The organism is Ruegeria sp. BC6 (assembly GCF_056539185.1).
In genome coordinates, this window is the sequence record NZ_JBQFUM010000003.1 from 277,045 (window position 1) to 331,757 (window position 54,713).

Annotated in this window: 58 protein-coding genes (2 of these 58 only partly in view); 33 read left to right on the forward strand and 25 right to left on the reverse strand. The window is 61.6% G+C overall.

Annotated elements, in window-relative coordinates; translation table 11 throughout:
* Positions 1 to 284 carry the 3' portion of a succinyl-diaminopimelate desuccinylase gene (gene dapE / locus ACR0MM_RS11935; RefSeq protein ID WP_480696341.1) on the forward strand. It extends 856 nt beyond the left edge of the window, so the window shows 284 of its 1,140 coding nt (coding positions 857-1,140); its start codon lies beyond the left edge, outside the window; it ends in the stop codon at positions 282 to 284.
* Positions 285 to 349: 65 nt separating this feature from the next.
* Entirely contained in the window at positions 350 to 2,614 is a 2,265-nt protein-coding gene (rnr, locus tag ACR0MM_RS11940) for a ribonuclease R (protein ID WP_480696343.1), read from the forward strand.
* Here the strand turns inward: rnr and ACR0MM_RS11945 are convergent.
* Both ACR0MM_RS11945 and ACR0MM_RS11950 read right to left on the reverse strand, forming a co-directional pair.
* Positions 2,605 to 2,991: a DUF1801 domain-containing protein gene (locus ACR0MM_RS11945; protein WP_480696345.1), complete on the reverse strand. Its 387-nt coding sequence runs from the start codon at positions 2,989 to 2,991 to the stop codon at positions 2,605 to 2,607. The genes rnr and ACR0MM_RS11945 overlap by 10 nt on opposite strands.
* A complete protein-coding gene (locus ACR0MM_RS11950; RefSeq protein WP_093964218.1) occupies positions 2,988 to 3,686 on the reverse strand; it encodes a glutathione S-transferase family protein in 699 nt (232 codons plus the stop codon). The genes ACR0MM_RS11945 and ACR0MM_RS11950 overlap by 4 nt, the downstream gene beginning before the upstream one ends.
* A gap of 82 nt (positions 3,687 to 3,768) precedes the next feature.
* On the opposite strand from ACR0MM_RS11950, the gene ACR0MM_RS11955 reads away from it, so the two are divergent.
* Together ACR0MM_RS11955 and ACR0MM_RS11960 are read left to right on the forward strand one after the other, a co-directional pair.
* Positions 3,769 to 4,482, forward strand: coding sequence for a helix-turn-helix transcriptional regulator (locus ACR0MM_RS11955; RefSeq protein ID WP_480696347.1), 714 nt, complete (start codon positions 3,769 to 3,771; stop codon positions 4,480 to 4,482).
* Between the two features lie 65 nt (positions 4,483 to 4,547).
* Positions 4,548 to 5,861 (forward strand): lytic murein transglycosylase, encoded by a 1,314-nt coding sequence (locus ACR0MM_RS11960; RefSeq protein WP_170391189.1) that lies wholly within the window; start codon positions 4,548 to 4,550, stop codon positions 5,859 to 5,861.
* 51 nt (positions 5,862 to 5,912) lie between these two features.
* On the opposite strand, the gene ACR0MM_RS11965 is transcribed toward ACR0MM_RS11960, so the two are convergent.
* Positions 5,913 to 7,310, reverse strand: a complete 1,398-nt coding sequence (locus tag ACR0MM_RS11965; protein WP_170342172.1) for an aspartate aminotransferase family protein — start codon at positions 7,308 to 7,310, stop codon at positions 5,913 to 5,915.
* Between the two features lie 75 nt (positions 7,311 to 7,385).
* Positions 7,386 to 8,069: a GntR family transcriptional regulator gene (locus ACR0MM_RS11970; protein WP_093964408.1), complete on the reverse strand. Its 684-nt coding sequence runs from the start codon at positions 8,067 to 8,069 to the stop codon at positions 7,386 to 7,388.
* 140 nt (positions 8,070 to 8,209) lie between these two features.
* On the opposite strand from ACR0MM_RS11970, the gene ACR0MM_RS11975 reads away from it, so the two are divergent.
* The 5 genes from ACR0MM_RS11975 to ACR0MM_RS11995 all read left to right on the forward strand — a co-directional run bounded on the left by ACR0MM_RS11975 (position 8,210) and on the right by ACR0MM_RS11995 (position 13,500).
* Positions 8,210 to 9,295, forward strand: coding sequence for a polyamine ABC transporter substrate-binding protein (locus ACR0MM_RS11975; RefSeq protein WP_480696350.1), 1,086 nt, complete (start codon positions 8,210 to 8,212; stop codon positions 9,293 to 9,295).
* Between the two features lie 74 nt (positions 9,296 to 9,369).
* On the forward strand, positions 9,370 to 10,497 hold the full coding sequence (locus ACR0MM_RS11980; protein ID WP_170364215.1) for an ABC transporter ATP-binding protein: 1,128 nt from the start codon (positions 9,370 to 9,372) through the stop codon (positions 10,495 to 10,497).
* Complete coding sequence (locus ACR0MM_RS11985; protein ID WP_480696352.1) at positions 10,497 to 11,387, forward strand: ABC transporter permease subunit; 891 nt, start codon at positions 10,497 to 10,499, stop codon at positions 11,385 to 11,387. Before ACR0MM_RS11980 ends, ACR0MM_RS11985 begins: the two co-directional genes overlap by 1 nt.
* Entirely contained in the window at positions 11,384 to 12,202 is an 819-nt protein-coding gene (locus ACR0MM_RS11990; protein ID WP_005980381.1) for an ABC transporter permease, read from the forward strand. The genes ACR0MM_RS11985 and ACR0MM_RS11990 overlap by 4 nt, the downstream gene beginning before the upstream one ends.
* A complete protein-coding gene (locus ACR0MM_RS11995) occupies positions 12,199 to 13,500 on the forward strand; it encodes an NAD(P)/FAD-dependent oxidoreductase (protein ID WP_480696353.1) in 1,302 nt (433 codons plus the stop codon). Before ACR0MM_RS11990 ends, ACR0MM_RS11995 begins: the two co-directional genes overlap by 4 nt.
* Before the next feature lie 12 nt (positions 13,501 to 13,512).
* Here the strand turns inward: ACR0MM_RS11995 and ACR0MM_RS12000 are convergent, their stop codons facing one another.
* The 3 genes from ACR0MM_RS12000 to ACR0MM_RS12010 are packed head-to-tail and all read right to left on the reverse strand — an operon-like array spanning position 13,513 to position 16,342.
* Positions 13,513 to 14,406, reverse strand: coding sequence for a phosphotransferase (locus ACR0MM_RS12000; RefSeq protein ID WP_480696355.1), 894 nt, complete (start codon positions 14,404 to 14,406; stop codon positions 13,513 to 13,515).
* A 25-nt stretch (positions 14,407 to 14,431) separates the two neighbouring features.
* The gene (locus ACR0MM_RS12005; protein WP_480696357.1) at positions 14,432 to 15,097 is read right to left on the reverse strand and encodes a flagellar hook capping FlgD N-terminal domain-containing protein; all 666 of its coding nucleotides are present in this window, start codon (positions 15,095 to 15,097) and stop codon (positions 14,432 to 14,434) included.
* A 3-nt stretch (positions 15,098 to 15,100) separates the two neighbouring features.
* Positions 15,101 to 16,342, reverse strand: coding sequence for a flagellar hook-length control protein FliK (locus ACR0MM_RS12010; RefSeq protein ID WP_480696359.1), 1,242 nt, complete (start codon positions 16,340 to 16,342; stop codon positions 15,101 to 15,103).
* A gap of 111 nt (positions 16,343 to 16,453) precedes the next feature.
* Here ACR0MM_RS12010 and ACR0MM_RS12015 point away from each other — a divergent pair, with 111 nt between their 5' ends.
* The 6 genes from ACR0MM_RS12015 (at position 16,454) to ACR0MM_RS12040 (ending at position 20,181) form a co-directional block, all read left to right on the forward strand.
* Positions 16,454 to 16,729 (forward strand): rod-binding protein, encoded by a 276-nt coding sequence (locus ACR0MM_RS12015; RefSeq protein WP_480696361.1) that lies wholly within the window; start codon positions 16,454 to 16,456, stop codon positions 16,727 to 16,729.
* The gene (locus tag ACR0MM_RS12020; RefSeq protein WP_480696363.1) at positions 16,719 to 17,078 is read left to right on the forward strand and encodes a flagellar biosynthesis protein FlgN; all 360 of its coding nucleotides are present in this window, start codon (positions 16,719 to 16,721) and stop codon (positions 17,076 to 17,078) included. The genes ACR0MM_RS12015 and ACR0MM_RS12020 overlap by 11 nt, the downstream gene beginning before the upstream one ends.
* A 207-nt stretch (positions 17,079 to 17,285) precedes the next feature.
* Entirely contained in the window at positions 17,286 to 18,533 is a 1,248-nt protein-coding gene (locus tag ACR0MM_RS12025; RefSeq protein WP_480696365.1) for a flagellin N-terminal helical domain-containing protein, read from the forward strand.
* A gap of 78 nt (positions 18,534 to 18,611) precedes the next feature.
* Positions 18,612 to 18,986, forward strand: a complete 375-nt coding sequence (gene flaF / locus ACR0MM_RS12030; protein WP_480696367.1) for a flagellar biosynthesis regulator FlaF — start codon at positions 18,612 to 18,614, stop codon at positions 18,984 to 18,986.
* Complete coding sequence (flbT, locus tag ACR0MM_RS12035) at positions 18,986 to 19,387, forward strand: flagellar biosynthesis repressor FlbT (protein ID WP_170341263.1); 402 nt, start codon at positions 18,986 to 18,988, stop codon at positions 19,385 to 19,387. Before flaF ends, flbT begins: the two co-directional genes overlap by 1 nt.
* A 32-nt stretch (positions 19,388 to 19,419) precedes the next feature.
* Entirely contained in the window at positions 19,420 to 20,181 is a 762-nt protein-coding gene (locus tag ACR0MM_RS12040) for a DUF1217 domain-containing protein (protein ID WP_480696369.1), read from the forward strand.
* Positions 20,182 to 20,288: 107 nt separating this feature from the next.
* Here the strand turns inward: ACR0MM_RS12040 and ACR0MM_RS12045 are convergent, their stop codons facing one another.
* The 3 genes from ACR0MM_RS12045 to ACR0MM_RS12055 form a co-directional block, all read right to left on the reverse strand.
* On the reverse strand, positions 20,289 to 21,860 hold the full coding sequence (locus tag ACR0MM_RS12045) for a DUF427 domain-containing protein (RefSeq protein ID WP_480696371.1): 1,572 nt from the start codon (positions 21,858 to 21,860) through the stop codon (positions 20,289 to 20,291).
* A 103-nt stretch (positions 21,861 to 21,963) separates the two neighbouring features.
* A complete protein-coding gene (locus ACR0MM_RS12050) occupies positions 21,964 to 22,665 on the reverse strand; it encodes a winged helix-turn-helix domain-containing protein (protein ID WP_480696373.1) in 702 nt (233 codons plus the stop codon).
* The gene (locus ACR0MM_RS12055) at positions 22,637 to 22,924 is read right to left on the reverse strand and encodes a hypothetical protein (protein WP_480696375.1); all 288 of its coding nucleotides are present in this window, start codon (positions 22,922 to 22,924) and stop codon (positions 22,637 to 22,639) included. Before ACR0MM_RS12055 ends, ACR0MM_RS12050 begins: the two co-directional genes overlap by 29 nt.
* Positions 22,925 to 23,100: 176 nt before the next feature.
* On the opposite strand from ACR0MM_RS12055, the gene ACR0MM_RS12060 reads away from it, so the two are divergent.
* The 4 genes from ACR0MM_RS12060 to ACR0MM_RS12075 all read left to right on the forward strand — a co-directional run bounded on the left by ACR0MM_RS12060 (position 23,101) and on the right by ACR0MM_RS12075 (position 27,035).
* Complete coding sequence (locus ACR0MM_RS12060; protein ID WP_480696377.1) at positions 23,101 to 23,565, forward strand: hypothetical protein; 465 nt, start codon at positions 23,101 to 23,103, stop codon at positions 23,563 to 23,565.
* Positions 23,566 to 23,676: 111 nt separating this feature from the next.
* Positions 23,677 to 24,294 carry a ribonuclease HII gene (locus tag ACR0MM_RS12065; protein ID WP_480696379.1) on the forward strand — a complete coding sequence of 206 codons (618 nt, stop codon included), beginning with the start codon at positions 23,677 to 23,679 and terminating at the stop codon, positions 24,292 to 24,294.
* Between the two features lie 106 nt (positions 24,295 to 24,400).
* Complete coding sequence (locus tag ACR0MM_RS12070) at positions 24,401 to 25,504, forward strand: site-specific DNA-methyltransferase (RefSeq protein WP_170341272.1); 1,104 nt, start codon at positions 24,401 to 24,403, stop codon at positions 25,502 to 25,504.
* Between the two features lie 145 nt (positions 25,505 to 25,649).
* The gene (locus ACR0MM_RS12075) at positions 25,650 to 27,035 is read left to right on the forward strand and encodes an adenylate/guanylate cyclase domain-containing protein (RefSeq protein WP_170525731.1); all 1,386 of its coding nucleotides are present in this window, start codon (positions 25,650 to 25,652) and stop codon (positions 27,033 to 27,035) included.
* A 6-nt stretch (positions 27,036 to 27,041) separates the two neighbouring features.
* Here ACR0MM_RS12075 and ACR0MM_RS12080 read toward each other — a convergent pair whose 3' ends face one another.
* Positions 27,042 to 28,178 (reverse strand): alkane 1-monooxygenase, encoded by a 1,137-nt coding sequence (locus ACR0MM_RS12080; protein WP_480696381.1) that lies wholly within the window; start codon positions 28,176 to 28,178, stop codon positions 27,042 to 27,044.
* A gap of 23 nt (positions 28,179 to 28,201) precedes the next feature.
* Entirely contained in the window at positions 28,202 to 29,293 is a 1,092-nt protein-coding gene (mutY, locus tag ACR0MM_RS12085; RefSeq protein WP_480696383.1) for an A/G-specific adenine glycosylase, read from the reverse strand.
* Between the two features lie 81 nt (positions 29,294 to 29,374).
* On the opposite strand from mutY, the gene ACR0MM_RS12090 reads away from it, so the two are divergent.
* From ACR0MM_RS12090 to ACR0MM_RS12100, 3 genes are read left to right on the forward strand one after another with little or no spacing between them, the layout of a single operon-like run.
* On the forward strand, positions 29,375 to 29,881 hold the full coding sequence (locus ACR0MM_RS12090; protein ID WP_170341278.1) for a DUF721 domain-containing protein: 507 nt from the start codon (positions 29,375 to 29,377) through the stop codon (positions 29,879 to 29,881).
* A 13-nt stretch (positions 29,882 to 29,894) separates the two neighbouring features.
* A complete protein-coding gene (locus ACR0MM_RS12095; RefSeq protein WP_170360782.1) occupies positions 29,895 to 30,560 on the forward strand; it encodes a DsbA family protein in 666 nt (221 codons plus the stop codon).
* Positions 30,560 to 31,672 (forward strand): CaiB/BaiF CoA transferase family protein, encoded by a 1,113-nt coding sequence (locus ACR0MM_RS12100; RefSeq protein WP_480696385.1) that lies wholly within the window; start codon positions 30,560 to 30,562, stop codon positions 31,670 to 31,672. The genes ACR0MM_RS12095 and ACR0MM_RS12100 overlap by 1 nt, the downstream gene beginning before the upstream one ends.
* On the opposite strand, the gene lpxK is transcribed toward ACR0MM_RS12100, so the two are convergent.
* From lpxK to ACR0MM_RS12120, 4 genes are read right to left on the reverse strand one after another with little or no spacing between them, the layout of a single operon-like run.
* Positions 31,669 to 32,667: a tetraacyldisaccharide 4'-kinase gene (gene lpxK / locus ACR0MM_RS12105; RefSeq protein ID WP_480696387.1), complete on the reverse strand. Its 999-nt coding sequence runs from the start codon at positions 32,665 to 32,667 to the stop codon at positions 31,669 to 31,671. The two genes, ACR0MM_RS12100 and lpxK, sit on opposite strands and share 4 nt — an antisense overlap.
* Positions 32,654 to 33,889, reverse strand: coding sequence for a 3-deoxy-D-manno-octulosonic acid transferase (locus ACR0MM_RS12110; protein WP_480696389.1), 1,236 nt, complete (start codon positions 33,887 to 33,889; stop codon positions 32,654 to 32,656). Before ACR0MM_RS12110 ends, lpxK begins: the two co-directional genes overlap by 14 nt.
* Positions 33,886 to 34,686, reverse strand: a complete 801-nt coding sequence (locus ACR0MM_RS12115) for a 3'(2'),5'-bisphosphate nucleotidase CysQ (protein ID WP_480696391.1) — start codon at positions 34,684 to 34,686, stop codon at positions 33,886 to 33,888. Before ACR0MM_RS12115 ends, ACR0MM_RS12110 begins: the two co-directional genes overlap by 4 nt.
* The gene (locus ACR0MM_RS12120; RefSeq protein WP_480696393.1) at positions 34,673 to 36,019 is read right to left on the reverse strand and encodes a TldD/PmbA family protein; all 1,347 of its coding nucleotides are present in this window, start codon (positions 36,017 to 36,019) and stop codon (positions 34,673 to 34,675) included. The genes ACR0MM_RS12115 and ACR0MM_RS12120 overlap by 14 nt, the downstream gene beginning before the upstream one ends.
* Before the next feature lie 199 nt (positions 36,020 to 36,218).
* Between ACR0MM_RS12120 and ACR0MM_RS12125 the strand changes: the two genes are divergently transcribed.
* On the forward strand, positions 36,219 to 36,899 hold the full coding sequence (locus tag ACR0MM_RS12125; protein WP_170342222.1) for an FkbM family methyltransferase: 681 nt from the start codon (positions 36,219 to 36,221) through the stop codon (positions 36,897 to 36,899).
* A 63-nt stretch (positions 36,900 to 36,962) separates the two neighbouring features.
* Here ACR0MM_RS12125 and ACR0MM_RS12130 read toward each other — a convergent pair whose 3' ends face one another.
* Positions 36,963 to 38,486, reverse strand: coding sequence for a DUF2125 domain-containing protein (locus ACR0MM_RS12130; RefSeq protein ID WP_480696395.1), 1,524 nt, complete (start codon positions 38,484 to 38,486; stop codon positions 36,963 to 36,965).
* A 133-nt stretch (positions 38,487 to 38,619) separates the two neighbouring features.
* Between ACR0MM_RS12130 and ACR0MM_RS12135 the strand changes: the two genes are divergently transcribed.
* From ACR0MM_RS12135 to ACR0MM_RS12145, 3 genes are read left to right on the forward strand one after another with little or no spacing between them, the layout of a single operon-like run.
* The gene (locus tag ACR0MM_RS12135) at positions 38,620 to 39,369 is read left to right on the forward strand and encodes an SDR family oxidoreductase (RefSeq protein ID WP_170525740.1); all 750 of its coding nucleotides are present in this window, start codon (positions 38,620 to 38,622) and stop codon (positions 39,367 to 39,369) included.
* Positions 39,366 to 39,974 (forward strand): enoyl-CoA hydratase/isomerase family protein, encoded by a 609-nt coding sequence (locus ACR0MM_RS12140; protein WP_480696398.1) that lies wholly within the window; start codon positions 39,366 to 39,368, stop codon positions 39,972 to 39,974. Before ACR0MM_RS12135 ends, ACR0MM_RS12140 begins: the two co-directional genes overlap by 4 nt.
* Complete coding sequence (locus tag ACR0MM_RS12145; protein ID WP_480696400.1) at positions 39,971 to 40,705, forward strand: VOC family protein; 735 nt, start codon at positions 39,971 to 39,973, stop codon at positions 40,703 to 40,705. Before ACR0MM_RS12140 ends, ACR0MM_RS12145 begins: the two co-directional genes overlap by 4 nt.
* Here the strand turns inward: ACR0MM_RS12145 and ACR0MM_RS12150 are convergent, their stop codons facing one another.
* Entirely contained in the window at positions 40,706 to 41,002 is a 297-nt protein-coding gene (locus ACR0MM_RS12150) for an HNH endonuclease (RefSeq protein ID WP_170342229.1), read from the reverse strand.
* Between the two features lie 48 nt (positions 41,003 to 41,050).
* Between ACR0MM_RS12150 and ACR0MM_RS12155 the strand changes: the two genes are divergently transcribed.
* The gene (locus ACR0MM_RS12155; protein WP_480696402.1) at positions 41,051 to 42,241 is read left to right on the forward strand and encodes a TIGR03862 family flavoprotein; all 1,191 of its coding nucleotides are present in this window, start codon (positions 41,051 to 41,053) and stop codon (positions 42,239 to 42,241) included.
* On the opposite strand, the gene ACR0MM_RS12160 is transcribed toward ACR0MM_RS12155, so the two are convergent.
* From ACR0MM_RS12160 to ACR0MM_RS12180, 5 genes are all read right to left on the reverse strand, one after another.
* Positions 42,238 to 42,834, reverse strand: coding sequence for a glutathione S-transferase family protein (locus ACR0MM_RS12160; RefSeq protein WP_170369186.1), 597 nt, complete (start codon positions 42,832 to 42,834; stop codon positions 42,238 to 42,240). The two genes, ACR0MM_RS12155 and ACR0MM_RS12160, sit on opposite strands and share 4 nt — an antisense overlap.
* Positions 42,835 to 42,915: 81 nt before the next feature.
* Positions 42,916 to 43,944 (reverse strand): DNA polymerase III subunit delta, encoded by a 1,029-nt coding sequence (gene holA / locus ACR0MM_RS12165; protein WP_480696404.1) that lies wholly within the window; start codon positions 43,942 to 43,944, stop codon positions 42,916 to 42,918.
* Positions 43,941 to 44,441, reverse strand: a complete 501-nt coding sequence (gene lptE, locus ACR0MM_RS12170) for an LPS assembly lipoprotein LptE (protein ID WP_170341298.1) — start codon at positions 44,439 to 44,441, stop codon at positions 43,941 to 43,943. The genes holA and lptE overlap by 4 nt, the downstream gene beginning before the upstream one ends.
* Positions 44,428 to 46,965 (reverse strand): leucine--tRNA ligase, encoded by a 2,538-nt coding sequence (gene leuS / locus ACR0MM_RS12175; RefSeq protein ID WP_480696406.1) that lies wholly within the window; start codon positions 46,963 to 46,965, stop codon positions 44,428 to 44,430. The genes lptE and leuS overlap by 14 nt, the downstream gene beginning before the upstream one ends.
* Positions 46,966 to 47,037: 72 nt before the next feature.
* Positions 47,038 to 47,526: a DUF3576 domain-containing protein gene (locus ACR0MM_RS12180; RefSeq protein WP_170341302.1), complete on the reverse strand. Its 489-nt coding sequence runs from the start codon at positions 47,524 to 47,526 to the stop codon at positions 47,038 to 47,040.
* Positions 47,527 to 47,806: 280 nt separating this feature from the next.
* On the opposite strand from ACR0MM_RS12180, the gene ACR0MM_RS12185 reads away from it, so the two are divergent.
* Both ACR0MM_RS12185 and ACR0MM_RS12190 read left to right on the forward strand, forming a co-directional pair.
* The gene (locus tag ACR0MM_RS12185) at positions 47,807 to 48,901 is read left to right on the forward strand and encodes a porin (protein WP_480696513.1); all 1,095 of its coding nucleotides are present in this window, start codon (positions 47,807 to 47,809) and stop codon (positions 48,899 to 48,901) included.
* Between the two features lie 103 nt (positions 48,902 to 49,004).
* The gene (locus ACR0MM_RS12190; protein ID WP_480696408.1) at positions 49,005 to 49,664 is read left to right on the forward strand and encodes a YggS family pyridoxal phosphate-dependent enzyme; all 660 of its coding nucleotides are present in this window, start codon (positions 49,005 to 49,007) and stop codon (positions 49,662 to 49,664) included.
* Here ACR0MM_RS12190 and ACR0MM_RS12195 read toward each other — a convergent pair.
* Together ACR0MM_RS12195 and ribA are read right to left on the reverse strand one after the other, a co-directional pair.
* A complete protein-coding gene (locus ACR0MM_RS12195; RefSeq protein WP_480696410.1) occupies positions 49,648 to 50,148 on the reverse strand; it encodes a L,D-transpeptidase family protein in 501 nt (166 codons plus the stop codon). The two genes, ACR0MM_RS12190 and ACR0MM_RS12195, sit on opposite strands and share 17 nt — an antisense overlap.
* The gene (gene ribA / locus ACR0MM_RS12200; protein ID WP_170406327.1) at positions 50,145 to 51,239 is read right to left on the reverse strand and encodes a GTP cyclohydrolase II; all 1,095 of its coding nucleotides are present in this window, start codon (positions 51,237 to 51,239) and stop codon (positions 50,145 to 50,147) included. The genes ACR0MM_RS12195 and ribA overlap by 4 nt, the downstream gene beginning before the upstream one ends.
* A gap of 162 nt (positions 51,240 to 51,401) precedes the next feature.
* Between ribA and ACR0MM_RS12205 the strand changes: the two genes are divergently transcribed.
* From ACR0MM_RS12205 to ACR0MM_RS12220, 4 genes are all read left to right on the forward strand, one after another.
* Complete coding sequence (locus tag ACR0MM_RS12205) at positions 51,402 to 52,088, forward strand: response regulator transcription factor (protein ID WP_093964262.1); 687 nt, start codon at positions 51,402 to 51,404, stop codon at positions 52,086 to 52,088.
* A 192-nt stretch (positions 52,089 to 52,280) separates the two neighbouring features.
* Complete coding sequence (locus ACR0MM_RS12210) at positions 52,281 to 53,069, forward strand: exodeoxyribonuclease III (protein WP_170341309.1); 789 nt, start codon at positions 52,281 to 52,283, stop codon at positions 53,067 to 53,069.
* An 88-nt stretch (positions 53,070 to 53,157) separates the two neighbouring features.
* Complete coding sequence (locus ACR0MM_RS12215; protein WP_480696412.1) at positions 53,158 to 54,075, forward strand: tetratricopeptide repeat protein; 918 nt, start codon at positions 53,158 to 53,160, stop codon at positions 54,073 to 54,075.
* Positions 54,076 to 54,102: 27 nt separating this feature from the next.
* Positions 54,103 to 54,713 carry the 5' portion of an LON peptidase substrate-binding domain-containing protein gene (locus tag ACR0MM_RS12220; protein WP_480696414.1) on the forward strand. 31 nt of this gene lie beyond the right edge of the window, so 611 of the gene's 642 nt are visible here — the first part of the coding sequence; it begins with the start codon at positions 54,103 to 54,105; its stop codon lies beyond the right edge, outside the window.

Here is a 54,713-nt window from a genome sequence, read left to right on the forward strand (position 1 = left end):
AGATCGATACGCGAATCAAAGTCTCGGGCGAAAGCTTTCTGACCCCTCCGGGGCCGCTGTCGGATCTGGTCGCGCGCGCGGTCGAGGCCGAGACCGGCCGTCGGCCCGAGCTGTCGACCACCGGGGGCACCTCGGACGCGCGGTTCATCAAGGACCACTGCCCCGTGGTCGAGTTCGGCCTGGTCGGACGCACCATGCATCAGGTGGACGAATCCGTCCCGGTCGAGCAGATCCGCCAGCTCAAAGCGATCTACGCCCGGATCCTGGCCGACTATTTAGCCTGAACGATTGATGCGCCCGGCCACTTTTTGGTCATGACGCGGTCGTATCGGCGTGCTAGGCGGAAATCATGAAACGCATACCGACGAAGCAGGAGATCCTCGACTGGATCTCGGCGAACCCCACGCTCACCTCGAAACGCGACATTGCCAAGGCCTTTGGCATCAAGGGCGCGGACCGGATCGACCTGAAACGGATCCTCAAAGAGCTTGAGGCCGAGGGCCATCTGGAAAAGCGCAAGCGCAGCTATCGCGACCCGGACCGCCTGCCGCCGGTCAGCGTGCTGCAGGTCAAGGCGCCGAACGCCGACGGCGACCTGTTCGCGCGGCCGCTGGAATGGCATGGCGAAGGGGTCGAGCCGATCGTGCTGATCATTTCCCGCGCCAGCGACCCGGCGCTCGGCGAGGGTGACCGGATCCTGGCCCGGCTGACCCAGGTGCATGAAGAAGATCACAATTACGAGGCCCGCCTGATCCGCCGCATCGGCGCCAATCCGCGCCGGGTCGTGGGGATTTTCCGAAAGGGCGCCGAGGGCGGGCGGATCGTGCCGATCGACAAGGCTGGATCGACCGAATGGCTGGTGGCCGAAGACGCGGCGCTGGGCGCCAAGGATGGCGAACTGGTCGAGGCCGAGCAGGCCGGGCCGAAAAATCGTATGGGGCTGCCGCGTGCGCGTATCGTGGAACGGCTGGGCGATCCGTCCGCGCCCAAGGCGGTGTCGCTGATCGCGATCCACCAGCACGGCATCCCGGATGATTTTCCCGATGACGTGATCGCCGAGGCCGACCTGGCCAAGCCCGTCGGGCTGAAAGGGCGCGAGGATCTGCGGGACATCCCTCTGCTGACCATCGACCCGTCGGACGCGCGCGACCATGACGACGCCTGTTATGCCCATGCAGATGACGACCCGAAGAACCCGGGCGGTCACGTAATCTGGGTCGCCATTGCCGATGTGGCCGCTTATGTGCGCCCCGGCAGTGCGCTGGACCGCGAGGCGCGCAAGCGGGGCAACTCGACCTATTTCCCCGACCGCGTCGTGCCGATGCTGCCCGACCGTCTGTCGGGCGATCTGTGTTCGCTGCACGAAGGCGTGCCGCGCGCCTGTATCGCGGTGCGGATGCGGATCGATGCAAACGGCAACAAGATCGACCACCGCTTTGTGCGGGGGCTAATGCGCTCGGCCGCGTCTCTGCATTATGCCGAGGTGCAGGAGGCCATCGACGGCACCCCCAATGACCGGACCGGCCCGCTGCTGGAGAGCGTCCTGAAACCGCTCTATGCCGCCTATGGCGCACTGAAGACGGCCCGCAACGAACGCCAGCCGCTGGACCTGGATCTGCCGGAACGCAAGATCGTGCTGAACGACAAGGGCGAGGTCGAAAGCGTGGCCTTCCGCGAGCGGCTGGACGCGCACCGGCTGATCGAGGAATTCATGATCCTGGCCAATGTGGCCGCGGCCGAGACGCTGATCGCCAAGCGCAGCCCTCTGTTGTTCCGGGTGCACGAGGAACCCGCGCCCGAAAAGCTGGAAAGCCTGCGTGAGACGGCACAGGCCGCCGGGCTGAATCTGGCCAAAGGGCAGGTGCTGCAGACCCGTCACCTGAACGCGCTGTTGAATGCCGCCGCCGGCACCGAGGATGCCGAGCTGATCAATCTCAGCACCTTGCGGTCGATGGCGCAGGCCTATTACAGCCCCGAGAACTTTGGCCATTTCGGGCTGGCGCTGCGCAACTATGCGCATTTCACCTCGCCCATCCGCCGCTACGCCGACCTGATCGTGCACCGGGCGCTGATCTCGGCCCATGGCTGGGGCAAGGACGGGCTGACCGCCGACGAGATCGAGCGGCTGGAGGAGATTGCTACCCACATCTCGGACACCGAGCGCCGCTCGATGATGGCCGAGCGCGACACGACTGACCGATATCTGGCGGCCTATCTGAGCGAGCGCGTCGGCAACGAGTTCACCGGCCGCATCAGCGGCATCGCCCGGTTCGGGGCCTTCGTCAAACTGGACGAAACCGGGGCCGACGGGCTGGTGCCGGTGCGGTCGCTGGGGCGCGAGTTCTTTCACTTCGACGCCGAGGCCGGCACCCTGATGGGGGCCGATACCGGCCTGACCATCGCCATTGGCCAGCGTGTCACAGTGCGCCTGACCGAGGCCACACCGGTGACCGGCGGGCTGGAGTTGGAGCTGCTGTCGATCGAAGATCAGGCCATGCCGCGCGGCGGCGGACGTGGGCGGCCCGGCCGTCCGACACGGCGCAAGGCGGTCAGCACCAAGCGCAAGAAGGACAAGATCAAACGCAAGGTCGAGCGCAAACGCCGTCAGCGGTGATAGGTCAACGCCCGGGCGATCAGCCATCCATGCCGGACGGGGTCGATCTGTTCGATCCCGTCGAACAGGATGGCGCGATTGCCGTCAATCCTGTCAGCGTCGGGAAAGGCCGAGGTAAACTCACCGATAAGCCGGGTCTGGCAGTGGACAAACAGGGCAAACCGGGCGGAGGTGTGTCCACCCAGCCTGATGGTTGTTCCCTTGGGACTCAGATAGGCCGGTTGGCCCCATCGCAGAGCCTCGGTCATCAAAACCGCCGGTTGAAGTTCCTGCGCGGTGGCGAAGACCAGATCGCGCAGAGCCAGAGCGCCGCTTTTGGTGTCCGCGGCGAATGCCTCGTAGGCAGACGCCACCTTGGGGTCATCGAAAGGCCTCATGGCAGGGGGATCGCCTGTTCCATCCGGTCAACATAACTGTTCAGCAGCGTATCCTGTTTGATGCGCCGGGTAAGCCGGGTATCGGCCGGAGTGGCCCGCATCGCAGCCAGCATCGGGCCGACGCTGAGGTCGGCCGAAGTGGGGTGATCGCCCAAAAGATACGGGGCCTGCCACAGATAAGCTGAGATCGCCTCGAGGTCGCGTTCGACCCGTGCCATCCGTTCGGCCTCGGAGAAGCGTCCGATCCCTTGCGACCGAAGGCCTTTCAAGACCGATTTACGGACCGAGTTCGAGATCGGACGTCGGACGATTCGGGGAATCTCATAGAAGAAGGTGTCGCGCAGAACTGGCCAAACCTCGTCGTTGGCCCAGCGGTCCATGACAATCTGGAAATACAGATGTTCCTCGGCCATGCGGATCAACGCGCGGGACTGGCCCTTTTGCACATCGCTCAGGCCACGGTCGAATTCGGCGCCCTGCGCTTCCAGCCAGTCGCGAATCTGGTCGCTGTCCGGCACCAGGCGTTCGGGTGTGCGCAAAACCGGCAACTTGCTGTGCGGCATCTGTCGCGGATCGACCATGTCCGAGCGGCGCCAGTGCAGCCCGGCCAGCTGCAGCATATAGGCGGTTTTGACGCAAAAGGGGCTGGCGCTGAAAAGTCCGAAAGCGGAAGGGTAGGTAAGAAGGGTCAACATAATGGGCTCCGTAATTGGGGTGCCGCCGGTCTAACGCGGGCTAATGACAGTTTCTGTCATTAGGTTTAGATTGAATGACATCATGTCCCGCACCGCCCGACTGTTCCAATTGATGCAGGCCTTGCGGTCTGGCCCGTCGCCCAGGACCTCGGCGCAGTTGGCGCAGGATCTGGGGGTTTCGGCACGCACCGTGCATCGCGACATCGACGCTCTGCGTGGCCTCGGTGCAGTCATTGATGGCGAGGCCGGGTTCGGGTTCACCCTGATCGAAGACGCGACACTGCCGCCGCTGGGATTCACCGATGACGAGTTGGAGGCGCTGGTTCTTGGCCTGCGCGAGGTGCAACTGATCGGAGACCCGGCTCTGTCGGACGCCGCCGGTGCGGCGCTGCGCAAACTGCAGGGCCGGCTGCCCCACCGCCAGTCCCACCGCCTGAGCCACGCAGTGCTGACCGCCACCCGGTTCGACCGTCCTGCCGCCCCCAGCATCGAAGTTGCCGACCTGCGACAGGCGACGTGGGACGAGCGTGTGGTCGAGTTCGACTATACCGACGCGAAAGGTGACGACACCCAGCGCCGCGTGAGCCCACTGAGCATCGTGTACATGGATCATGCCAGCGTACTGCTCAGCTGGTGCCATCTGAGGCGGGATTTTCGCGTGTTTCGGTTGGACCGAATGCGCGCGATGTCCGTCACCCAGGACAGTTTCCGCCCCAACCGGGTGCCATTGCTGCGCGAGGCGCTGGCCAAGATCCGGGCCGAGCGCGAAGCAAAAGATCAAGAGAGCCAGTCCTGAGCGCTTTGTGATTTGCGCAATCTGGGGTACCCTGTCTGCGAGCAGTAATCAGGAAAACCTGAATCATGAAATATGTGTGTGGCTTTGTGGCCGCCGCATTTTGGGCATCCATCTTGCAGGCGGAGACTTCGAATACAACCAAACGACCACAGATCAGACCGGCGCTGGATTCGATCCAGTTGGCGTCGGCCGATCTGACGGTTTCGATCCGGCCGGTGCCAAGGCCGACCACGGGCATGCACCGGGTGGTCGTCGAAGGCAACACCAGCTTCGAGACCTGGTTGAACGCCTTCCGGCACCGGGCAGTTGCGGCAGGTATCCGGCCACAGGTCCTGGACCGGTCATTGTCGGGCCTGACCTATGACACTGACGCCATCAAGCGTGATCGCAGCCAGGCCGAGTTCTCGAAACCGATCTGGGAGTATCTGGATTCGGCCGTGTCAGACCTGCGCATCGCAAATGGGCGCAAGGCGCTGGTGCGGTACAAGGATACGCTGGAGCGGATCGAAGCCTGGTACGGGGTCGAAAAAGAGGTGGTGGTCGCGGTCTGGGGGCTGGAAACGTCCTACGGCACGTATCGGGGCAGCAGCCAGACAATTCGGTCACTTGCAACGCTGGCCCATGACGGGCGGCGTGCGCAGTTCTTCGAAACGCAGTTGCTGGCGGCATTGCAAATCGTGCAGGCCGGCGACATCACCTCGGACCGAATGACGGGCAGTTGGGCGGGTGCCATGGGGCACACGCAATTCATGCCGACCTCATACCTGGAGCATGCGGTTGACTTCGACGGCGACGGACGCCGCGACATCTGGTCGGACGATCCTACGGATGCACTTGCGTCCGCTGCCGCCTACCTTGCCAAGTTCGGGTGGACCAAAGGTCAGCCCTGGGCGGTCGAGGTGCGTTTGCCGAAAGGGTTCGACTATGCCAGCGCCAGTCGGGACGTTAGTCTGCTGCCCTCGGAATGGGCCGCACGCGGCGTCCGCGCTGCAAACGGCGGTGGCATCGCAGATTTTGGACCCGCCTCGATCCTGCTGCCGGCCGGCAGCGGTGGCGTGGCCTTGATGATCTTTGACAATTTCAGCGTGATTGAGCGCTACAACGGCGCCGATGCCTATGTGATCGGCATCGGTCACCTGTCGGACCGGCTGGCCGGTCAGGGTCCGTTCCGCGCAAGCTGGCCGCGCGGTGACCGGGTGCTGAGTTTTACCGAACGCAAGGAATTGCAGCTGCGCCTGACCCTGGCCGGGTTCGACACGCAGGCCATCGACGGGCGGATCGGTCCGAACACCATCAATGCGCTGCGGGCCTATCAGATGGCGCGTGGTCTTTTGCCGGATGGGTACGCAACCGTGCAATTGCTGGAACGGATGCGGTGAACGAAATAGGGCGGCCCTACCGGACCGCCCTTTTTTGATATTTCCCTGAACTCACGAGGCCGCTTTCATCAAGCCTTGGGCGATGATCTCGGCCTGCGCCTCGTCCAGCGACTTGTAAATGCGCACGAACATCTCGTCGATATCTGCCGGGGTCAGGACCAGCGGCGGCGAGATGATCATCCGGTCGCCCACATGGCGCATGATCAGGTTGTTGGCAAAGCAGCGATCGCGGCAGATGTACCCGACAGTACCCGGATCGGAGGCGAACTTGGCCCGGCTGGCCTTGTCCGGCGTCAGCGCGATCGAGGCCATCATGCCCACGATCTTGGCCTCGCCGACCAGCGGGTGATCGACCAGCGCCTCCCATTTCTGTTTCAGATAGGGGGCCGCGACATCGCGCACATGCTCGACGATCTTCTCTTCTTCCAGAATGCGCAGGTTTTCCAGCGCAACGGCCGCCGCGACGGGGTGGCCCGAATAGGTATAGCCGTGGTTGAACTCGGTCCCGCCGATCACTTCGGCGATCTCGTCATTGACGATCGAGCCACCGATGGGCGCATAGCCCGAGCTGAGCCCCTTGGCGATGGTCATGATGTGCGGGCGGATGTTCATGGTCTGCGAGCCGAACCAGTTTCCGGTGCGGCCAAAGCCGCAGATCACCTCGTCGGCGATCAGCAGGATCTCGTACTTGTCGCAGATGCGCTGGATTTCCGGCCAGTAGGTGTCGGGCGCGACGATCACGCCGCCCGCACCCTGGACCGGCTCGGCGATGAAGGCGGCAACGCGGTCTTCGCCCAGTTCCAGGATCGCCTCTTCCAGCTCGCGCGCGCGGGCCAGACCGAACTCTTCGGGCGTCATGTCGCCGCCCTCGGCCCACCAGTTGGGCTGGTTGATGTGGTGGACGTTCGGGATCGGGATGCCGCCCTGCGCGTGCATGCCGGCCATGCCGCCCAGCGAGGCCGACCCCACACTCGACCCGTGATAGGCGTTGTGGCGGCTGATGATGATGTTCTTGTTCGGATGGCCCTTTTCCGCCCAATAGGTGCGGACCAAACGGATGTTGGTGTCATTGGCCTCGGACCCGCCGGCGGCGAAGAAGACATGGTTCAGGTCACCTGGCGCCAACTCGGCCAGTTTGGCCGCCAGCGCGATCGCCGGGACATGGGTCGTTTTGAAAAAGGTGTTGTAATAGGGCAGCTCGCGCATCTGGCGCGCCGCCACTTCGGCCAGTTCGTCGCGGCCATAGCCGACGTTCACGCACCACAGACCGGCCATGGCGTCCAGGATCTCTTCGCCCTCGCTGTCGGTCAGATAGACGCCCTTGGCACGGGTGATGACGCGCGCGCCCTCCTTGCCCAGTGCGCCGTTGGCCGAAAACGGGTGAAGGTGATGCGCCGCATCCAGGGCCTGCAATTCGGCGGTCGGCATGTGGTTGGTGATGGTCGACATCGGTCTCTACTCCTGCAACAGCGGTTGCCGTCACAATATGATCAAATTTTTTTCTGTCAATCGAATCGCGCTGACCTATTCGGTCGCCAGCGCCTCGGCCATCAGTTCCATGCCCTGTTCGATATCCTGGGTCGTTGCTTTTGCGACTTTTTCAGCGTCGCTGGCGCGCAAGGCATCGATGATGTCCTTGTGCCGGTCCGGAAGGCTCTGGGTGCCGAAACGCCCGCAGACGACGCGCAAGGACGGCCCGAATCGCAGCCACAGGCGCTCGGCCAAATCCTTTAGAATCGGCGCACCGGCGTGGTCATAGAGTTTTTCGTGGAATGCATGGTTCAGGCGAAGATAGCCGCCAACGTCCCCGTCGGCGATCGTGCGATCCAGCTGTTCGTCGATCTTTTCAAGCTGGTCGATATCCGCCGTGGTCATGTTGACTGCTGCGCGCCGGGAAAGCTCTGATTCTACAGCATTTCTGGCGAAAATCATCTGTTCGACATCTGTTGCGGTCAGCAGGGGAACGCTGACCCGCCGGTTGCCCTGAAAGATCAGCGCACCGTCCGAGATCAGGCGCCGGATGGCCTCGCGCACCGGGGTCATGCCCACGCCCAGCGAATCGGTCAGGCCCTGGATCGTGACCGGTTGCCCCGGCACCAGATCGCCGAACATGATCTGCGACTTCAGTGTCTGGTACACCTGTTCATGTGCTGGTCGTTTTTCGGTCTGGGTCACTGCAGCAGATGCCTTATTTTTGATCAAATCCAATTGGTTCACCCCAATCCCAATGCTCCCGGCTTGTCAGGTTTCTTGCCCCGTGAAACCATACGACGTATCGAGGGAAAACGCAAAACTTGATCAAATCCAAAAAAACGGGAAAATGCCCGTACACTTGCAGGGAGAAGAAAATGAAAATCAAAACGCTGACGATGACGGCAATTGTCGCATTGGGGACGTCGGCCGCTGTTGCGGAAGAGGTGCGCGTATACAACTGGTCGGACTACATCGACGAGGAGTTGCTGAGCAAATTCCAGGAAGAGACGGGTCTGACCCTGATCTACGATGTGTTCGACAGCAACGAGGTTCTGGAAACCAAGATGCTGGCCGGGGGATCCGGTTACGATGTGGTGGTGCCGTCTGGCACCTTCCTTCAGCGCCAGATCCAGGCTGGAGCCTTCCAGAAACTGGACATGTCCAAGCTGCCCAATGCGGCTAACCTCTGGGATGTGATCCAGGAACGTACGGCCGGATATGACCCGGACAACGCCTATTCGATCAACTACATGTGGGGCACCACGGGGCTGGGCGTGAATGTCGACAAGGTCAAGGAAGTGCTGGGCGACGATGCACCCTTGAACAGCATGGACCTGGTGCTGAAGCCCGAGAACATGGAAAAGCTGGCCTCATGCGGCGTCCATTTCCTGGATGCGCCGTCAGAGATCATTCCAATGGTACTCCAGTACATTGGCGAAGATCCGGACAGCCATGACACCGATGTGATCGCCAAGACCGAAGAAGTGCTGATGGGCGTGCGTCCCTACATCCAGAAGTTCCACAGCTCGGAATACATCAATGCGCTGGCCAATGGCGACATCTGCGTGGCCGTGGGCTGGTCGGGCGACATTCTGCAGGCCCGCGATCGGGCGGATGAGGCCGACAACGGTGTGACCATCGAATACCACCCGTTTGCCGAAGGCTCGCTGATGTGGTTCGACCAGATGGCCATTCCGGTGGATGCACCCAACCCGGACGGCGCGCATAAATTCCTGAACTTCATCCTGGATGCCAACAACATGGCGGCGGCGTCGAACTACGTCTACTACGCCAACGGCAACAAGGCGTCGCAGGAGCTTCTGGAAGAAGACGTGATCGGGGATCCGGCGATCTACCCGGATGATGCCACGATGCAGAACCTCTACATCACCACGCCTTACCCGGCCAAAACGCAGCGGGTCGTGACCCGCCTGTGGACCAAGATCAAATCGGGCACCTGATCCGAAATGATTGCGCAAGGCAGAATGGTTCTGCCTTGCGCACTACCTGTACAGGCTGACTTACGGGGGCCGATTTGAACTCTACCGTCTTTGCGCCGTGGGAAGATCCGCAGGCGAAACCCTTGATCCAGTTCAAAAATGTGACCAAGCGATTCGGGGATTTTACTGCCATCGACAATCTGTCGCTGGACATCTTCGAGCGGGAATTCTTTGCTTTGCTGGGGCCGTCGGGTTGCGGCAAGACGACGATGATGCGGATGCTGGCGGGGTTCGAGAAACCCACCGAAGGCCACATCATGCTGAGTGGTCAGGACATCGACCCGGTGCCGCCGAACAAGCGGGCGGTCAACATGATGTTCCAGTCCTACGCGCTGTTTCCCCATCTGAACGTCTGGGACAACATCGCCTTTGGTCTGCGCCGGGACAACATGCCCAAGCATGATCTGGAAGACCGGGTCGAGGAGATGCTGCGCCTGACCCGTCTTGAGAAATTCGCCCGCCGCAAACCGCACCAGATTTCCGGTGGTCAACGTCAGCGCGTGGCGCTGGCCCGGTCGCTGGCCAAGGCGCCGAAACTGCTGCTGTTGGACGAACCGCTGGGAGCGCTGGACAAGAAGTTGCGCCAAGACACCCAGTTCGAGCTGATGGACATTCAGGAAAAGACCGGCACCACCTTCGTGATCGTGACCCACGACCAGGAAGAGGCGATGACGGTGGCCAGCCGCGTTGCCGTGATGGATCAGGGTCAGTTGATGCAGGTCGCCACGCCCGACCGCATTTATGAAAACCCCAATTCCGTCTATGTCGCCGATTTCATCGGGGACGTGAACATCATCGAAGGTCGTGCAACCGCAGCCGGTGAGGGCACGTACAGTATCGAATGGGCCGAGGGCCAGCCGCCTCTGACCGCCACGTCCGCGGCAAGCTTCGGAAACGGGCAGGCCTGTCACCTGGCCATCCGGCCGGAAAAGGTAACGATCTCGGCCGAGCGTCCTGCCGATGCCGTCAACGCCGTGCAGGGCAAGGTGCATGACATCGCCTATCTGGGCAACCTATCGACCTACCATGTCGAATTGCCAAACGGGACGATCATCAAGGCGCAAACGGCCAATACACGGCGGATTTCCCGCCGGTCCTTTACTTGGGAAGACCCTGTCTGGCTGTCCTGGACAGCCACGGCGGCGGTTCTGCTGGCAGACTGATGCGCCGCGCGGTCCTGATCGCCATTCCCTATGTCTGGCTGCTGGCCCTGTTCCTGGTGCCGTTCTTCATCGTGTTGAAGATCTCGCTGTCGGACATCGCGCTTGCGATCCCGCCCTACACCCCGACCCTTGATCTGTCGCAGGGCTGGGCCGGGATCAAGGAATTCTTCAGCCAACTGGATTTCGAGAATTTCGTCTGGCTGACCGAGGATGACCTGTACTGGAAAGCCTACCTGTCCAGCGTTAAGATCGCGCTGATCGCGACCGCGCTGACCCTGGTGGTGGGCTATCCCATCGCCTATGGCATGGCCCGCGCGCCCGAGGAATGGCGTCCGACGCTGATGATGCTGGTGATCCTGCCGTTCTGGACCTCGTTCCTGATCCGCGTCTATGCGTGGATGGGGATCCTGTCGAACGAAGGCTACCTGAACCAGTTCCTGCTGTGGACGGGCATCATCTCGACCCCGCTGACCATTCTGAACACGCAAACGGCCGTCTATGTCGGCATCGTCTACACCTACCTGCCCTTCATGATCCTGCCGATCTATGCGGCGCTAGACCGGCTGGACGGCTCGCTGATCGAGGCGGCCGAGGATCTGGGCTGTTCGCGCACGCAGGCCTTCTGGCTGGTGACCATCCCACTGTCGCGCCCGGGCATCATTGCGGGATGTTTCCTGGTGATGATCCCCGTGATCGGTGAATTCGTGATCCCCTCGCTGCTGGGCGGGTCGGGCACGCTGATGATCGGCAAAGTCTTGTGGGAGGAGTTCTTCTCGAACCGCGACTGGCCGGTGGCCAGCGCCGTGGCGGTGATCCTGCTGCTGATCCTGGTGATCCCGATCGTGCTGTTCCAGCGCAACCAGCAGAAACAGGCGGAGGCAGAGCAATGAACAGGCTGAGCTGGTTCAACACGGTCTCGCTGACGCTGGGCTTTGCGTTTTTGTACATCCCGATGGTGATCCTGATCATCTTCAGCTTCAACGAAAGCAAGCTGGTCACGGTCTGGGCTGGGTTCTCGACCAAATGGTATGGCGAACTGATGCAGAACCAGGCGTTTCTGGATGCGGCTTGGGTCACCGTTCGCGTTGCCGTGTTCTCGTCGACGCTGGCGACCATTCTGGGCACCATGGCAGCCTATGTCATGGTGCGGGGCGGGCGGTTCTTTGGCCGTACGCTGTTCTCCGGGATGATCTATGCGCCGCTGGTGATGCCCGAGGTGATCACCGGCCTGTCGCTGCTGCTGCTGTTCATCGGGATCGGGCTGGACCGAGGCATCCTGACCATCGTGCTGGCGCATACGACCTTTTCGATGTGCTACGTCTCGGTCGTGGTGTCCTCGCGGCTGGTGACGTTCGACCGGTCGCTGGAAGAGGCGGCGCTGGATCTGGGCTGCTCGCCGGCGCAGGCCTTCAGGTTGGTGACGCTCCCCATCATCGCGCCTGCGGTGATCTCGGGGTGGCTTCTGGCCTTCACCCTGTCGCTGGATGACCTGGTGATCGCGTCCTTCACGTCCGGCCCCTCGGCCACGACCCTGCCGATCAAGATTTTCTCGGCCGTACGTCTGGGGGTCAGCCCGGAAATCAACGCGCTGTCGACCATCATGATCGCCGTGGTCACCGTGGGCGTGATCACCGCTTCGCTGGTGTCGAAACGCGCGATGGTCCGGCAGCGGCAAGAGGAACAAGCTGCCGCGCGCACCGAATGAGGCGGATCTTTCCGGCCTATACCTATGGCCCCGGCCCCCGTGAGGGGTGTTGGTGGGATGAAACCACTACGGCGCCTGACTGGCCCGTTCATTCGGGTGATTTGTCGACCGACGTTGCGATTGTCGGCGGCGGGTTCACCGGATTGTCTGCGGCCCTGCACCTCGCCGAAAGTGGTGTTTCTGTCGCAGTGTTCGAGGCCGAAACTCCGGGCTGGGGCGCTTCGGGGCGCAATGGTGGGTTTTGCTGCCAAGGAGGGTCCAAGCTTGGTTCGGCGACACTTGCGCGGCGCTATGGGATTTCGGCGGCACAGGATTACGCGCAGGCCGAAACCGACGCGGTCGCCTTGGTTGCGGATCTTTTGCAGCGCTTTCGGATCGACGCAGACGTTCACTCCGAGGGGGAGACGCAGCTGGCGCACAGCCCGCGCGCGATGGAGCAGCTGCGGCGTCGCGCGGAAAGCGGTGGGGTTCTGCATGAGCCGTCGGATTTGGAACGCCTCGGTATGGGGGGCCGTTTCTTTGGCGGATATACCGATCCAGTCGGCTTTGGGCTGAACCCGCAGAAATACCTGTTCGGGTTGGCCCGGGCCGCGCAGGCGCAAGGTGCCGCAGTATTCTCGAAAAGCCCGGTTCAGGACATCAGAAAAGCCGGGTCCGGGCACAAGATGACCACCCCCGCGGGCCGTATCCAGGCCAAGACGGTGTTGATCTGCACCAACGGTTATTCCAGCGACGATCTGCCCGACTGGTTGGACGCCCGTTACATGCCCGCCCAGTCTACGGTCATGGTGACACGTCCGCTGACCGAAGCTGAATTGCAGGAACAGGGTTGGACTTCGCGCCAGATGGCGTACGACACGCGCAACCTGCTGCACTATTTCCGTCTGATGCCGGACAACCGGTTCCTTTTCGGAATGCGAGGAGGCCTCATGTCCTCGCCGCGCGCCGAAGCTGCGATCCGTCGCAAAGTACGCCGTGACTTTGATCGCATGTTCCCGGGTTGGGCCGAGGTTGAGGCAACTCATATGTGGTCAGGTATGGTTTGCCTGACCCGTGACCTGCTGCCCTTTGTCGGGGAGGTTCCGGGCCACCCGGGCTTGTTTGCCGGTCTGGCCTATCACGGGAACGGCGTGGCGATGGGCAGCTATTGCGGGCGGGCATTGGCCCGCTTGGTTTTGGGGGAGCCCGCGAATATTCCGGACGTCATCGCCAAACCGCCGTCAAAGTTCCCATTCGGGCGCTGGCGGCGACTGCTGATGCCACCGGCTTATGCGGCCATGGCTCTTGCCGATTTGTGATACGGCCCACGGTCAGAGGGCCGCAACCTCAAGGTCAAACCCGGCCCTATAGGCTGGCGCACCATTCTCGGCCCGCCACAGGCAGTAGGCAGCCATACGCCAATTGTACCAGGGCTTTAGCTCGAGGTATCGGCGCACCGTCGGCGGGCTGTCATAGGCCGACAGAAACGTAGCCTCTTCCTCGGGGGTCAGCGCCTTGCCGCGATAGAGATGCTGCATGGCGGGTGACAGGAACAGGGCAAGATCCTCGCATGGGTCACCCATCGCCGGGCATTGCCAGTCGATCAGTGTCAGCCCCGCGGGGGAGACGAGGATGTTGCCGGCCACTGGGTCGCCATGGATCAGGCATACTCGGGGGGTCGGCGGCACCTGGGATCTGGGTTTGCGTTCGGCCATAACGGCGCTGAGTTCCGAGCGGCAACCGCTCAAAATACGGGTGCCGTGATGATCGAGATCAACGCTTCCATTGCATCCCTTAGGGACCTCTAGCCCGATTTCTTGGGCGTGAAGATCATGCAGCAGTTTCGCCACCTGCGCGGTCCCTTCTCGCCACGGAGTGCCGGCCGCATGGTCATAGAAAACCCAGCGATCCGGGCCAAAGCTGCCCGAGGCGCGAAGCCGCGGAACAAACCCCGTCGCAGCAAGTGCGTGCAGACAGGCTACTTCGAGTTGGGCGTCGTTGCGAAACAGCGGGTTTTGAAGGGAAGACCGATAGAACTTCAAAACCCGGTCCGGCTCGGCGTCCAATACCTTCCACACCTGGTTCGTGCGTCCGCCATACAGCGTTTCGAACTGGGCGTCTTTTGCGATCAACCCGCTTTCGACAAGTTGGTCTGCAAGGCCGGGTGGAGGAGCGGTTGGAACGGACAGTTGAGACACCGGAGCGTTGCGAATCTGGACGGCCAATCCTTGGCCCGCAGCGCTCCCGAGTTCAAGCGCCGGTACGAACGGCAACGACGTCGGTTGCCGGAATCACGACGCCGCTGTCCAAGGTCAACATGACGACACCTGCCCCGACTTGGGCTTCGACGACGCGGCTGTAGGTGGCCGCGGGCCGCGCCGAGAGCAGTTCATCACCCAAATAGCTTTCCAGCCTTGCGGAATAGGTGCCGTTGGGCAGCGGATTGCCCGATGCATCCACTCCAGCCCAAAGAAACTCGGTCTCGGATACCGGCACAGAGATCCGGTCAATTTCGGTTCCGTCGGAATCCTTGATGAGGAGCACAGACGCATCCGCGCCCAGGTCGGGCTGAGTGAATATGGTCTGTGGCTGGCCATCAAACCGGAAGGAGGCTGCCCCCTGAACATCGACCCCAATCCAGTTGGACAGCTCATCCAGGTTGACGCTGCTCAGGGCGGCGGTGAGGTTTGCCAGAAGGTCGTTGGTCTGCACCTGCTGCTCGACCATCGAAAACTGGGCGAGTTGCGACGCATATTCCGACGAATCCAGTGGCTCCAGAGGATCCTGGTTGCGCGCCTGCGCCGTCAACATCATGAGAAACGTCTCAAAGTCCGAGGTCAGCCCTGTCGCTGCTGAGGTTCTCGTTGGTTGCGCTGTTGAGGATGTTTGTGTCGCGGATGCCGCTGTGGTGATCATGATTCAAAGCCTCAGGTCCAACGCCCGGTCCACCTGGGTTGGGCGGGCCCGAGCGGGTGTTTCGGTTGCAGGGTCAAGCTCCCCCGCGGTGATGAATGTGCCGCGTTCAGGTGGCTCAGCATCCTGTTCTGGGTTCGCCGAGGTGCCCAGTTCAAAGGAAAGATCGCCCAGCCCCATCTCTTTGAACTCGGCTGAAAGGATCGAAATATGCCGGCGCATGAGGTCCATGGTTTCGGGCCGGTCAGCGACGATCATCATGTGCAACCCGTCTTCGCGCCCGGTCACCTTGATCGAAACTTTGCCCAGCTCTTCCGGAGTCAGTGCGATTTCCACGCTTCCGCTTCCCGGCTTTGCGACGATGGTTGCCGCCATTTGCCCGGCGACTGCCCGAGCAATTTCCGCCCGGCCCGAGAACGGGGCGCCGTTGGTCGGGCCTGTATCCCTTTGCGCTGGGGTCGTACCCAAGTCCTGCGTTGGCATCCGGTCGTGCAGACTGTCCTCTGGCATCGGGTCCTTCAGTGCTGCGCGTTCCGATGTACCGACGATCTGCGCCCGGATGATGGATGCCGTTCCCTGGCCAGCAGGTTTGGCCGGCCGTTGATCCACCCCCCACGATCCGGTGGCCTGCTCGTCGCGCCTGGCTTCTTTTCCGGCTGCAGTGCACAATTCGTCCTTTCGGTTCTGCGGTCCCCCACTCATTCCAGGTTCGGCGGTGTTCAATTGCTCTTTTGCCGCTGACCCATGTTGAGGCACTGTGCTCGCGGCACGCTCGAGCGCTTCGGCTCCCTTGCCCGTGTCGCCCGCGAGCGATCGGCGATCGGGATCAAAGGTTTCTGCGTGCATGGTTGCAGCGGCAGTTGACTGGCGTCCCTCCGCCGGCGGAGTGGCCCCGAGAGGGGCGTGCGCTGTCGCCACGCGCTTTGGAAGTTCACCGGGCGTTGCCGCGGACAGAGGTGTGTCTTGCAGTCGGGCGTCCTGTTGTGATCCCTGCAATTCCAGCGGTTCAGCCGAAGCAGGTTCGGCCAGCGGGATGTCCGGGTCGGTGTTTTCATCGCCATCCACGATTTCTGGATCCGCGCGGCTGTCCGGATGAGGTTTCGCTTCGGCCTCGAGGTCCGGCATCTCATCTTCGGCCATGAGTTCCGCGAAATCAGAGTCGCCTTTTGTTGGGGGCTCGGACTTTGCGGCGCAATCCGGCTTTCCGCCGGAAATCACATTGGTCATCATGGTCAGGGCGTTGGGCATTTTGCTCCGGCTCCGGTTGTTTGGCCCAAACCTGCCCTCAAGGTAGTTACGTTTATTTTAACCGCTCTTCGCTTTGATCGACAAAGATCGAAACAATTTTCGGAGAGGGCGATGGAAATCCCAAACTTCGCGCCGGTACCGCGCAGCAATATGACCGAACAAAGACTCAAGGCCGCAGCGGTCGAGCTTGAGGCAACTTTTCTAGCCGACATGCTGAAAGCCGCAGGCCTAGGTAAGACGCGGCAGGCTTTCGGAGGTGGCGCGGGCGAAGACCAGTTCTCGTCTTTCCTGCTGCAGGAGCAGGCCAGGCAATTGGCCCGATCCGGCGGGATCGGACTGTCGGAAACCCTATTCAATGCAATGATGGAGAAGACCCATGCCGACTGAGCACAAGCATGGACTGATTAAGCCTCTTGAGGAGGTTCTCGATGTCGAGCGCAGGGCTTTGGTCGAAGGAGACCTGGATCGGCTGGGCCAGATGATGCCGCAAAAGGAAAAACTGATCGGCGCAATCAACGAGATGCAGGTGCACGACAGTGACGACTTGATTCGGCTGCACAAGAAGGTCGAGCGCAATCAGGGCCTGCTGAACAGCGCGGCCGAAGGGATTCGGGCGGTCATGAACCGGATGGCTGAACTCAGAAAAATCCGGCAGGAATTCACGACATACGACGCGGCCGGGCAACGCAATGGCTTCGCCGTCCGTCAGGATCCCAAGCTGGAAAAACGTGCCTAGCGGCGGGTTTGATTCAAATCCGTCTTTTTCGGTCGGACCGCCTTAGCACTCCGTTAGGAGATCAGGCTCAAAAGTGGTCCGGCACCTCGAAAGAAGGTGGCGCGAGCACTGATCGGTAGCTCGCACAGGTCAGAACGACAACACGTCCGCCAATGATGGTCGGGCGTCACTGGGCGAAGAAGGCCCGAATGGAAAAGGATGAAAAACATGTCCAGCATTCTGACAAACAACGGCGCGATGGTTGCGCTGCAGACCCTGAAATCGGTCAACAAGAACCTTGCAGCAACCCAGAACGCGATTTCGACAGGTAAGGATGTCGCAACGGCCAAGGACAACTCGGCCGTATGGGCGATTTCCAAGGTGATGGAATCCGACGTCAACGGTTTCAATGCGATCAAGGATAGTCTGGCACTGGGTGAATCGACTGTCGCCGTGGCCCGGAACGCTTCGGAAACCGTGACCGACCTGCTGACCCAGATGAGGAACAAGATCGTCGCCGCACAGGAGGACAACGTCGACCGCGGCAAGATCAATGATGACGTAACTGCCCTGCGGGACCAGATCGCATCGGTTGTCGGTGCCGCACAGTTCAACGGCCTCAATCTTGTGGACGGGTCAGCGGGCACCGCATCGATCCTGTCGTCGCTGGATCGCGACAGCGCAGGCAACGTGACCTCGTCGTCGATTTCGGTGGCCAGCCAGGACCTGTCGACCGGTGGATATGCCAGCAAGGGCGTTCTGGCCGGCTCGGACAACGCGACCACTGACAATGATGCTGCCGGGTTCACAATGGACAAGTCCGGCGGGTCCGGTGACATCGTGATCGACAGTTCGACCGACAACTTCGCCGTCGGCGACAAAGTGTCGATCACCATCGGGGACAAAGTTGCATCATACACCGTGCAGGCCAGCGATCTGGACCCTTCGGGAACCTATGACTCTGCCTACACAGATGCCATCGTGGCAGTGGGGCTGAAGAACCAGATCGACGCGCTTGGGATCACCGGTGTAGCGATCGACTATGACTCCAGCGCGCCGGGCACCCTGTCCTTCGTGACCGGGACCGCAACCGCTGGTGCTGACGCAGATCGCGACGTAACCGTTTCGGCCCAGTTCACCAATGCCGGTTCTGGCGGTCTTGGCGCGCTGTCGTCGATTGACGTTTCGACCAGTGCCGGCGCTGCCGCAGCACTGGGCACGATCGAAACCTTGATCGACACGGCGATTGACGCGTCGGCCGCGTTCGGTTCGGCGCAAGGGCGGATCGAGACCCAGAAGGAGTTCATCTCGAACCTGACTGACTCTTTCAAATCCGGCATCGGTTCGCTGGTGGACGCCGATATGGAAGAGACCTCGGCCCGTCTGCAGGCCCTGCAGGTCCAGCAGCAATTGGCGACACAATCGCTGTCGATCGCCAACCAGGCTCCGCAGTCGATCCTGTCGCTGTTCCGCTAAGGCGGAAACTTGGTCGGGGCGTGACCAACGCGCCCCGACCGTGACTGCAAACACGACGGCCTTTTGAAAGGATTTCAAGTGACCCCGCAAACGCTTGCCCAACGGGCATATGCTCAGTCCGCCGCTCCGACGCGAACCCCGCGTGATACCGAGTATGAGGCGATTTCAAAGATCACGCATCGGCTCAAGGCAGCGGCTGCGCGCAAAGCCTCGGATTTCGCGGGCTTTGTTCAGGCGCTGCATGAAAACCGCCGCTTGTGGTCCGTCCTGGCCAACGGCGTCGTGGACTCGGACAATGCACTGCCGGATGAGCTGCGCGCGCGGATCTTCTATCTGGCCGAGTTCACCGAGCAGCACACGGGCCAGGTTCTGGCCAGCAAGGCCGGGGTCGAGCCGCTGCTTGAAATCAATCTGGCGGTTTTGCGCGGGCTGCGTCAGCGGGGGACCGCGTAATGGGAGGGCTGGTTCTGAAGCTGGCTCCGAAAGAGCGGGTTCTGATCAATGGCGTAGTGATCGAGAACGGCGATCGGCGGACCCGCTTTTCAATCATGACGCCCGAGGCAAATGTCCTTCGGTTGCGCGACGCGATACATCCCGACGAAGTGACAACCCCGGTCCGGCGCGTGTGTTACGCGGCCCAGCTGGTCCTGTCCGGAGATCTGGAAGCCGGAGACGCAAAACAACAGCTGCTGCGACGGATCGAGGAACTGAGCCAGGTCTTCACGGATGTCGACAGTCGCCGGGTCCTTGCACAGGCGACCGAAGCCCTGGTGACCGAGCAGTACTACAAATGCCTGAAGGCGCTTCGATCGTTGCTGCCGCGCGAAGAGCGTCTGATGGCCTATCGGCAATGACATTCCTGCCGGTCGTTCCAACTGGGGGTATCGTGGGGTGGCGTTTTTTGCAGCGCACCTATGACGCCCAGTTGCAGGCCTTTTCCACCTCGGCGGTCAATGACCGGGACACGCAGTATTTTGTGGAAAACATCCGAAACGTCCGATCGGCAGAAGATCTGGTCTCTGACCGACGCCTGCTGCAGGTCGCGTTGGGCGCGTTCGGATTGGAAGGTGACCTGGACAATCGGTACTTCATTCAAAAGGTCTTGTCAGACGGTACGAGTTCGGATGACGCCCTTGCGAACCGGCTTGCTGACAGCAGATACAGGGAGTTTTCCGAAGCATTCGGCTTGGGTCCGGGCGAAGTTCGGAAAACCGCACTGATCACTGACATGGACAAGATCGCTCAGAAGAGTGCCGTCGCCCGGTTCGAAAGCTCGGTCGGAGAAGCCGACGACTCGATGCGGATCGCACTTTTTGCCCAGCACGCTTTGAAAGACCTTGCCGGGCAGTCCGGAAGCGAGACCAAGAAGTGGTACGACCTGATGAGCCTGCCGCCGTTGCGCAGCATGATGGAAACAGCGCTGGGCCTGCCGTCAAGCTTTGGGCAGCTGGATATCGACAAGCAGCTGGACGTATTTCGGGACAAGTTGAGCAGAGTGACTGGTTCGCCGAACCTTTCGCAGTTCGTCGATGCCGATGCAATTGCCGAGCTGACGGATACTTATCTCGCCCGAGCTCAGATCGCGCAGATGCAGAGTTCGATTTCTCCCGCCCAAACTGCGTTGATTTTGCTGGGAGCCGCAAGTTGAACCGTTCGGGCTAAGGTCAGTACCTCGCGCGAGGATCAGAAAGCGCACCAGTGCCGTGCGAAGCTGTGAGTGGCTATTTGGGATCGGGGGGCAAGGGTGCCGGATGCTCAGGCATCCAGAACCGTGTCAGTGGATGTCTGCAAGGCAAAAGACATCACCGGATGCGAAACGTTGTGCAGGTCGACCGGCCCCAATGGAACGGCCCGGGAACAGGCCGGCTCGATATCTTCGGACACGACGATCCTATGGCCATTGAGCTTGCCGAACTCGCCCAACCGCGCCGCGACATTGGCTGCATGTCCGATCACCGTGAAATCAAGCCGCTCGCGCGAACCGACATTTCCATACGTGACACGCCCGAACGATACGCCGATCGAGCAATCGCATTGCCGGTTCTTGTCGGAGCGACGCAGCTCGGCCAATTTCTCGACGATTTCAACGGCACTGCGCTGAGCGTCTGACCGTGCCTTGCCGGGGTCCTCACCTGCCGGGAAAACCGCAAGAACGGCGTCGCCGATAAATTTCAGAACCTCACCGTCGTTGTCGTGGACGATGCCGGACACCGTTTCGAAGAATTCGTTCAACAGGTTGATGTATTCCGTGCGGCCCAGATCCTCTTCCAGGCTGGTTGAGTTGCGCAGGTCACAGAACATGATGGCCGCGTCGATGTCGTCTCCGTCGCCGCGACGAATGTCGCCGCCCAAAACGCGGGCACCGGTTCGTTTGCCCACATAGGTCTCGAGAAGGGCCTGGGCATTCTCGCGCTGCATGAACACCTCATAGTAGCGGGCGATGACGGCCGAGCACTCAAAGACAAGCCCCAGGTTTTCCGTGGTAAAGCCGTTGGGGTGGTCGCAGGTCAACGTCAGGACATTGATACGCCCGTCGGAAAACGGCAGAGGCATTGCCACGTAATCGGTGCCCCCCTTGGCGCGCAGGTCCTCCATGATGGGGAAGCTGTTGTGGGGGTTGTCGACGTTCAGCCGTTGCCGAACACCGCCCAACCCGTTCGAGACATGCCGCAAGGGGCTGTTGATGAACGCGGGGTGGTCGTGAATCTCGTAGGTTGGAATATTGGTCGAAATCTCCTCGGCACCCTTTTCCCAAATGTAGTGCTTGCCTGCGATCAGGGGATGCAGCGACCAGACAAGGATGCTGAGGCGTTGAATGGCGATGCCGTGTTCCAGCATTTTTTCGGCCAGGGTCTTGGTGAAATCTTCCGGTGTTGAGATCGACCCCGCGCCACGCATCAACCAATCGATCAACGGGCCGCTGATGTTGCCGTCTCGCGGTTGGCGCAATTGATTGTCGCCCAGATCGATATGAGTGTAGGCCGCCGGCATGAAGCCGATGTGACTCTGGATGGCTTTGCTTTCAGGCAGGGAATCCTCGTAGGCCCAAACCGAGTTTGCCAACCGTTCGTCGCCGATCAGGACATCGTGATAGGTTGCCGTGCCCTTGAACGGGCAGAAGGTCTGCAACTCGGTCTCGCCGCTCAGATCAACGCGCACGTCTTCGCGCGGAACATAAATCGCAGGCGGCAGGCGGGTTTCATACATGACCTTGGCATTCGTGCTTTCAGCCAGAAGGATGTCATCGCGGTAGATGGCAACCCTGCCGTCAAGCGTTTCGATCGAAATTCCGTAGCCGTTCGTATTCCGTGTGGCGTGGACATTCATCGGCCGTCTCCCTTGCCCGGGTCCCTAGAGGATGGGCTTTTGCAGCCCGATTTCCAAGGGGCGCGACACAGAATTTACCGATCGCGATCCACGGCCGAGGTGGTCAGACCATCTGGATCACGTCTTTTTCGATCGCCAGCATATAGCCCTTTTTGGCGATGTTTTTGACCAACAACTCGCTGACCATCTGATTGCCCAGCGCGTCGCGCAACCGTTTGATGCGCGTGGCCCCGGCAGCTTCGTCACAGTCCGATATGTCTCGGCCAGAGATCATGGCTTCGATCTGAACCCCCGACAGCACTTCGTCGTCAAGGCGGGACTCGGCCAGGACGGCCAGCGTTTCCATCGCTGCGGGCGTGAGCTTGAAATCCATGTTGTTCAGGTAGACGGTGTTCTCTTCGCGACTGATCAGCAGCGACGTGACCTGGATTCCCGTGCGCTCGATCTGGGCCATTCTACGGTTCAACGTCACCAGCATCACCAGAAAGACCAAGGCGGCCAACAGCATGGCCGTGGCAAAGATCAGCAGCACGAAGATCACCATCCGGTAGCTGGCCAGCGTGTCGGCAAATGCGGTTCCGGATTGCGCGAGGATCTCCAGCAATCGGATTTCAGCCTGGGTGGTCAGATCGCTTTCGACGAACAGCCGCTCGACCCGGGCGTTGAACGCATTGGCATCGGGCAGGGTCCAGAACAAGAAGGCGGCGGCCGTGATCAGGATCACAATGATTGCGGCGATGCCTGCTCCGACCAGCCGGGTGCCAGACCGCCGCGCCTCAGAAACGGAGATAGAATTTTCCGGCATTGGCCTTCCTTTGATCCAACCCTTCCGGTCCAAAAACGCTTATCACGTTGAGCAACGTCCACCCCGAGGATTTCAGCCTTTTGGCCACCTCTAGCTTGGCTTGCCCCTTTTTGCAGGCGGACACCTGCATCACGCCATAGTGCAGGCGCAGCGGGTTGTCCTGTTTGGCCTTGTAATCGGCATAGCATTCGGCCGCCGAAACGATGGTGCTCAGCGATATCAAGGTCGCAATGACCAGGAAAGAGAGGATCTGTTTCATAGGCTGCATCCTGCGCATGGCTTGGCGCGATATTCAATATCTCAAAGGGTTTGCGGCGATGATATCGGATAACACCGGGCCGTTATTGCTTGTCTGTCGGCGGGTGGCCGAAAGCTGTTGCATCAGTTTCGCGGTCAGCCAGTGGCGCCGCGTCCAGCTTTGAAAGGACACTTGTCATGCACCGGAAGTTCATCGCCCTCGTCGTCGCCACCGCAGTCGCCATTACCGGCGTTTCCGCATCCCAGGCCAAGGCGGCTGATGCCCATGATATTCTGGGCGGGTTGGCTGCCATTGCCATCATCGGCGCGGCCGTCAATCACTATAACAAGGAAAAGCGCAAAGAGCGTGTCACCCGGCAGAACAACTATGTCCACCAGCCGCAAAACGTTCGGCCCGATCATATCCGCCCGCTGCCCCGGCGTGTCGCCCGTTATGACCTGCCGCAGCGTTGCCTGAAGACCTACAACGGCTTTTCGAAGAAACGTCCTTTGCTGGGGCCGAATTGCCTCGAGAAACACTACAAACATGCCAATAGCCTGCCACAACAGTGCAAAGTGGGGTTCTGGGACGGCAAGAAGGTGAAGCGGGCCTACGAACCCGCCTGCCTGCGCCAGAAAGGATACCGCGTGGTTTACCAGTAATCGGTTTCGAGCAGGAGCAGCGCCGCAGAAGCGCTGTGCGGGAAGGGGGCGGCCTGGGTCGCCTCCTTCTTTTTTGTTGCGGTTCGGGCCAAAAAACGATTTGCCGAGGGGATGACGACTCCGACGTTTGAAATGGAACAGGCGCTGATTGCGCAGGGCTATCCCCGAATAGCAGGTGTAGATGAGGTTGGCCGCGGCCCGTTGGCCGGTCCGGTCGTGGCGGCCGCGGTCATTCTGAATCCGCACGACATTCCCGACGGTTTGAATGACTCCAAGAAGCTGACGGCGCGAAGGCGGCTCACCCTTGACGAAGATCTGCGCGCCCGGGCCGAGTTTGCCATTGCCGAGGCGTCGGTGGAGGAAATTGATGACCTCAATATCTTGTATGCCTCTCATCTGGCGATGGAGCGCGCCGTCGCCGCCCTGCATCCTGCGCCGGACTACCTGTTGATCGACGGCAATCTGATCCCCAAAGGGCTGACCTTGCCGGCGCAGGCTGTGGTCAAAGGGGATGCGAAGTCAGTCTCGATTGCGGCGGCGTCGATCATTGCAAAGAATTGGCGCGATCAACTGATGGTGGATTTGGCGCAACAGCATCCGGGCTACGGCTGGGAAACCAATGCGGGCTATCCGTCCAAACAACACCGCGAGGCGCTGCAAAATCTTGGGGTAACCCCACACCATAGACGTTCGTTCAAGCCGGTCCACAATATCTTGTATCAAGAGTAAATCGTAACCCCCTGATTCAAAAAAGAATTTGACGCCGAATCCGGTTTGACTCATCCTAGTCTCAACCAAATGAGCGCAAAAGCGCCGTGGAACTTGAGGCAGAGACATGACAACTACCAAGACAAAGGGCGCATCCGCGCTCCCTTTAAACACGATTCTATCTGGCGACTGCATCGAGGTGATGAACAGTCTGCCCGAGGCGTCGGTCGACCTGATTTTTGCGGATCCGCCTTATAATTTGCAGCTGAAAGGACAGTTGCACCGCCCGGACAACAGCCAGGTGGACGCGGTCGATGATCATTGGGACCAGTTCTCGAGCTTTGCCGCCTATGACCAGTTTACCCGCGAGTGGCTGAAGGCCGCGCATCGCCTGCTCAAGCCCAACGGGGCGATCTGGGTGATCGGCTCGTACCACAACATCTTCCGCGTGGGTTCGGCCCTGCAGGATGCGGGCTATTGGATTCTCAACGACGTGATCTGGCGCAAATCGAACCCGATGCCGAATTTCCGCGGCAAGCGGTTCACCAACGCGCATGAGACGATGATCTGGGCCAGCAAGCGGGAAGGCGCGAAATACACCTTCAACTATGAGGCGCTGAAGGCCTTGAATGAAGGCGTGCAGATGCGCAGCGACTGGGTGCTGCCGATCTGCACGGGCCACGAGCGCCTGAAAGATGAAAATGGTGACAAGGCGCACCCGACGCAGAAGCCCGAGTCGCTGCTGCACAGGGTTCTGGTTGGTTCGACCAATCCGGGCGACGTGGTGCTTGATCCGTTCTTTGGCACCGGAACCACCGGCGCGGTGGCCAAGATGCTGGGCCGCGAGTTCATCGGGATCGAGCGAGAGGACAGCTATCGCAAGGTGGCCGAAAAGCGCATCGCCAAGGTGCGCAAGTTCGACCGTGACGCGCTCGAGGTCAGCGCCAGCAAACGCGCCGAGCCGCGCGTGCCTTTCGGCCAGCTGGTCGAACGCGGCATGCTGCGCCCGGGCGAAGAGCTGTATTCGATGAACCAGCGGCACAAGGCCAAGGTGCGGGCCGACGGCACGCTGGTGGGCGACAACATCAAGGGCTCGATCCATCAGGTGGGCGCGCATCTGGAAAACGCGCCGTCCTGCAATGGCTGGACATACTGGTGCTTCAAGCGCGACGGAAAAACCGTTCCGATCGACGTGCTGCGCCAGCAGATACGGGCCGAACTGCACAACTGATCACACCAATACCGCCGGTGCCTGTGGCCTGACACATGGTACCAAGCCTTGCCCCGCCGAACCCGGCGGGGTCTTTTGTTTTTGGCCCCGTGATGTTTGGATGGTTCGACCCCATATCCCGCTACATAGCGAGGGAGCATCAGAAATGTCTGATACCACGGCCAGCCAATCCCGGTTTCAGCGGTTTTTCGTGACCACGCCGGACAAACTCAATTTGGACAACAAATACACCGAAGCCGCGCTGGAACGGCACAAGCGCGAGGGGCTGGAACTGGCCGTCCGCGCCCGCTGGATCGCCATGGCGTTGACCGGTGTCCTGCTGGTGTTTCTGAATCCGAACTGGGATGTGATGTGGTATCATTTCATCCTGCTGCTGCTCTGCGGCAACGGCTGGCTGATCCGGCGCGCTGGCCGTGTGGGCCAATCCCGGATCGAGCTTCTGCTGATATTCGCCGATCTGCTGATCATGACGCTGGGCATGGTCGTTCCCAACCCGTTCAGCGACGATGTACGCCCGCTGGCGATGCAGTACCGGTTCGACAATTTCCAGTACTTCTTCATCATCCTGGCCGCAGGTACGCTGGCCTATTCCTGGCGCACGGTGATCGCCATGGGCAGCTGGACGGCCCTGATGTGGACGGCGGGCTGGGTCGTCGCCTGGTGGGTGGCCACGCCCATCCCCGGGCTCAGCGAAAAGGTTGCGGCCGCGTTGCAGGGCTATCCGGCCGTGGCTGAATTGTTGGACCCCAACAGCTTCATGGTTCCGATGCGCGTCCAAGAGGTGATCGTATTCATGATGGTCGCGGTTACGCTGGGCGTGTCGATGCGGCGGCTCAATCGCCTGTTGATGTCGAATGCCGGGCTGGAGCGGGAACGCGCCAACCTGTCGCGATACTTCTCGCCCAACGTGGTCGAGGAACTGAGCCAGAACGACGAGCCGCTCAAGCAGGTGCGCAAGGAAAACATCGCGGTTCTGTTCATCGACATCGTGGGCTTCACGAAATTCGCTGCCGGCCGCGACCCGTATGAGGTGATCGAGGTGCTGCGGGGCTTCCATGCGCGAATGGAGGCCGAGGTGTTCCATCACCACGGCACCTTGGACAAGTATTTGGGCGACGGGCTGATGGCCACGTTCGGCACGCCGGTTCCAACCCCGCTGGACGCGGTCAATGCCCTGTCCTGCGCGCGGTCAATGGCTGACATCATCGACCGTTGGAATCTGGAACGCCGACGGGCAGGCGAGCAGGAGATTCAGGTTGGCATCGGTGTTCACTACGGTCCGGTCGTTCTGGGCGACATCGGGGCCAACCGGCTGGAATTCGCGGTGATCGGAGACGCGGTCAATCTGGCTGCCAAGCTTGAAGCAATGACGCGAAAAATGGGTGCGCGGATCGTCATCAGCGACGCGCTGCGCGAAAAGGCCCTAAGCGAAGCGTCAACGGCTGCCGATCTGATGGACGGGTTCCAGCGCCACGATGCACAGGCGGTTGGCGGCGTCGAGCGGCCGGTCGATATCTGGGCGCTGCGTTGACCGCTCTCAGGACCGCGGCATCGGAAGCATTGCCTTGTTGTACGGCTTCCAGTCCGTGATCTCGGGGTAGTACTGTCGCCGCCAGGCCCGCACCCGCGGGTTCATCACACGCCGCCACAGCGGCGGGACCATCGCCGCGATCGTCATCACGGGATAGCCATAGGGCAGTTGCGGGGCCGCCTCGGCAGGATGGTATTGCAGCAGCGGAAACCGCCGGTTGGGTTTGTAATGATGGTCCGAGTGGCGTTGCAGGTTGATCAGCAGCCAGTTCGAGGCCTTGTGCGCTGCGTTCCACGAATGGCGCGGCCGGACATGTTCGTATTTTCCGTCGCCCAGGTATTTGCGCGTCAGCCCGTAATGTTCGACATAGTTGACCAGCTCCAGCTGCCAGATCGCGGTGCCGGCCTGAACAAGGAACAGCCCCAGCCCCGCCCATCCGCCGAGCAGCAGCGCCAGCACCAGCATCAATCCCTGCAGCGCCCAATACCGCCAGAACGGGTTCGACCGGTCCGTCCAGTTCAGCCCCTTGCGCGCCAGCTTGGCCTTTTCGGCATGAAACGCGGACACCAGGCACTGGCGCAGGACGCGCGGGTAGAAGCGGTGGAACCCTTCGTTGTAGCGCGCGGTCACCGGGTCGCGGGGCGTGCCGACATAGCGGTGGTGCACCAGCAAGTGTTCGGACCGGAAATGCGAATACAGAACCATCGCCAGCAGGATGTCGCCCAGCCACCGCTCCAGCCGGCCCTTCTGGTGCATCAGTTCGTGGCTGTAGTTGATGCCGATCGTGCCCGAGATCACGCCCATCCCGAAGAACAGCCCGATCTTTTCCAGTGATGACAGATGTTCGGCGCGGGTGGCGTACCAGATCAGGCCATAGAGCGTGAAAAACTGGACCGGAACCCAGGCCTTGGTCAGCAGGACGTACCAGCGCAGCGCGTCCTCGGGCGTTTCGGGGTCGGCGTTTTCAAGGTTCAGCCCGGTCAGGCCGTCCAGCGCCGCAAACAACCACCAGGTGGACAGCGGCACCAGCAGCACCCACCAGCCACCGGCGAAAGCAGTGAACCACAGGATCGGGATCAATATGAACGAAACCCAGAAAGGAAGGGCTGATTGCCAGCGCGACAGGGTATCAGTCGAGATCATGGTCAGGCTCCGAAACTCTGCCGTCAGGATAATCCTGCCCGATCCATTTTCCCAGATGCAGAACTGCCGCGCCACAGATCATGCGCCTTGCGCATCACGGTCGGAAGGTCGCCGGGGCGAAAGGCATGTTTGGGCATCACCAGCAACCCCTCGGGGCTCACCTCTGCGGGTACGGCGGTGGTCCAGACGCGCAGGATCAGGTGGAAATGGGTAAAGGTATGGCGCACCTCGGCGGGCAGCAGGGTCCAATCGGCCGGAAAGGGCGGCGCCTCGGCCGCGTCCTCGGACCAGTCCGAGCCCGGAAAGCCCAGCATCCCGCCCAACAGCCCCGTTTCCGGGCGGCGCTCCAACAGGATTGCGCCATCGGCGCGCTGCGCGATGTAGACGTGGCCAAGCCGGGTGGGCTTCGGTGCCTTGGGCGTCTTGCGCGGCAACTCTGCCTGGGTTCCGGCAGCGCGGGCCTGGCACGGGTCTCGCAGGGGGCAGATGCCACAGGCCGGAGATTTCGGCGTACAGATCGTGGCCCCCAGATCCATCACCGCCTGAGCATAGTCGCCGGGGCGGTCCTCCGGGGTCAGCGCGGCGGCTTTCGCCTTCAGCAGAGGTTTCGATTTCGGCAACGGGTCGTGGATGTCATACAGCCGGGCCATGACCCGCTCGACATTTCCGTCCAGCACGGTTTCCGGCCGGTCAAAGGCGATGGCCGCGATGGCGGCGGCGGTGTAGGGGCCGATGCCTGGCAGCTTCAGCAGCGCATCATGGCTGTCGGGAAAGCGCCCGTCGTGCTGGTCCACCACCGCGCGGGCGCATTTCAGCAGGTTGCGGGCGCGGGCGTAATAGCCCAGCCCGGCCCATTCCGCCAGCACCTGGTCATCGGGTGCGGCGGCCAGCGCCCGGACATCCGGCCAACGCGCGGTGAAGCGCAGGAAATAATCCCGCACGGCGGCCACCGTGGTCTGCTGCAGCATCACCTCGGACAGCCACACGCGATAGGGGTCGGGCTGCACGCCTGCCGCCCTGTCGGCGGGGCTGACCCGCCACGGCAGGTCGCGGGCATGGCGGTCGTACCAGGCAAGCAGGCTGCGGCTCAGGTCGAAGGTGGCGGTGTCACGCAAGTTTTATCCATTTCTCTGTCGGGTTTCGCTGGCGCCCGGATGCACGCCCATTACAATAGCGGCGCAGGAGTTGGAAACCAGATGCAACCAAGACGGTCCACCACCCGCGGGTTCAAACGCACCGCGTCCTTGCTGAGCGATCGGATCCGCAAAGCCGGTGAAAGTCGCGGCTTTGCCGTGTCGCGCCTGTTGACCCATTGGGCCGATATCGTGGGCCCCGACATCGCCGCCATCGCCCGACCGGTCAAGGTGGGCTATGGAAAGGGTGGGTTCGGCGCCACATTGACCGTGCTGACCACCGGACCGCAGGCCCCGATGCTCGAGATGCAGAAGGACCGTCTGCGCGACAAAGTGAATGCCGTCTATGGCTACAGTGCCATCAGCCGCATCCGCATCACCCAGACTGCTCCCACAGGATTTGCCGAGGGGCAGGCCAGTTTCGAGCATCGGCCGAAACAGGCGAAACCCACCATCGCACCGGAAGTCGTTGCCGAGGCAGACAAAGTGACGCGCGAGGTTCACGACCAAGACTTGCGCGCGGCCCTTGAACGACTGGGCCGGAACGTTCTATCCAAACAAAAACGCTGAGAAAGGGCTGAGTATGAGCCGTATTGCAACCGTAATCTGCGCGGCCGTGGCGCTGGCCGCAGGCGGCTATTGGCTGACCCAATCGCCAAGCACCGTGCCTGTGCCACAACTGGTCGGCAGCGCCGAAGCGCAAAACGCCGATCTGGACACCTCGACCATCGTCGAGATGGTGCAGGGGGCCGAGGATGCACCGGTCGAAATCATCGAATACGCGTCCTATACCTGCCCGCACTGCGCGAACTTCCATCAGGGGCCGTACAAGCAGCTCAAGAAGGAATACATCGACACCGGCAAGGTCAAGTTCATCTACCGCGAGGTCTATTTCGACCGCTACGGCATCTGGGCGTCGATGGTGGCGCGCTGTGGTGGCCCCGAAAAGTTCTTTGGCATCACCGACCTGATCTATCAGGGCCAGTCCGAATGGACACGCGCCGGCGGCCCGGCCGAGATCGTGGAAGAACTGCGCAAGATCGGCCGTCTGGCCGGGCTGAGCAACGATCAGCTGGAAGCCTGCCTGCAGGACGGCACCAAGGCGCAGACCCTGGTCGCCTGGTATCAGAAAAACGCCGAGAAAGACGGTATCCAGGCCACCCCGTCCTTTGTCGTCAACGGCAAAAAGGTCGACAACCAGTCCTATGACGAGTTCAAGGCGCTGATCGAAAAGGAACTGGGCAACTGATGACCGGGCCTCTGGCCGGTCTCAAGGTTGTCGAATTGGCGCGCATTCTGGCTGGCCCCTGGGCCGGCCAGACCTTTGCCGATCTGGGCGCCGAGGTCATCAAGGTGGAATCCCCGGCCGGCGACGACACCCGCGCCTGGGGTCCGCCCTTCGTGACCCGCGATCAGGATGTCTCGGCGGCCTATTACCATTCGACCAATCGCGGCAAGGCGTCTGTGATCGCCGATTTCTCGACCCCCGAAGGGCAGCAGAAGGTGCGCGCGCTGGTCGCTGACGCCGATGTGGTGATCGAGAATTTCAAGGTCGGCGGGCTGAAGAAATACGGGCTGGACTATGACAGCCTCAGCCAGTTGAACCCGCGCCTCGTCTATTGCTCGATCACCGGGTTCGGGCAGACCGGGCCATATGCGCACCGGGCCGGGTATGATTTCATCATCCAGGGCATGTCGGGGCTGATGTCCGTGACCGGAGAGCCCGACGGCCAGCCGCAGAAGGCAGGCGTGGCGATCACCGACGTGTTCACCGGCATCTATGCGGTGGCCGGGGTTCTGGCCGCCTTGCATCAGCGCCAGCGCACCGGGCGTGGGCAGCATGTGGACATGGCCCTTCTGGATGTGGCCGTGGCGGTCACGGCAAACCAGGCGCTGAACTATCTGACCACGGGTCAAGTGCCGCAGCGCATGGGCAACGCGCATGTGAACCTGGCGCCCTACCAGGTGTTCGACTGTGCCGACGGTTACATCATCATCGCCACCGGCAATGACCGGCAATATCAGCGCCTGTGCCGGGTGTTGAACCTGCCCGACATGGCCGAGGCGCCCGAATACCTGCACAACAAGGACCGGCTGGCCAATCGCCGCACCCTGATTGCACGGCTGAACGGGGCCACGGCGACCTGGGCCAAAGCCGACCTGCTGGCCGCCTGCGAGGCGCAGGGCATCCCCGCCGGGCCGATCAATACGCTGGACGAGGTCATGGCCGATCCGCAGGTAATCGCACGCGGCATGCAGATCGACCTGGACGGGGTGCCGGGGATTCGCGCGCCATTCGTCTTTTCGGATGCCGATCTGAACCTTTCGCGCCCCGCCCCGAAACTGGGCGAAGACGACTAGGGCGGCGGCGCGGCCGTCAGCAACCGCTGACGCACGTCGTCGGCTTGATACACCTGCAGGCGCACCGGCAGGGTGATGACCTTGCTGCGGAAGGCGGGCGGCAGGCGAACGGCGTCTTTTTCGGTGGTGACCATCTGCGCGCCCAGCAGCCGCGCCTCGTTTTCCAGCCGGGTCATCAGGGCCGGCGTCAACGGCTGGTGATCGTCCAGCGCCTCGGCCCGCAGCAGCCGCGCGCCCTGTTGGCGCAAGGTTTGAAAGAACTTCTCGGGGTGGCCGATACCGGCAAAGGCCAGAACCGGAGTTTCGCTCCAGTCCATCCCGGTTTGCAGTGCCATGACCTGACCGGTTGCGTGCGGAACGCCCAGCTTGTCGCCCCATTGCTGCGCGAACTGTTCCTGCGCGGCCAAGTCGCCCAGCGACAGTACTAGATCGGCCCGTTGCAGCCCCACGTCGACCGGCTCGCGCAGCGGTCCGGCCGGCAGGCACAAGCCGTTGCCAAAGCCACGGACCGCGTCCACCACGACGACCGAGAATGTCTTGGCCACCGAAGGGTTCTGGAATCCGTCGTCCAGCACGATCGCGGTGGCGCCGTCCTCGGCTGCGGCGCGGGCGCCGGCGGCACGGTCCTTGGCGACCCAGACCTCGGCGAAGGCCGCCAGCAACAATGGCTCGTCACCAACCTGCGCCGCCGTGTGTCGGACCGGGTCGACCCGAACCGGGCCTTCAAGCGATCCGCCATGGCCGCGGGTGACCACATGCGGCGTGTGATACGCGTCGCGCAGCTGTTCAAGAACCCAGATCGCCGTCGGCGTTTTTCCGGTGCCGCCAGCATTCAGGTTGCCGACGCAGATCACGGGTACACCCGGATCAACCCCGGGCCCCGACGCCACCCGCCGGGCCGTAGCCCGCGCATAGACGCGGCCCAGCGGCGCCAGCAGTCTTGCGCGCAGGCCGGGGTGATCCGGCGCGTTGTCCCAGAATTCAGGCGCCCTCATGTTCCGCTCCGTGCTGGTCCAGATGTTCCTGTACCATGTCGATCAGAGTATCCACCTGGGGCGCGCTCTCGGTCACCAGTTGCCAGCCGGCAAGGGCCATGTTCGCGGCCAGGTCCGGGGCCAGCAGTTCAACGACAGCGTCGCCCAGTTCGGTGGCGGTGCGAATCTCTCGAACGGCTCCTACACCATCTAGCGCGTCATACAGGGCCTTGTGGCCGCTCACGTCCGGTCCATGGATCAGGGCCGAGCCCAGGGCTGCGGCCGCGATCGGGTCATGCCCGCCTATTCCCGACTCGAGCGTGCTGCCCATGAACGTCACCGGAGAGACGCGATACCAAAGGCCAAGGGCCTCGGGGTCCGACGCAAGGATGACCTGGGTCATGTCTTCGATCATGTCCCCATCTTCCCAGTTGGCACAGCGCAGGTCCATCGTTTCCAGCCTTTTGCGCAGGGGCGCCGCCTCGGACATGTCCGCGACATGCAGGATCAGGGCCAGCCTCGGCAGCATCCGCATGGCCTGCCGATGTGCGCTGAGAACCGAGATGAATTCCTTGGCGTCAACCCACGCCGCCAGCCAGACCGGCCGCCCTGCCAACGCATGGTTCGTCTCGATCAGTTCATCCTCGGGCCAGGGGCGAAGGGTGGGGCTGATACTGAGCGGTGGAAACAGTGCCACCTTCGAAGCCGGGACGCCCAGACGTCGGATTTGCCGGGCTGCGTCCTCGGACGTGACGTGGATCGCACTGAAGCAGTCAAAGGTATAGCGGTTGATGTCCGGCAGCCATTTCCCGACAAAGGCAACACGAACGTCGTTCTCGCCCTCAAGCAGGACCATGGGTATACCGCGTTCGGCCGCGCGGGTGATCACGTTGGGCATCAGGCCGCCGCCGACCCACAGCCCCATGTCGGGCTGCCAGTGCTCCAGAAATCCACGCGCCGCGCCGGTTTTTTCGTCAGGCAGCGGAACCAATTCCATGTCGCAGCCTGCCCAGCGTGTCAGGTCAGGGTCAGGCGGGACGGTCAACAGAATCGACAACCCTGGCCGGGACTGCTGCAGCCGCTTGCAAAAGTCGTTCACCGCGCGCACGCGCTGAGCGTTGGCAACATGAATCCAAAGCAACTCACCCGCGGGGCGAGGCGGCGTGTTGTGTCCGGTGGGCTTGGGAACACCCCAGGACAACGCGCGATAGGCCGCCAGGCTGAGGGATCGCGGTTTGCTCATGCCCGATGCCCCTGCATTGTCTGATCCAGTCGCCCTATCAGAATCTCGTGCAATTCGGAGCTGGCGCCAACAACACCGTTCAGCCGTGGGTTGGGGTTGTTGAATCGCAACGGGCGCCCGGTACGGTCAGTACAGGTGCCGCCTGCTTCGCGCAGGATCAGGTCCCCGGCCGCGATGTCCCATTCCCAGCTTGGGCGCAAGGTCAGCATCCCGTCGAACCTGCCCTGTGCGACCAGCGCCATACGGTAGGCCAGCGACGGGCGATAGGCCCGACGGAAGATCGGCGCGACCCCGCCCTGCCAATGATCCGGTTTCAGGTTCGGTTTTGCGGCCAGAACCTCGGCTTCGGCTTCTGTGGCCGCCGCGGTCACCCGGATCGGCTGACCGTTCAGGGTTGCCCCCTGTCCCCGCGCGGCAGCAAACAGCATGTCGCGCATCGGCAGGTAGATTACGCCGGCGATCACCTGTCCGCGATCCGCGACCGCCAAGGAATGCGCCCAGGTCCGCGACCCTTCGGCAAAGCTACGGGTACCGTCGATCGGGTCAATGATGAACACTCGGTCACGGGTCAATCGGTCCTGATTGTCCTCAGTCTCCTCGCTCAGCCAGCCATATCCGGGCCGCGCGCTGGGCAGGCGTTGTTCCAGCATTGCGTTTACGGCCAGATCAGCCTCGGTCACCGGCCCGGCGTCCTTGGGTTTGTCCCAGCTCTGCATCTCGCGGCCTGCATAGGCGACGGCAATCCGGCCGGCCTCGCGTGCGGCGTCGATCAGCAGGGACAGGTCAGTTTCCGGCAAGTGTCATCCCTTCGATCAGAAGCGAAGGCACAACCCGGGACAGATAAGTGCGTGCGTCATTAGCTGGGATGATCCGCATCAGCATGTCCCGCAGGTTTCCGGCAATCGTGCATTCGTTGACCGGGTGCGAGATCTCGCCGTTTTCGACCCAGAAACCCGACGCACCGCGTGAGTAATCGCCGGTATTGGGGTTGATGGTGGAACCGATCATCGAAGTCACCAGCAATCCCGTTCCCATGTCGCGAAGCAGGTCGTCGCGGCTGACCTCGCCCTGAGTCAGGCTCAGGTTCCAGTTGCTGGGAGATGGAGGACCGGACACGCCACGGGCGGCGTTCCCGGTGGAATTCATGCCCAGTTTGCGAGCGCTTGAAAGATCCAGGGTCCATCCGGTCAGCACGCCGTTTTCGACGATCATCCGGCGCGCGGTCGGCAATCCTTCGGCATCAAACGGGCGCGATCCCGCAATCCTCGGGCGATGGGGGTCTTCGATCAGCGACAGATGTGCAGGCAGCACCTGCTGGCCCAGGCTGTCCTTGAGCCAGGAGGCACCGCGGGCCACCGCCGCGCCGTTGCTGGCCGCCAGAAGATGCCCGATCAATGAGGACGAGATCCGCTCGTCGAACAATACCGGGAAACGCCCTGTTTCCGGCTTTCGGGCACCCACTCGCTGCACGGCACGCTCTCCCGCGATCCGGCCGATCTCGTCGGGGCTGCGCAGGTCGGACTGAAAGCTGCGGCTGTCTCCGTCATAGTCGCGTTCCATCCCGGTGCCTTCGCCCGAGATCGCCACGCATGAAACCGAGCGGCTGCTGCGCGCATAGCCACCGGAAAATCCATTTGTCGCGGACAGATGAACCCGGTGGGTGCCATAGGATGCCGCCGCATCAGACACCTGGGTAACGCCTTTCACCGCCAAGGCCGCAGCCTCGGCGGTCAGCGCGTCCTGCATCAGAGCGTCTGCTGAAGGTTCGGGCGTGGGGTCAAAAAGCTCCAAGGAGTCGACAGAAAAATCGCCGGCCAGTTGTTCCGGATCTGCCAGGCCAGCGAACGGATCCTCGGGCGCTTCGCGTGCCATGGCCACGGCCCGTTCGGCCATGGCGGCAAGCGTTTCGGGACGACTGTCCGAGCCGGACACGATGGCCTGCTGCTTGCCGATGAAAACACGCAACCCCACGTCGGTGCTTTCGGCGCGTTCGGCGTGCTCCAAAGCGCCGCCGCGCACCTCGACCGAGACCGAGGATCCGTCGATCACGATCGTGTCGGCCGCTTCGGCTCCGGCCTTGCGGGCCAGGTCCAGCATTTCGTGGCTGATTGCTTCGAGTGATCGGGTCATGGTGCCTCCAATTGATTGTATTGGACCTAGCCTTGGTCAACCCGCCTCGCAAGCCCTGTGATCGTTTGCAATTCTCTTCAACTTGTTGAAGCATCCTTTTCGTGGAAGAGCTGGTTGTTGTTCGCACAACCTGCTCATGCGAAGGAACAAGCACTGCCATAAACGAAATATCGGAGTGCCAGTCACAGACAGGAGAAAGATGCAGAAACACCTCACGCTACGCGGTGTCCAGATTCCCGACGACCCTCAAATCATAACCCCCCAAGTTAAACGCTCGATACTCGCTGGAAGATACGAGAGGGACGAGGTTGGGGGGTTGCCGAAGTTCATCCAGGCTGACGACCGCGTTGTTGAGCTTGGTGCGGGTATAGGTTTTATTTCGACCTTTCTGTATACGCAGCTTGGAGTGTCAAAGTTAACCTGTATAGAAGCGAATCCTTCGCTCTGCGAGTTCATCGGTCGTGTTCACAGAGCTAATGACGCAACCGGATTGAACGTACTAAACACGGTGGCAGTAGGGGCCAGTGAAGTTGCGGGAAAATCAAGGTTCTACTTGCGGGAACCATTCTGGTCGTCGTCACTTGATCCTGAGCCTGAGTACAAAAAGTCAATAGAAGTGGACAAGATTCCTTTGTCCGATGTGCTAAGGGAGACCAGAGCAAATGTTTTGATTGTCGATATTGAAGGGGGCGAAAGAACTCTATTCGATGACATAGATTTGGTAGGTATCCAAAAAATCTACCTAGAAGTGCACACTCGGAAGATCGGGTTGCGCGGCATTCAGTCTTGTTTCGATTCCTTGTCCGCATTGGGGTTCGCATACGATCAAAGAGTTAGTTGCGGCGGGTCAGTTCTGTTCCGCCGCGTTCGAAAACAATAACGTGCAACTGTAGCATACGTGTGAGGCCGCCTTTTTTTGGCGTCCTCACTGAGGAAAAATTTCTTACTTGATCCGTTGACCATTGGCCAAAATCTGGCCGTCCTTGGTGAACTCGATCTTGGAGTTCAGCGTGTCGGGCTGGTCGCCGGGAACAGCCATCATACCCATCATCATGCGCGCGCCCATGGCGTCATTCTCGGACATGAACCCCATTCCGATCAGCTTGTCGATCAGGGCGTTGGCACCCACCAACTGGAGGTTTGCCTCACCCGCCGGCGCCGGAACGCCTCCGAACTCTTCGGTGTTCGAGTTGTCGAAGGTGAAATCACCGGTGCCCGTCAGCTTGGCACCGACCATCGAGACCAGCAGTTCATTGATTTTGAGCGAATGCAGTTCGGCCGGAACTTCGTCCGAGCCTTCCAATGCTTCGGCAACTTCCGGGTCCAGGAAGTTCAGGAGAACCTTTGCGGTGCCCGTCGCATCCAGCGCGATCGTGGCAGGATCGCGCGGCAAGGCGCCTGCGGGGTCGAACATGCTCCACAGAATGTCGGACATGGTGAAGTCTGTCAGGTTCATCGCAAAGCCGAACGGCTCGACCTCTTCGGATGCCTGGATGGGTGCCTCGAGTTTCAGACCGGCCTTCGCCATTGCAATCTCGATGGGAAACGGCAGGTCTGCCGTGGTTACTTCCAGCTTTGCATTGTTCTGTTCGACGTCATACGCCAGACGCTCGGCGTCGATGCTGGCACCGAAGCGGCCACCGTCCGAACTGCTGGCCATCGAGAAAGCCTCGCCCTCGCTGGTGCCTGCGATGCTGGTTTGGCCGGCGCCGTAGGTGAAGATCCCGTCAAAGGCAAAACCAGCCTCATATGCGCCTTCCACGTCCGCCAGGCTGAAGCCTTCGGGGATTACGTTCCTGCCTTCAAACTCCAACTGGTCGAGCTTGCCGTTGATGCGTGCATCTTCGCCCGTTTCCGGGTCTTGGAAATTCAGGTCATAGGTCAGGTTTGCCGCGGTGAAATTCTGGTCGACCTTGCGGCCCTCTCCAATCTGCATCCGGGATGCACCGGCCAGGTTGATCATCTCAAAACCCAGATCCAGCGCGTCGTCGGGCATCGCTTCGCCATCGACCATGATGTTGTCGAGCGCCAGCGCCAGCTTGCTGGCAGAGTAGTCATAGGTCATGTCGTCGGGCGACCCCGAAACCAGCATTTTCAACCCGGTCTGCGAGTACAGGATATCCACCGAGAATTCTTCCTCCTCGGCCTGGCCGGATACCGTCATGGGGAAGCTTTCGGGGAACTCGATGCTGACCGTTCCGTCGCCGTTTTCCGTCAGGGTCATTTCCGGAACGACCATGTCGAACGAGCCTTCTCCCTCGGGAAGGTCCATCTTCATGGTCATGTTCGTGATGGTGGTGACGTCGCCAGAGGTGTTCTGCTCGCCGGTGATGGTGTACCCCATGCTGCCCATGTAGGCCTGCCAATCCGACCAGACATCGTTGGCGGACAGATCGGCAAAAGCGCCTTGGGTTGCAACGGCATAGGCCAGCGCGGCACCGCAGCTGCGGCGGAAGAAAACGGACATTAGGGAACCCTTCTCGGTAAAAATTGCGCGCATGGTCGTGGTTGTCGCGGCTGCCGTCAAGGGGCAAGGGCTGGACGATTTCCCCGTTTGCGCGGTACCACTTTACCCGATTTCAATCCAAAAGGATTACAGGATGCATATGAAGGGCAAAACAGTACTGATCACCGGAGCCAGCCGCGGCATCGGCGCCGAAGCAGGGCGCGTATTTGCCGCAGCCGGCGCCAATGTCGCGCTGGTAGCGCGCAGCCATGATCAGATCGATGCATTGGCCGCGGCACTGGGTGAGAACGCCATCGCGCTGTCCTGCGACGTCAGCGATTTTTCGCAGGTGGAACAAGCGGTTGCGGATTGCGCCGACCGCTTTGGCCGCGTGGACGTGCTGATCGGCAATGCGGGTGTGATCGATCCAATCTTTCACCTGTCAAATGCCGATCCAGCAGCCTGGAGCAAGGCCATCGATATCAACCTCAAAGGTGTGTTCCACGGGATGCGCGCGGTTCTGCCGCTGATGCGGGCGGCGGGCGGCGGGACGGTCCTGACCGTTTCCTCCGGAGCCGCCTCCAACCCGGTCGAGGCCTGGAGCCACTACTGCGCGTCCAAGGCCGGGGCGAAAATGCTGACCGAATGTCTTCACCTGGAAGAGGCGCATCACGGCATACGTGCCATGGGTCTGTCCCCGGGCACGGTGGCGACCGACATGCAGCGGGTCATCAAGGCCAGCGGCATCAACCCGGTCAGCCAGTTGGACTGGGACGATCACATCCCGGCCGACTGGCCGGCGCGGGCGCTGCTGTGGATGTGCTCGGAAGATGCGGACGAGTTTCTGGGAACCGAGATTTCGCTGCGCCGTGATGACATTCGCCAGAGGATCGGCCTGACGTGATCGACCTGACCCAGCAGGACGGTCTGTGGACGGTCACGATCAACAACCCCGGCAAGGCCAATGCCCTGACCGGGGCCATGTTGTCGGACCTGCTGCAGATCGCGGAAGCGGCCCAAGAGGCGCGCGCCCTGATCCTGACCGGAGCGGGCAAGGTGTTCAGTGCCGGCGCCGATCTGGACGAGGCGTGGGCAGGCCTTGCGACCTCGGACCTGTGGGAGCGTCTGTCCGGAGCCATCGCGGCGCTGCCCTGCCTGACCGTCGCTGCGTTGAACGGCACCATGGCGGGCGGGGCCAACGGTATGGCCTTGGCCTGTGACCTGCGCATCGCGGTGCCCACGGCCAAGGTCTTCTACCCGGTCATGCGGTTGGGGTTCCTGCCGCAGCCATCGGACGTGAAACGCATGCGGGCGCTGATCGGCCCCGCCCGGACCAAGTTGATCCTGATGGCAGGCCAGAAGGTCACGGCGGACGAAGCGCTTGCCTTTGGCCTGGTGGACCGGGTGGTCGCTCCGGAAGATCTGATGCAGACCGCGCGGGACCTGGTTGCTGACAGCCTGGCCGCTGATCCGCAGACGGCGGCCGGTATCGCCGGGATGTGCGGATGAGGATCGCTGCCCTTCGCCTGCGTGTGGCTGATCCCGCACGGCTGGCCGAGTTCTACAGGGTAAACTTCGGCATGGTCGTTCGTGCCGAGGGAGATGCGCGGCGAGTGGGCTATCCGGGACCCAGCGCCGACCTTCTGCTGTTGCCCGGAGGCGGCGGATATGCCCACGACCGGGGTCAGAGGTACTGGAAGATCGGCATCACCCTGCCGGATCTCGACCATGCTGCGGAATGGCTTCGGCGCGCTGGCATCAACGTCAGCCGTCCGGCCCAGTTTCGAGATATCGGTTACATGTGCCACCTCTCCGACCCCGAAGGCTTCTCGATCGAGCTTCTTCAGCATGATTTTGAGGGGAAGCGGCCCAAAAAGCAGCGGGATGAGAACCCGTTCGGACAGGCCGCCGTGGGCCAGATCACTCTGCGAACCGGCGACATTTCGGCAGAGGATGCGTTTTGCAGGGATTTGGGCCTGCGCCTGCTTTCCATGCAGGACGTGGCCTCGCACGGGTTTGATCTGCATTTCTATGCCTTCACGACCGAGGTGCCGCCGGACCCTGATCTCTGGGCGGTCGCAAATCGCGAATGGCTGTGGAAACGTCCCTATACCACCCTGGAATATCAGCATATTCCCGATGCGCGGATCGTTCCCGCGCCAGACTTTCTGGGCATCGAGGTCGAGGGCCTGGCTGCAACGGAAACAGACCCGATGGGTGACCCGTTCCTGCCAGCCTGATCAACGGCCGCGGCGTCGGCCCGGGACTTTGGATTGAAATCCAGGCGGACGTTTGCGTACCCAGTCCAGAAATCGGTTCAGCCGGGGATGCGTGCGCAGGCTTTCGACAGTGTTGAAGTCTCGCGCAAGCTCGGCTTCGGTCAGGGTGGCGTGCACCTCCTTGTGGCAGATCTTGTGCAGCAGAACCGTGGGACCGCCCTTGCCACCTTTGAGTTTTGGGATCAGATGGTGCAGGCTGCCGGTCCCGTTCGGGATCGGGCGGTTGCAGAGCGGGCAGATCGGATCGCTGTTCGTCATCACCGGAACACAGTCGCGGCTGAACGCAAGTGAGGCAAGAGGGCAGATATGGCACAGGCAGTGGTGATCGGGGCAGGCCCCGCCGGGCTGATGGCCGCCGAAGAACTTGCCGGGGCCGGGCACAATGTGCTGGTTGCCGAGGCCAAACCCTCGGTGGCCCGCAAATTCCTGATGGCGGGGAAGTCCGGTCTGAACCTGACAAAGGACGAGCCGTTTGACCGCCTGATTTCGGCCTACGGCGATGCGGCGGACTGGTTGCACCCAATGATTGCCGCCTTCGATGCGCAGAGCGTGCAAAGCTGGGCGCGGGACTTGGGCCAAGATCTGTTCACGGGGTCCACAGGGCGGGTATTTCCCAAATCAAAAAAAGCTTCGCCATTGCTGCGCGCCTGGCTGGCGCGGCTGGAAGAGATGCGGGTCGAGATCCGTACCCGTTGGCGCTGGCTGGGTTGGGACGGCCCCGCGCTGGTCTTTGATACGCCGGCAGGTCGGCAGAAAGTGGTTGCTGACGTCACGGTTCTGGCGCTTGGCGGTTCCAGCTGGGCGCGTCTGGGGTCGGATGGCGCCTGGGCGCCGGCTCTGGCCGATGCCGGGGTTCCGCTGGTCCCTTTTGCACCATCGAACGCCGCACTGTCCGTCGAATGGAGCTCCCATATGGCCGCGTATTTCGGTCAGGCGCTGAAATCTGTTCGGTGGCGCGCGGGCGACCTTGCCAGCCGTGGCGAGGCGGTCATTTCAGCCAAAGGCCTGGAAGGGGGCGGTCTTTACCCGCTGACACCCGCGCTGCGGCAGGGTGCTGATCTGTATGTGGACCTCGCGCCGGACCGCACGATTCAGGATCTGTCCGGGCGTCTGTCAAAAGCTGGCCCGAAAACCACTTTGACCCGTTGGTTGAAGAACGGCATGCGACTGCCGCCGCCAAAGATCGCCTTGTTCCACGAAATGACACATGGGCAGAATCTCCGCCGCGATGATTGGGTCAAGACTTTGAAGGCTTTGCCTGTTCGCAATGCAGGCTTGCGCCCGATGGACGAAGCCATTTCGACTGCGGGTGGCGTTGCGAGAAGCGGGCTGGACTCGGGGCTGATGCTGAAAGCCAAGCCCGGCGTGTTCTGCGCAGGCGAGATGCTGGATTGGGAAGCCCCGACCGGCGGCTATCTGTTGACCGCATGCCTGGCTACTGGTCGATGGGCGGGGCGCTCGGCCGCAGAATGGGCCGGGCCGTCCCAATCGGATTAGGCGGATTTGGCCATTTCACCCAGTTTCTTGTAGGCCGGACGCTCGCGAACGCGCTTGCCGTAGGCTTTCAGGCTGTCTGAATTCATCGGGAAGCCAGCCGATTTTGCCCAGCTCATGCAGTGAATGCACAGGATGTCCGCGATCGTCATCTGCTCGCCCTGAAGAAATGGTCCTTTGAACCGTTGCCCCATGCGTTGGAAGCTGCGGTCAAACTCCCATTTGGCAGTTTCGACGACCTGTGGAACGCGTTTGTCCTTGGGCAGGATGAACATATGGCGGGCGGCCAGCCACAGCGGAGCATCGAATTCTTCCAACAGCGCGTGCAACAACGAATCTTGCTCGGCCCGTTCCGGGGTGCCGGCCGGGAAAGTGAAGGCCCCGTGCTTGTCCGCCAGATAGGTCATGATCGCCGCGCTGTCCGAAATGACTGCATCACCATCCTGCAGGACAGGGATCTTGCCCGTTCCGTTCAGGTCCAGAACGCGCGGATCGTGCGGGCCGGCATCGATCCACTCATAGTCCTGCCCCAACTCTTCCAATAGCCAGATCACCCGAGAGGCACGACTCTGGATGCGCCCGTAGATCTTGTACATGTCATGCTCCTGCGTGGTTGCACTGGCGACAGGGTGGGGGACTGCGCCGCCGCGTCAAGTCGGACGCGCCGTCAGTTCAATTCAGCGTGACCGCGCCAGCATGGCCAGCCGGATCAGAGCGCGCTCGACCAGGGCCATGGCCGGGGCAGTCTGCCCTGCCGACCGGAGAGACAGATCCGTATCCGTCAGCACGGTCAAAGCCGTCTGCAGCTTGTGCGCGCCCCAAGTCTGCGCCTGCCGAAGGATGCGGTCACGCCGCTTGCCATAAACCGGCGGCCGGAGTTTGCCGATCCCGTGCGCTGCGCCACCGGGGTCCGAGGCGCAGGCATAGAGCGTGCGAAAATGGCGGGTCGCGCCGATGCACAGGGACACTGCATTTGTTCCCTGCGCCTGCAACCGCCGGATCAGGGGCCCGATTTCACCGGATCGGCCTTCGGCAACGACGTTGAGAACGTCATCCAGGGCCGCCTCATTGGATTGCGGCGCGCAGGCCTCGATGTCTTCGACGGCAACGTCTGAGGCATCACCGCGTTTGTACAGAGACAGCTTTTCAACGGTTTGCGCAAAGTCGCCCGGGCTGAGTTCGGTGGCCAGATCGCTGAGCACGGACATCGCGTCACGGGGAACGCTCGCAAGTCCGGCTTGGGCCAGAACACGCTCGATCTCCGCGCGCGACGGTGGATCGTCATAGATCCCGACCGCATAGGCGGCCCGATGGCCTTCGAACGCTTTGCGCAGCTTCGAGCTGGCCTTGAGCTGCCCGGCGGTCACAATGATCTGAGCGTCGCCTGGCGCCCAATCCTCGAGCGCGGCGGTGATCGCCGGGGTTGCGGCGTCGGTTGCATCCTCGACGAATACGGCGCGCGCGCCGGGAAAGAACCCGACAGCCTTCACGGCATCCAGCAGAAGGGCAGGATCCGCCCGCAGATCCGAGGCCGGAAGACGGGTCAGGCGCATTTCCTCTTCGGCACCCGGGCCCAACAGCGCGGCCAATACCTGCTGGCGCTTGAGCGCGACGCGCATCGCGTCGGCGCCGTAGATCAACAATCCCGTCTTGTCGGGGTCAGGTTTGGCGAAATACCCCTCGGCGTCGCGCGGGGACAGCTTCATGAAGCCAGGCCCGGTGCGGAATACAGGCGCGTGACGATCTGATCGGACAGGATGACCATCAGCCTCTCTTTGGCATCCCGTTCATCAGCGAGCGTGGAAACGGTGGACCCCGCGGCGGAGTAGCCTACGAAATCGGCCACAGTGCCGGAGACGAGAATCTGGCCCGTTTCATTGGATTTCAGCGTATAGCTGGCGCGCCCGTCGATCGAATACCGGTTGGTCTCGTTCGAGGTCGTGATGGCGGCCCCGCGGGTCACCGTAGAGACCTGCACATTCAGGCTGTAATCCTTGGCTGAACTGACGCTGCGCCCGAGGGACTGCTCCAGATTCTGCACCAGAAGGTAGCTTTCGACCGAATCTGGCGCTGACACGGCGACCTTGCCGTATAATTCGCTGCCGGCGCCGCCCGGGGCATAAACCGGCTGGAACCCGCAAGCGGGCGCCACGGTCAACGCCGCCAGCGAAAGCAGCAGGTTTCTGCGGTCAAACAACGACATTCACGATCCGGCCCGGAACAACGATCACCTTTTTCGGAGCAGCGCCATCCAGCGCCTTCTGCACAGCTTCGGTGCTGAGCGCGATTCTTTCAACCTGCGTCTTGTCCAGATCCTTGGGCACGCTGATTTCGGCGCGGCGTTTGCCGTTGATCTGGATGGGCAGGGTGACGGTGTCATCGACCAGCATCGACTCGTCTGCCACCGGCCAGGGCGCCAGCGCCACCAGCCCTTCGCCGCCCAGCATCTGCCACAGTTCTTCGGACAGGTGCGGCGTCATCGGCGACATCAGCTGCGCCAGCGTCTTGGCCGCCTGCCGCTTGGCCTGTGCGCCCGCCTTGGATTTGGCCAGCGTGTTGGTAAAGGCATAGAGCTTGGCGATCGAGGCGTTGAAGCCGAAGGATTCGACCCCGCCGGTCACGTCATGGATGGTCTTGTGCATCTCGCGCAGCAGCGCTTCGTCCTCGGCATTGGCCGGGGCGTCGGACGCGGCGATCTCGGACACGATGCGGTGCACGCGGCTGAGGTGCTTGTGCGCGGCCTCGGCGCCGGCGGCGGTCCATTCCACGTCACGCTCGGGCGGCGAATCGGACAGAACGAACCAGCGCGCGGTGTCCGCCCCGAAGGCCGAGATGATGCTGACCGGGTCGACCACGTTCTTCTTCGATTTCGACATCTTGGCCGAGGGGATGATCTCGACAGGCTCGCCCGTCGCCTTCAGCTTGCCGTCCTCGACCTCTTCGGGAAGGTGATAGACCGGGCGGCCCTTGTCGTCGCGGGTCTGATAGATTTCATGGGTGACCATGCCCTGGGTGAACAGCGCGTCGAACGGCTCGATCGCCTTTTTCGGCAGATGCCCCGTCAGATGCATGGCCCGGGCGAAGAACCGCGAATACAGCAGGTGCAGGATGGCGTGTTCGATGCCGCCGATATACTGGTCCACGTTCATCCAGTATTCGGCTTCGGCCAGATCGGTGGGCGTTTCCGCCCGCGGGGCGGTGAAACGGGCGAAATACCACGACGAATCGACAAACGTGTCCATCGTGTCGGTTTCGCGCTTGGCCGGTTTGCCGCAGGACGGGCAGGCACAGTCGCGCCAGGTCGGGTGACGATCCAGCGGGTTGCCCGGTTTGTCGAAGGTGACATCGTCGGGCAGGCGAATCGGCAGGTTTTCCTTTTTCTCCGGCACCACGCCGCAATCGTCGCAATGTACCACCGGGATCGGACAGCCCCAGTAGCGCTGGCGCGACAGGCCCCAATCGCGCAGGCGGTACTTGGTCACGCCTTTGCCCCAGCCGGCCTTCTCGGCAAAGTCGATAGTCGCGTCGATGGCTTCCTGTCCGGTGGCCTCGGTCAGACCGGCGAAATGGTTGACCCAGCGCACCTTCTGCTCTTTCGGCGGGACGAAGGCGATCTTGTCCACCGGCGTGTCGTCATCCAGGGCAAAGAAGGTGTCGATTACCGGCAGGTCGTATTTGCGGCAGAAATCCAGGTCGCGCTGGTCATGCGCGGGGCAGGCGAAGATCGCGCCGGTGCCGTAATCCATAAGGATGAAATTCGCGATCCAGACCGGCAGTTCCCAGTTCGGGTCCAGCGGGTGTTTGACGCGGATGCCGGTGTCGAAACCCAGCTTCTCGCCGGTCTCGATGGCCTCTTCCGTGGTGCCGCCCTTGCGGCATTCGGCAACGAATTCAGCGACTTCGGGGTTCTCGGCCTCAAGCTGCTTGGCTATCGGGTGATCGGGCGAGATACCCACGAAAGACGCCCCCAACAGCGTGTCCGGCCGCGTGGTATAGACGGTGATGGGTGCATTGCCGTCGGTGCGCTCGAAGGAAAACTCCAGCCCGCGTGACTTGCCGATCCAGTTCTCCTGCATCAGCCGCACCTTGGCGGGCCAGTTGTCGAGCGTATCCAGCGCATCAAGCAACTCTTCCGAGAACTCGGAGATCTTGAAGAACCACTGGGTCAGCTCGCGCCGCTCGACCAATGCGCCCGAGCGCCAGCCGCGGCCGTTTTCGACTTGTTCGTTGGCCAGCACGGTCATGTCCACCGGGTCCCAGTTGACCACGGCGTTCTTGCGATAGACCAGCCCCGCATCCAGCATGTCGAGGAACAGCGCCTGCTGCTGGCCGTAATATTCCGGGTCGCAGGTCGCGAATTCGCGCGACCAGTCGATCGACAGGCCCAGCGGCTTCATCTGCGCGCGCATGTCGGCGATGTTGCCATAGGTCCAGTCCTTGGGATGGCCGCCGATGGCCATGGCCGCGTTTTCCGCCGGCATCCCGAAAGCATCCCAGCCCATCGGGTGCAGAACGTTGTGCCCGGTGCTCAGCTTGTGGCGCGCGATCACGTCACCCATGGTGTAGTTGCGCACATGCCCCATGTGGATGCGCCCCGACGGATAGGGGAACATTTCCAGCACATAGTATTTCGGCTTGTCCGCCGTCCGTTTGGCGGTGAAGATCCCGGCCTTGTCCCAGGCCTCTTGCCATTTTGCTTCGATTTCGTTGGCCGAGTAACGCGACATCATGCGGTCCTTCGTGAATGAAAACGCCGGGCAGGGGCCCGGCGTGGTAATATTGTGATTTTCTGCGGGTTGCTAGAGCTTGTTGTCCGCAATCCGCAGCTGACGCGCCCGCGAAAGAATCGCATCTTCGACCGCACGCGTGGTCGCCGCGCTGACCGGAGCGCCTCCGCTGGTCTGTAGCGCCACCGACAGGGACCGCGCCGCCAGGGCCGGATCACTGATGTGCACCGTCGCCCGATAGGACCGCCCGCCGCCCGGCGGTTTGCCGTAACCCGTTATGATAACGCCGGTAAACGGATCCACCTCCTGTACTGGCAGGAAGCTGAGCACATCCAGCGACGCCGCCCACAGGTACCGGTTGACCTGGGTGACCTGTTCCGAGTTGTTGGGGCCGAACACATCCCAGATGGTCGAACGATTCGGATCGTTGAGCTCGCGGGCCTCGGACGAGCTGCCGTCGGCGGATAGAACATTGGGGTTGGGCGACGTGCTCCGATTCTGTCCGCACGCAGAAACGGAGGCAGTCAAAACGGTCAAACCCAAAATCGTCAGCAGGCGCATCGTCGGCAGGTCCTGTTTTCACATGTTTTGCTTTGCTAGGAGATACTCCTAGACAACGTACTGTGCTGCAACAACCCCATTCTTGGCTTACGTACCCGTGCTGCTGAAATATCGGGGTGAATTCGACTGTGGCATCCTTGCACCAATTTGGGGCCAAAGAACCGAAGCTGTCCAAGGCATGCTTGCGCAACAGGGGCAAAAAGAGCGAAACGGTCTGCGTGCTGAGACATATGCAACAGGTATGTGTCGAGTAGAAATTATTGAAACCGAGGGAAACAAGATGAAAAAAGTTCTCTTCGCATCGACCGCACTGATCGCAACCGCATCGGTTGCCGCGGCCGAAGTTAAGTTCAGCGGTTATGGCCGCTTTGGTATCGGTTACTTGGAAGACCGTACCGGTACACTGACCCGTACAGTGTCGAACACCGGCCAGACCACAACTGTTACGACCGCTAGCGGTGCCGTTGTTACCAACACTGGTGTAACCACCACGACGACGACCAAAGTCGAAGGTGCTGATACCAACGATACCATCCTGGTCTCGCGCTTCCGTCTGAACATTGATGGCATCGCGGAAACCGACGGTGGCGTCCGGTTTGAGGCACGTGTTCGTCTGCAAGCTGACGAAGATGCAGGCACCGGTGAAGCAGATGCAGCTGGCCTGAACGGCGCCCGCTTCTCGGTCATCTACGGTGGTCTGCGTGTTGACGCCGGCAACGTTGCTGGTTCGTTCGACAACTTGGCAAACTACTACGGTAACGAGCCGGGCCTGGAGAACTTCATCGGGCAGTACTCGGGCGTTGACTACAGCTTCTTGGGCTACTCGTCGACCGGTAAGGGTTCGAACGGCGTGTTCTTCCAGTACGCAGTTGGTGACTTCTCCTTTGGCGCATCGTACGACCAAGCTCAAGTTATCTCGCTGACTGACCCCTCCGATCCGACCACTGGTAGCGTTCAGAGTGCAGACCGTTGGGACATCAGCGCGACTTACAGCTTCAACAATGTGACCGCGGCGATTGCTTACGGCCAAACCGACGTACCGAATGGCGATAAGCAAAGCCTGACTGTTCTGACCCTGGGTGCAGAATTTGGCGATTTCTCGGGCACTCTGTTCGTAGCTGATGACGATGTGTCGAACGATGCACGGAACGGCACTGCTTACGGTCTGTCGGCAGCCTACAACCTGGGTGCTGCAACCACCCTGACCTTCGCCTACGGCGACGGTTCGGCGGATGACGACCTGCAGCAATACGGTATCGGTGCCATTTACGATCTGGGCGGTGGTGCATCGCTGCGCGGCGGTATCGGTAATCAGAAGCGTGGTGACGGCGACAGCCAACTGCGCGCTGACTTCGGTGCCCAGTTCAACTTCTAAGTTGATCTGAACCGCAAGGTTTGAGGGCGGGTCTTCGGACCCGCCCTTTTCTTTTGCGCTGACATGGTGTTTTTCTGCGGACAAATGGAAACAGAGGGAAACCATGTCGCTGCAAGAAATCACCGCCCGCATCGTCAAGGCCGAAGCCGCAGCCGGCCGCCCCAAGGGCTCGGTCCGGCTGATTGCCGTATCCAAGGTGCAGCCCAACGACCGGGTTGAGGCCGTGTTGAAGCAGGGTCACCGGTGTTTTGGTGAAAACCGGGTGCAGGAGGCCGCTGGCAAGTGGCCCGCCTTCCGTGAAAGCTATCCCGATATTGATCTGCATCTGATTGGTCCGCTGCAAACCAACAAGGCGCGGCAGGCGATGGAGCTGTGCAACGCGATCCACTCGGTCGACCGTCCCAAACTGGCCAAAACCCTTGCGCGGCTGGCGCAAGAGCTGGGGCAGTGTCCTGATCTGTTCATTCAGGTGAATACCGGCGAAGAGGCCCAGAAAGCCGGGGTTATGCCCGCCGAGGCCGATGATTTTGTCGCCGACTGTCGATCACTTGACCTGCCGGTGCGTGGGTTGATGTGTATTCCGCCCGTCGACGAGGAGCCCGCGCTGCATTTCGCTCTGCTGGCCAAGATCGCGGGCAGGAACGGGCTGGATGGCCTGTCCATGGGGATGAGCAGCGATTTTGAAACCGCGATCGCGCTGGGTGCGACTCATGTCCGGGTGGGGTCGGCCATCTTTGGTGACCGGGTCAAACCCGCGGAATGATGATCCGGGTTCCGGGTGCGACGCGCCGCGCGATCCAGTGCAGGTGGTCGCGCCGGAACGCCACGCAGCCTTCGGTCGGATAACCCGGCCTGCGCCACTGATGCAGAAAGATCGCTGATCCGCCGCCCGGTGTGGCGACGGGCCAATTCCAATCGGTAATCAGCACCAGATCGTAAAGCGGGTCAGCCCGACGCAGGCGTTCGTGACCGAATGGATAGGGCGCCCGAACGTGCTGGTTGTAATCCTGATCCCTTTCGTCATCCGACCACAGATCGCCCGGCCCGATGGGCAAAGCCCACGGGGCGGGCAGCGCAATCCGATCCGGGCGGTACAGCATCCCGACAATGTGGTGGTGCCCTGTGGGGGTGGCCCCGTCGCCCTCGCGCTTTTGGTTGCTCAGGCCACCTTTGCCGATGGTGCAGGGAAACCTGCGGCCGAAGAACCGCACTCCGGTCTGCATTACCACCAGATCAAGAGGGCTCACAGCAGGTGGCCCGATTTCGAGGCCTTGGTCGCCAGATAGGCCCGGTTGTGGGCGGTTTCCCCGACCTTCAACGGCACACGCTCGGTAACGGCAATACCGGTCCGTTCCATCATTGCGATCTTGGCCGGGTTGTTCGTCAGCAACCGGACCGAACTGAACCCGAGCGATTTCAGGATGTCCGATCCCAGGCGGAAGTCGCGCTCGTCATCTTCAAACCCAAGCCGGTGGTTGGCCTCGACCGTGTCGAAGCCCTGATCCTGAAGGAAATAAGCACGCATCTTGTTGGCCAGACCAATCCCACGACCTTCCTGGTTGAGATACAGCAGAACCCCATGCCCCTCGGCCCCCATCTGGGCCAGGGCACCGCGCAGTTGCGGGCCGCAGTCGCATTTCAGGCTGCCCATTAGGTCACCGGTGAAACAGGCCGAATGCAACCGAGCCAAAACAGGTTTCGAGCGATCCGGGCGGCCGATTTCGATGGCATAGTGCTCCTCGCCACCGTCCTCTGGGCGGAAGACGTGCAGACGACCGGCCTCGGACACCTCCATCGGCAGGCGCGCGGCCACCACCTCGTGCAAGGGGCTGCGATCGGCCAGATGCGGCGCGGCGCGTGTGTGGTCGATGCAGGTCAGACCGTGTGTCGCCGCAAAGGCCCGGCCGTTTTCGACCGCAACCACCACCGCGGCCGGCAGCAGGCGGGCGGATTTGGTCAGTGCGATTGCGATGCGATGCAGGTGTGCATTGCCCTGGCGCTGAGTCATCAAGGGCCCCTTCATCGGGGCATTCAGGTCATCGGACGGGTCTGCAACTGCCTGCACCCACCCCAGATCAGCCTCGGCCGGAATCACGACCCGAGCAAGATCACCGTCATAGGCGCGGGCTTTGAGCGTTTCGGCCCGTCGTCCGGTGATGGCAACCACAGGCGTGTCGCCCAGACCCCTCAGGTCCGCCAGACGCTGCGGGTTGAGTGTCTCTGCGGCGACGGCGACAACGCTGAAATCCCCGTCATCCGTCAGCACGACCGGAACGCCCATCCGAAGGTCGGCACGCGCCCGGGCCAGCAACTCGGTGATGTCTGGAATGAGACTCATTGATGTTATCCTGTAACGTTCGACCCTCGTCCTAGCCCGTTCGAAAGGAAATGTGAAACATTTCCGGCCCGCCAGACACGAGGGCGTGAGAGCATTGCAGCAAAACTTGTTGATTGCATCTTCCACGCTCAAGTGTAGCAAAAGGTTTAGGAGGACCGGGACATGGCGCAACTCAAGAAAATCCTGCTGGTCGATGACGATGAAGACCTGCGCGAGGCGCTCAGCGAGCAGTTGGTGATGACCGAAGACTTTGATGTATTCGAAGCCTCCGACGGCCAATCCGCGATGGAGCGGGCGCGCGAAGCCATCTATGACCTTGTGATCCTGGATGTGGGTTTGCCCGACACGGATGGGCGCGAGCTGTGCCGCCTGATGCGCAAGCAGGGGGTCAAAAGCCCGATCCTGATGCTGACCGGCCATGACAGCGATGCCGATACGATCCTGGGGTTGGATGCGGGTGCCAACGACTATGTTTCAAAGCCGTTCAAGTTCCCGGTGCTTCTGGCCCGGATCCGTGCGCAGCTGCGCCAGCACGAACAGTCTGAAGATGCCGTTTTTGTCCTGGGGCCGTACACCTTCAAGCCGGCGATGAAGATGTTGATCACCGAGGACGACCGCAAGATTCGGCTGACGGAGAAGGAAACCAACATTCTCAAGTTCCTGTATCGCTCGACCGACGGCGTGGTGGCGCGCGATGTGCTGCTGCACGAGGTCTGGGGCTACAACGCCGGTGTAACCACACATACGCTGGAAACGCACATCTACCGGCTGCGTCAGAAAATCGAGCCCGATCCCTCCAATGCGCGCCTTTTGGTCACAGAATCTGGTGGATATCGACTGGTGTCGTAACCATAGGTGGATTGATGTGGATCAAAGTGATACTCTGCAAGCATCTTTAGGATAATCCCATCCCGTGCATGTCCGGGTCATGACATGTACCTCCCTGTTGGACTGCCGGGCCTTTGGCCCGGCTTTTTTTCGGATGGCACCCCGGCACCTGCCGCGCTAGTTTGCCCGAGTCGCGACAAGGGAACCCCGATCATGCCTTTCACTCTGGCCACCTGGAACATCAATTCCGTTCGCCTGCGCGAGCCGATCGTGCTGAAATTGCTGCAGGAGGAAGCGCCGGACGTGCTGTGCCTGCAAGAGTGCAAATCGCCGGTCGACAAGATCCCGACCGAGGGATTCGCGGAACTGGGCTACACCCACATGATCGCCCGCGGTCAGAAGGGCTATAACGGCGTGGCCATCCTGTCGCGCCTGCCGATCACGGATCTGGGCGATCAGGACTTTGCCGGGCTGGGCCATGCCCGGCATGTGGCGGGGCGATTGGAAAACGGGGTGATCATCCACAATTTCTACGTCCCGGCAGGCGGCGACGTTCCCGATCGCGAGGTGAACGAGAAATTTGGCCAGAAGCTGGATTACCTGACCGACATGCGCGACTGGTTCCACGCCGAAAAGCCGCAGAAATCCATTCTGGTCGGCGACCTGAACATCGCCCCGCGCGAGGACGACGTGTGGTCGCACAAACAACTGCTCAAGGTCGTGTCGCACACGCCGATCGAGGTCGCGCAACTGGCCGAGACGCAGGATGCGGGCGGCTGGGTCGATATCACCCGGCAGGACATCCCCGAGGGACAGCTCTACAGCTGGTGGTCCTATCGCGCCCGCGACTGGGATGCGGCTGACAAGGGGCGGCGCCTGGATCACGTCTGGGCGACGCCTGATATCTCGAACGCCGGCCATTCCAGCCGCGTCCTGCGCGACGCGCGCGGCTGGGAGAAGCCCAGCGACCACGCGCCCGTCTTTGCCAGTTTCGATCTTTGATCGGTGCGGGATTCCGCAACTCGGCCCTTGGTTTCCCGGTCGGCTGGTTGCATATAAGGCGCAAGACTGAATCCGGAGAGTGAATGCCATGGAACTTCTGAACGGCGCAGGCAGCCCCGCAGCCACCGATCTGATCAAAGACGGAACCGAGGCCACTTTCATGGCCGATGTCGTCGAGGCATCACAGGAATTGCCCATTATCGTCGACTTCTGGGCGCCCTGGTGCGGTCCCTGCAAGACCTTGGGTCCGGCCTTGGAAGAGGCCGTGACCGCGGCCAAGGGCGCGGTCAAGATGGTGAAAATCAACGTGGACGAGGCGCAGATGATCGCCTCGCAATTGCGTATCCAGTCGATTCCGACCGTCTACGCCTTCTTCAAGGGGCAGCCGGTTGACGGGTTCCAAGGCGCTTTGCCAGGATCGGAGATCAAGGCCTTTATCGACCGTGTGATCGAGGCCGCCGGGGGCCAGAGCCCGGGCGGCCAGCTGGACGAGGCCGTGGAAGCCGCCGAAGAGATGTTGAATGATGGCGCGGCAGTGGATGCGGCCCAGACCTTTGCCGCCATTCTTGGCGAAGACCCCAAACATGCCGCGGCCTATAGCGGTTTGGTGCGGGCGCATATCGCGATGGGTGACCTTGATCAGGCCGAGGCGATCCTGAACGGCGCTCCGGCCGAGATTTCAACGACGGCCGAGTTGGAAGCTGCCCATGCGCAGCTGGAACTGGCCAAACAGGCCGCAAATGCCGGGCCGGTGGCCGAGTTAACGGCAGCGGTCGAAGCTGACCCCGACAACCATCAGGCTCGGTTTGACCTGGCGCAGGCGCTCTATGCCAACGGCAAGGCCGCCGAGGCGGTTGACCAGCTTCTGGAGCTGTTCCGCCGCGATCGGGAATGGAATGATGGCGCAGCCAAGGCGCAGCTGTTCACCATCTTCGATGCGCTCAAGGCCAATGACCCGATCGTTTTGAACGGCCGCCGCAAACTCAGCTCGATGATATTTGCCTAACCGCGCATCAGAGCTAGAATCGGAAACATGATGCATCCCGCCGATCTGCCGGACACGGTGTCCGTGTTTCCTCTGCCCGGGGCGCTGTTGCTGCCCCGGTCACGCCTGCCGCTGCATATTTTCGAGCCTCGCTACCTGCAAATGCTGGATGACGCCTTGAAAACCAAAGAGCGGTTGATCGGCATGGTCCAGCCGAACCCTTGTCAGAACGACGACACCAAATTGCATCGGATCGGATGCGCCGGACGTGTCACGCAGTTTTCCGAGACCGAAGACGGGCGCTATCTGATCACGTTGTCCGGTGTATCCCGGTTTCGCATCCAATCCGAATTGGATGGTTTCACGCCGTATCGTCGCTGCGCTGTCACCTGGGAAGGGTTCGACCGCGATCTGGGCAAAGGGGAAATAGACGATACGTTCGACCGGTCCGGTTTCCTGCGTCTGCTGGGGCGTTACTTTTCCGCCCGCCAACTGTCGACCGATTGGGAGTCACTGAACGAGGCGGATGACGAATTATTGGTCAATTCCCTGTCGATGCTTCTGGATTTCGACCCCGAGGACAAGCAGGCCCTGCTTGAGGCGCCCTGTCTGCGCACCCGGCGCGAAACGCTTGTCACACTGATCGAATTCTCGCTGCG

Bases quoted from the DNA above. Each gene is read 5' to 3' on its own strand.
- ACR0MM_RS12205 (WP_093964262.1), top strand. From the start codon at position 51,402: ATGGCGCAACTCAAGAAAATCCTGCTGGTCGATGACGATGAAGACCTG.
- ACR0MM_RS12010 (WP_480696359.1), bottom strand. From the start codon at position 16,342: ATGCCCAACGCCCTGACCATGATGACCAATGTGATTTCCGGCGGAAAG.
- ACR0MM_RS12160 (WP_170369186.1), bottom strand. From the start codon at position 42,834: ATGTACAAGATCTACGGGCGCATCCAGAGTCGTGCCTCTCGGGTGATC.
- ACR0MM_RS12070 (WP_170341272.1), top strand. From the start codon at position 24,401: ATGACAACTACCAAGACAAAGGGCGCATCCGCGCTCCCTTTAAACACG.
- ACR0MM_RS12210 (WP_170341309.1), top strand. From the start codon at position 52,281: ATGCCTTTCACTCTGGCCACCTGGAACATCAATTCCGTTCGCCTGCGC.
- ACR0MM_RS12190 (WP_480696408.1), top strand. From the start codon at position 49,005: ATGTCGCTGCAAGAAATCACCGCCCGCATCGTCAAGGCCGAAGCCGCA.
- ACR0MM_RS12125 (WP_170342222.1), top strand. From the start codon at position 36,219: ATGCAGAAACACCTCACGCTACGCGGTGTCCAGATTCCCGACGACCCT.
- ACR0MM_RS12080 (WP_480696381.1), bottom strand. From the start codon at position 28,178: ATGATCTCGACTGATACCCTGTCGCGCTGGCAATCAGCCCTTCCTTTC.
- ACR0MM_RS11950 (WP_093964218.1), bottom strand. From the start codon at position 3,686: ATGTTGACCCTTCTTACCTACCCTTCCGCTTTCGGACTTTTCAGCGCC.
- ACR0MM_RS12045 (WP_480696371.1), bottom strand. From the start codon at position 21,860: ATGAATGTCCACGCCACACGGAATACGAACGGCTACGGAATTTCGATC.
- ACR0MM_RS12065 (WP_480696379.1), top strand. From the start codon at position 23,677: ATGACGACTCCGACGTTTGAAATGGAACAGGCGCTGATTGCGCAGGGC.
- ACR0MM_RS12090 (WP_170341278.1), top strand. From the start codon at position 29,375: ATGCAACCAAGACGGTCCACCACCCGCGGGTTCAAACGCACCGCGTCC.
- flbT (WP_170341263.1), top strand. From the start codon at position 18,986: ATGGGAGGGCTGGTTCTGAAGCTGGCTCCGAAAGAGCGGGTTCTGATC.
- ACR0MM_RS12020 (WP_480696363.1), top strand. From the start codon at position 16,719: ATGCCGACTGAGCACAAGCATGGACTGATTAAGCCTCTTGAGGAGGTT.
- ACR0MM_RS12075 (WP_170525731.1), top strand. From the start codon at position 25,650: ATGTCTGATACCACGGCCAGCCAATCCCGGTTTCAGCGGTTTTTCGTG.
- ACR0MM_RS12005 (WP_480696357.1), bottom strand. From the start codon at position 15,097: ATGATCACCACAGCGGCATCCGCGACACAAACATCCTCAACAGCGCAA.
- ACR0MM_RS12060 (WP_480696377.1), top strand. From the start codon at position 23,101: ATGCACCGGAAGTTCATCGCCCTCGTCGTCGCCACCGCAGTCGCCATT.
- ACR0MM_RS12155 (WP_480696402.1), top strand. From the start codon at position 41,051: ATGGCACAGGCAGTGGTGATCGGGGCAGGCCCCGCCGGGCTGATGGCC.
- ACR0MM_RS12215 (WP_480696412.1), top strand. From the start codon at position 53,158: ATGGAACTTCTGAACGGCGCAGGCAGCCCCGCAGCCACCGATCTGATC.
- ACR0MM_RS12110 (WP_480696389.1), bottom strand. From the start codon at position 33,889: ATGAGCAAACCGCGATCCCTCAGCCTGGCGGCCTATCGCGCGTTGTCC.
- ACR0MM_RS12015 (WP_480696361.1), top strand. From the start codon at position 16,454: ATGGAAATCCCAAACTTCGCGCCGGTACCGCGCAGCAATATGACCGAA.
- ACR0MM_RS12130 (WP_480696395.1), bottom strand. From the start codon at position 38,486: ATGTCCGTTTTCTTCCGCCGCAGCTGCGGTGCCGCGCTGGCCTATGCC.
- ACR0MM_RS12050 (WP_480696373.1), bottom strand. From the start codon at position 22,665: ATGCCGGAAAATTCTATCTCCGTTTCTGAGGCGCGGCGGTCTGGCACC.
- ACR0MM_RS11995 (WP_480696353.1), top strand. From the start codon at position 12,199: ATGAGGCGGATCTTTCCGGCCTATACCTATGGCCCCGGCCCCCGTGAG.
- ACR0MM_RS11985 (WP_480696352.1), top strand. From the start codon at position 10,497: ATGCGCCGCGCGGTCCTGATCGCCATTCCCTATGTCTGGCTGCTGGCC.
- rnr (WP_480696343.1), top strand. From the start codon at position 350: ATGAAACGCATACCGACGAAGCAGGAGATCCTCGACTGGATCTCGGCG.
- ACR0MM_RS11960 (WP_170391189.1), top strand. From the start codon at position 4,548: ATGAAATATGTGTGTGGCTTTGTGGCCGCCGCATTTTGGGCATCCATC.
- ACR0MM_RS12185 (WP_480696513.1), top strand. From the start codon at position 47,807: ATGAAAAAAGTTCTCTTCGCATCGACCGCACTGATCGCAACCGCATCG.
- ACR0MM_RS12150 (WP_170342229.1), bottom strand. From the start codon at position 41,002: ATGACGAACAGCGATCCGATCTGCCCGCTCTGCAACCGCCCGATCCCG.
- ACR0MM_RS11975 (WP_480696350.1), top strand. From the start codon at position 8,210: ATGAAAATCAAAACGCTGACGATGACGGCAATTGTCGCATTGGGGACG.
- ACR0MM_RS11955 (WP_480696347.1), top strand. From the start codon at position 3,769: ATGTCCCGCACCGCCCGACTGTTCCAATTGATGCAGGCCTTGCGGTCT.
- ACR0MM_RS12145 (WP_480696400.1), top strand. From the start codon at position 39,971: ATGAGGATCGCTGCCCTTCGCCTGCGTGTGGCTGATCCCGCACGGCTG.
- lptE (WP_170341298.1), bottom strand. From the start codon at position 44,441: ATGTCGTTGTTTGACCGCAGAAACCTGCTGCTTTCGCTGGCGGCGTTG.
- ACR0MM_RS12095 (WP_170360782.1), top strand. From the start codon at position 29,895: ATGAGCCGTATTGCAACCGTAATCTGCGCGGCCGTGGCGCTGGCCGCA.
- ribA (WP_170406327.1), bottom strand. From the start codon at position 51,239: ATGAGTCTCATTCCAGACATCACCGAGTTGCTGGCCCGGGCGCGTGCC.
- ACR0MM_RS12100 (WP_480696385.1), top strand. From the start codon at position 30,560: ATGACCGGGCCTCTGGCCGGTCTCAAGGTTGTCGAATTGGCGCGCATT.
- ACR0MM_RS11965 (WP_170342172.1), bottom strand. From the start codon at position 7,310: ATGTCGACCATCACCAACCACATGCCGACCGCCGAATTGCAGGCCCTG.
- lpxK (WP_480696387.1), bottom strand. From the start codon at position 32,667: ATGAGGGCGCCTGAATTCTGGGACAACGCGCCGGATCACCCCGGCCTG.
- leuS (WP_480696406.1), bottom strand. From the start codon at position 46,965: ATGTCGCGTTACTCGGCCAACGAAATCGAAGCAAAATGGCAAGAGGCC.
- holA (WP_480696404.1), bottom strand. From the start codon at position 43,944: ATGAAGCTGTCCCCGCGCGACGCCGAGGGGTATTTCGCCAAACCTGAC.
- ACR0MM_RS11945 (WP_480696345.1), bottom strand. From the start codon at position 2,991: ATGAGGCCTTTCGATGACCCCAAGGTGGCGTCTGCCTACGAGGCATTC.
- ACR0MM_RS12180 (WP_170341302.1), bottom strand. From the start codon at position 47,526: ATGCGCCTGCTGACGATTTTGGGTTTGACCGTTTTGACTGCCTCCGTT.
- ACR0MM_RS12025 (WP_480696365.1), top strand. From the start codon at position 17,286: ATGTCCAGCATTCTGACAAACAACGGCGCGATGGTTGCGCTGCAGACC.
- ACR0MM_RS12120 (WP_480696393.1), bottom strand. From the start codon at position 36,019: ATGACCCGATCACTCGAAGCAATCAGCCACGAAATGCTGGACCTGGCC.
- ACR0MM_RS11990 (WP_005980381.1), top strand. From the start codon at position 11,384: ATGAACAGGCTGAGCTGGTTCAACACGGTCTCGCTGACGCTGGGCTTT.
- ACR0MM_RS12055 (WP_480696375.1), bottom strand. From the start codon at position 22,924: ATGAAACAGATCCTCTCTTTCCTGGTCATTGCGACCTTGATATCGCTG.
- ACR0MM_RS12135 (WP_170525740.1), top strand. From the start codon at position 38,620: ATGCATATGAAGGGCAAAACAGTACTGATCACCGGAGCCAGCCGCGGC.